Annotated in this window: 48 protein-coding genes (2 of these 48 cut by a window edge); 22 read left to right on the top strand and 26 right to left on the bottom strand. The window is 71.7% G+C overall.

The features are described 5' to 3' along the window. The 3 genes from QBL25_RS05855 to QBL25_RS05845 all read right to left on the bottom strand — a co-directional run. On the bottom strand, positions 1–1,359 hold the 5' portion of the coding sequence (locus tag QBL25_RS05855; RefSeq protein WP_409055908.1) for an N-acetylmuramoyl-L-alanine amidase. It extends 651 nt beyond the left edge of the window; only the first 1,359 of its 2,010 coding nucleotides appear in the window; the start codon lies at positions 1,357–1,359; the stop codon falls past the left edge of the window. 295 nt (positions 1,360–1,654) lie between these two features. Then, complete coding sequence (locus QBL25_RS05850) at positions 1,655–2,491, bottom strand: alpha/beta hydrolase (protein WP_409055907.1); 837 nt, start codon at positions 2,489–2,491, stop codon at positions 1,655–1,657. Positions 2,492–2,642: 151 nt separating this feature from the next. Beyond that, positions 2,643–3,836 (bottom strand): ROK family protein, encoded by a 1,194-nt coding sequence (locus QBL25_RS05845; protein WP_409055906.1) that lies wholly within the window; start codon positions 3,834–3,836, stop codon positions 2,643–2,645. A gap of 191 nt (positions 3,837–4,027) precedes the next feature. Here QBL25_RS05845 and QBL25_RS05840 point away from each other — a divergent pair, with 191 nt between their 5' ends. The 6 genes from QBL25_RS05840 to QBL25_RS05815 all read left to right on the top strand — a co-directional run bounded on the left by QBL25_RS05840 (position 4,028) and on the right by QBL25_RS05815 (position 12,943). Then, positions 4,028–5,557 carry a sugar ABC transporter ATP-binding protein gene (locus QBL25_RS05840; protein ID WP_409062562.1) on the top strand — a complete coding sequence of 510 codons (1,530 nt, stop codon included), beginning with the start codon at positions 4,028–4,030 and terminating at the stop codon, positions 5,555–5,557. Further along, positions 5,554–6,564, top strand: coding sequence for an ABC transporter permease subunit (locus tag QBL25_RS05835; protein WP_409055905.1), 1,011 nt, complete (start codon positions 5,554–5,556; stop codon positions 6,562–6,564). Before QBL25_RS05840 ends, QBL25_RS05835 begins: the two co-directional genes overlap by 4 nt. Beyond that, the gene (locus QBL25_RS05830) at positions 6,561–7,589 is read left to right on the top strand and encodes an ABC transporter permease (protein WP_409055904.1); all 1,029 of its coding nucleotides are present in this window, start codon (positions 6,561–6,563) and stop codon (positions 7,587–7,589) included. Before QBL25_RS05835 ends, QBL25_RS05830 begins: the two co-directional genes overlap by 4 nt. Further along, positions 7,589–8,845, top strand: coding sequence for an ABC transporter substrate-binding protein (locus QBL25_RS05825; protein ID WP_409055903.1), 1,257 nt, complete (start codon positions 7,589–7,591; stop codon positions 8,843–8,845). The genes QBL25_RS05830 and QBL25_RS05825 overlap by 1 nt, the downstream gene beginning before the upstream one ends. After that, positions 8,842–9,714, top strand: a complete 873-nt coding sequence (locus QBL25_RS05820; protein WP_409055902.1) for a sugar phosphate isomerase/epimerase family protein — start codon at positions 8,842–8,844, stop codon at positions 9,712–9,714. The genes QBL25_RS05825 and QBL25_RS05820 overlap by 4 nt, the downstream gene beginning before the upstream one ends. 85 nt (positions 9,715–9,799) lie before the next feature. Continuing rightward, positions 9,800–12,943 carry a ThuA domain-containing protein gene (locus QBL25_RS05815; protein ID WP_409055901.1) on the top strand — a complete coding sequence of 1,048 codons (3,144 nt, stop codon included), beginning with the start codon at positions 9,800–9,802 and terminating at the stop codon, positions 12,941–12,943. 78 nt (positions 12,944–13,021) lie between these two features. On the opposite strand, the gene QBL25_RS05810 is transcribed toward QBL25_RS05815, so the two are convergent. Then, positions 13,022–14,161, bottom strand: a complete 1,140-nt coding sequence (locus tag QBL25_RS05810; protein ID WP_409055900.1) for an aminoglycoside phosphotransferase family protein — start codon at positions 14,159–14,161, stop codon at positions 13,022–13,024. Between the two features lie 233 nt (positions 14,162–14,394). Between QBL25_RS05810 and QBL25_RS05805 the strand changes: the two genes are divergently transcribed. Beyond that, on the top strand, positions 14,395–15,894 hold the full coding sequence (locus tag QBL25_RS05805) for a hypothetical protein (RefSeq protein WP_409055899.1): 1,500 nt from the start codon (positions 14,395–14,397) through the stop codon (positions 15,892–15,894). Positions 15,895–15,972: 78 nt separating this feature from the next. Here the strand turns inward: QBL25_RS05805 and QBL25_RS05800 are convergent, their stop codons facing one another. From QBL25_RS05800 to QBL25_RS05750, 11 genes are all read right to left on the bottom strand, one after another. Further along, on the bottom strand, positions 15,973–17,397 hold the full coding sequence (locus QBL25_RS05800; protein ID WP_409055898.1) for a PP2C family protein-serine/threonine phosphatase: 1,425 nt from the start codon (positions 17,395–17,397) through the stop codon (positions 15,973–15,975). 169 nt (positions 17,398–17,566) lie between these two features. Further along, the gene (locus tag QBL25_RS05795) at positions 17,567–18,211 is read right to left on the bottom strand and encodes a response regulator (protein WP_409055897.1); all 645 of its coding nucleotides are present in this window, start codon (positions 18,209–18,211) and stop codon (positions 17,567–17,569) included. 12 nt (positions 18,212–18,223) lie between these two features. Further along, entirely contained in the window at positions 18,224–19,657 is a 1,434-nt protein-coding gene (locus QBL25_RS05790; RefSeq protein ID WP_409055896.1) for a sensor histidine kinase, read from the bottom strand. A gap of 245 nt (positions 19,658–19,902) precedes the next feature. Continuing rightward, positions 19,903–22,278, bottom strand: coding sequence for an AbfB domain-containing protein (locus QBL25_RS05785; RefSeq protein WP_409055895.1), 2,376 nt, complete (start codon positions 22,276–22,278; stop codon positions 19,903–19,905). A gap of 143 nt (positions 22,279–22,421) precedes the next feature. Beyond that, positions 22,422–23,057, bottom strand: coding sequence for a hypothetical protein (locus QBL25_RS05780; protein WP_409055894.1), 636 nt, complete (start codon positions 23,055–23,057; stop codon positions 22,422–22,424). A gap of 140 nt (positions 23,058–23,197) precedes the next feature. Next, positions 23,198–24,343, bottom strand: coding sequence for an LLM class flavin-dependent oxidoreductase (locus QBL25_RS05775; protein ID WP_409055893.1), 1,146 nt, complete (start codon positions 24,341–24,343; stop codon positions 23,198–23,200). Between the two features lie 77 nt (positions 24,344–24,420). Then, positions 24,421–25,605, bottom strand: coding sequence for an SfnB family sulfur acquisition oxidoreductase (locus QBL25_RS05770; RefSeq protein WP_409055892.1), 1,185 nt, complete (start codon positions 25,603–25,605; stop codon positions 24,421–24,423). Positions 25,606–25,610: 5 nt separating this feature from the next. After that, entirely contained in the window at positions 25,611–26,168 is a 558-nt protein-coding gene (gene ssuE, locus QBL25_RS05765; protein ID WP_409055891.1) for an NADPH-dependent FMN reductase, read from the bottom strand. A gap of 63 nt (positions 26,169–26,231) precedes the next feature. Continuing rightward, positions 26,232–27,449 (bottom strand): acyl-CoA dehydrogenase family protein, encoded by a 1,218-nt coding sequence (locus QBL25_RS05760; protein WP_409055890.1) that lies wholly within the window; start codon positions 27,447–27,449, stop codon positions 26,232–26,234. Between the two features lie 58 nt (positions 27,450–27,507). Then, the gene (gene sfnG / locus QBL25_RS05755; RefSeq protein ID WP_409055889.1) at positions 27,508–28,632 is read right to left on the bottom strand and encodes a dimethylsulfone monooxygenase SfnG; all 1,125 of its coding nucleotides are present in this window, start codon (positions 28,630–28,632) and stop codon (positions 27,508–27,510) included. 198 nt (positions 28,633–28,830) lie between these two features. After that, positions 28,831–28,908 carry a putative leader peptide gene (locus QBL25_RS05750; RefSeq protein ID WP_350786652.1) on the bottom strand — a complete coding sequence of 26 codons (78 nt, stop codon included), beginning with the start codon at positions 28,906–28,908 and terminating at the stop codon, positions 28,831–28,833. A 143-nt stretch (positions 28,909–29,051) separates the two neighbouring features. Here QBL25_RS05750 and QBL25_RS05745 point away from each other — a divergent pair, with 143 nt between their 5' ends. The 4 genes from QBL25_RS05745 to QBL25_RS05730 all read left to right on the top strand — a co-directional run bounded on the left by QBL25_RS05745 (position 29,052) and on the right by QBL25_RS05730 (position 33,030). Further along, a complete protein-coding gene (locus QBL25_RS05745) occupies positions 29,052–30,002 on the top strand; it encodes a LysR family transcriptional regulator (protein ID WP_409055888.1) in 951 nt (316 codons plus the stop codon). A gap of 113 nt (positions 30,003–30,115) precedes the next feature. Then, positions 30,116–31,057: an endo-beta-N-acetylglucosaminidase H gene (locus tag QBL25_RS05740; RefSeq protein ID WP_409055887.1), complete on the top strand. Its 942-nt coding sequence runs from the start codon at positions 30,116–30,118 to the stop codon at positions 31,055–31,057. A 589-nt stretch (positions 31,058–31,646) separates the two neighbouring features. Next, the gene (locus QBL25_RS05735; protein ID WP_409062561.1) at positions 31,647–32,213 is read left to right on the top strand and encodes a heparin lyase I family protein; all 567 of its coding nucleotides are present in this window, start codon (positions 31,647–31,649) and stop codon (positions 32,211–32,213) included. A gap of 52 nt (positions 32,214–32,265) precedes the next feature. Continuing rightward, complete coding sequence (locus tag QBL25_RS05730; protein ID WP_409055886.1) at positions 32,266–33,030, top strand: hypothetical protein; 765 nt, start codon at positions 32,266–32,268, stop codon at positions 33,028–33,030. Positions 33,031–33,084: 54 nt separating this feature from the next. On the opposite strand, the gene QBL25_RS05725 is transcribed toward QBL25_RS05730, so the two are convergent. Together QBL25_RS05725 and hemC are read right to left on the bottom strand one after the other, a co-directional pair. After that, a complete protein-coding gene (locus QBL25_RS05725) occupies positions 33,085–33,963 on the bottom strand; it encodes an endo alpha-1,4 polygalactosaminidase (RefSeq protein ID WP_409055885.1) in 879 nt (292 codons plus the stop codon). A gap of 320 nt (positions 33,964–34,283) precedes the next feature. After that, positions 34,284–35,219: a hydroxymethylbilane synthase gene (hemC, locus tag QBL25_RS05720; RefSeq protein ID WP_409055884.1), complete on the bottom strand. Its 936-nt coding sequence runs from the start codon at positions 35,217–35,219 to the stop codon at positions 34,284–34,286. 189 nt (positions 35,220–35,408) lie between these two features. Here hemC and QBL25_RS05715 point away from each other — a divergent pair, with 189 nt between their 5' ends. Further along, entirely contained in the window at positions 35,409–35,888 is a 480-nt protein-coding gene (locus tag QBL25_RS05715) for a GNAT family N-acetyltransferase (RefSeq protein ID WP_409055883.1), read from the top strand. Between the two features lie 27 nt (positions 35,889–35,915). On the opposite strand, the gene QBL25_RS05710 is transcribed toward QBL25_RS05715, so the two are convergent. From QBL25_RS05710 to QBL25_RS05700, 3 genes are all read right to left on the bottom strand, one after another. Then, positions 35,916–37,436, bottom strand: a complete 1,521-nt coding sequence (locus tag QBL25_RS05710; RefSeq protein ID WP_409055882.1) for an MFS transporter — start codon at positions 37,434–37,436, stop codon at positions 35,916–35,918. A 15-nt stretch (positions 37,437–37,451) separates the two neighbouring features. Next, the gene (locus QBL25_RS05705; RefSeq protein ID WP_409055881.1) at positions 37,452–38,978 is read right to left on the bottom strand and encodes an MFS transporter; all 1,527 of its coding nucleotides are present in this window, start codon (positions 38,976–38,978) and stop codon (positions 37,452–37,454) included. A 133-nt stretch (positions 38,979–39,111) separates the two neighbouring features. Next, entirely contained in the window at positions 39,112–39,525 is a 414-nt protein-coding gene (locus QBL25_RS05700; protein ID WP_409055880.1) for a VOC family protein, read from the bottom strand. A 279-nt stretch (positions 39,526–39,804) separates the two neighbouring features. On the opposite strand from QBL25_RS05700, the gene QBL25_RS05695 reads away from it, so the two are divergent. Genes QBL25_RS05695 through QBL25_RS05670 form a run of 6 tightly spaced genes read left to right on the top strand, consistent with a single transcriptional unit; the run spans position 39,805 to position 47,290 of the window. Beyond that, positions 39,805–41,415 carry an ABC transporter substrate-binding protein gene (locus QBL25_RS05695; protein WP_409055879.1) on the top strand — a complete coding sequence of 537 codons (1,611 nt, stop codon included), beginning with the start codon at positions 39,805–39,807 and terminating at the stop codon, positions 41,413–41,415. 56 nt (positions 41,416–41,471) lie between these two features. Further along, entirely contained in the window at positions 41,472–42,425 is a 954-nt protein-coding gene (locus tag QBL25_RS05690; protein ID WP_409062560.1) for an ABC transporter permease, read from the top strand. 29 nt (positions 42,426–42,454) lie between these two features. Then, a complete protein-coding gene (locus QBL25_RS05685) occupies positions 42,455–43,306 on the top strand; it encodes an ABC transporter permease (RefSeq protein WP_409062559.1) in 852 nt (283 codons plus the stop codon). Continuing rightward, positions 43,303–44,349, top strand: coding sequence for an ABC transporter ATP-binding protein (locus QBL25_RS05680; RefSeq protein WP_409055878.1), 1,047 nt, complete (start codon positions 43,303–43,305; stop codon positions 44,347–44,349). The genes QBL25_RS05685 and QBL25_RS05680 overlap by 4 nt, the downstream gene beginning before the upstream one ends. Next, a complete protein-coding gene (locus QBL25_RS05675; protein ID WP_409055877.1) occupies positions 44,346–45,422 on the top strand; it encodes an ABC transporter ATP-binding protein in 1,077 nt (358 codons plus the stop codon). The genes QBL25_RS05680 and QBL25_RS05675 overlap by 4 nt, the downstream gene beginning before the upstream one ends. Before the next feature lie 11 nt (positions 45,423–45,433). Continuing rightward, positions 45,434–47,290 (top strand): gamma-glutamyltransferase family protein, encoded by a 1,857-nt coding sequence (locus QBL25_RS05670; RefSeq protein WP_409055876.1) that lies wholly within the window; start codon positions 45,434–45,436, stop codon positions 47,288–47,290. Between the two features lie 167 nt (positions 47,291–47,457). On the opposite strand, the gene QBL25_RS05665 is transcribed toward QBL25_RS05670, so the two are convergent. From QBL25_RS05665 to QBL25_RS05650, 4 genes are all read right to left on the bottom strand, one after another. Next, on the bottom strand, positions 47,458–48,720 hold the full coding sequence (locus tag QBL25_RS05665; protein WP_409055875.1) for a cation:proton antiporter: 1,263 nt from the start codon (positions 48,718–48,720) through the stop codon (positions 47,458–47,460). A 4-nt stretch (positions 48,721–48,724) separates the two neighbouring features. Beyond that, positions 48,725–49,210 (bottom strand): cation:proton antiporter regulatory subunit, encoded by a 486-nt coding sequence (locus QBL25_RS05660; protein WP_409055874.1) that lies wholly within the window; start codon positions 49,208–49,210, stop codon positions 48,725–48,727. Positions 49,211–49,318: 108 nt separating this feature from the next. Beyond that, positions 49,319–50,860, bottom strand: a complete 1,542-nt coding sequence (locus QBL25_RS05655) for an ATP-dependent DNA ligase (protein ID WP_409055873.1) — start codon at positions 50,858–50,860, stop codon at positions 49,319–49,321. 339 nt (positions 50,861–51,199) lie between these two features. Beyond that, positions 51,200–52,831, bottom strand: a complete 1,632-nt coding sequence (locus tag QBL25_RS05650; RefSeq protein ID WP_409055872.1) for a sigma factor — start codon at positions 52,829–52,831, stop codon at positions 51,200–51,202. A 205-nt stretch (positions 52,832–53,036) separates the two neighbouring features. Between QBL25_RS05650 and QBL25_RS05645 the strand changes: the two genes are divergently transcribed. Beyond that, complete coding sequence (locus QBL25_RS05645; RefSeq protein WP_409055871.1) at positions 53,037–53,450, top strand: SsgA family sporulation/cell division regulator; 414 nt, start codon at positions 53,037–53,039, stop codon at positions 53,448–53,450. 108 nt (positions 53,451–53,558) lie between these two features. Continuing rightward, positions 53,559–54,293 (top strand): siderophore-interacting protein, encoded by a 735-nt coding sequence (locus tag QBL25_RS05640; protein WP_409055870.1) that lies wholly within the window; start codon positions 53,559–53,561, stop codon positions 54,291–54,293. Here QBL25_RS05640 and QBL25_RS05635 read toward each other — a convergent pair. After that, positions 54,290–55,453 (bottom strand): D-alanyl-D-alanine carboxypeptidase family protein, encoded by a 1,164-nt coding sequence (locus QBL25_RS05635; protein WP_409055869.1) that lies wholly within the window; start codon positions 55,451–55,453, stop codon positions 54,290–54,292. The genes QBL25_RS05640 and QBL25_RS05635 overlap by 4 nt on opposite strands. A gap of 152 nt (positions 55,454–55,605) precedes the next feature. Between QBL25_RS05635 and QBL25_RS05630 the strand changes: the two genes are divergently transcribed. Next, a complete protein-coding gene (locus tag QBL25_RS05630) occupies positions 55,606–56,331 on the top strand; it encodes a restriction endonuclease (RefSeq protein ID WP_409055868.1) in 726 nt (241 codons plus the stop codon). A gap of 332 nt (positions 56,332–56,663) precedes the next feature. After that, positions 56,664–57,491 carry an NAD(P)H-binding protein gene (locus QBL25_RS05625; protein WP_409055867.1) on the top strand — a complete coding sequence of 276 codons (828 nt, stop codon included), beginning with the start codon at positions 56,664–56,666 and terminating at the stop codon, positions 57,489–57,491. Between the two features lie 100 nt (positions 57,492–57,591). Here QBL25_RS05625 and QBL25_RS05620 read toward each other — a convergent pair whose 3' ends face one another. Then, a protein-coding gene (locus tag QBL25_RS05620) for an NAD(P)H-dependent oxidoreductase (RefSeq protein ID WP_409055866.1) crosses the window boundary here: on the bottom strand, positions 57,592–57,671 show its 3' end. 733 nt of this gene lie beyond the right edge of the window; the window shows 80 of its 813 coding nt (coding positions 734–813); the start codon falls outside the window, past its right edge; the stop codon is at positions 57,592–57,594.

The following is a 57,671-nucleotide window of genomic DNA, read 5'->3' as shown; positions in this document are numbered from 1 at the left end:
GGCCGTGCGCGTGAACGGCCTGCCCAGCAGCGTGAAGTAGTGCTGCCAGTCCCAGTACGGGCCGGGGTCGGTGTGCATGCCCGCGATCGTCGACGGCAGGGTGCCCGGGACGTTGTCGTGGCCGATGATGTGCTGGCGGTCCAGCGGGATGTCGTACTTCTTCGCCAGGTACTTCACCAGGCGCGCCGACGAGCGGTACATCGCCTCCGTGTACCAGGTGTCGGGCGCGGTCAGGAAGCCCTCGTGCTCCAGGCCGATCGACTTGGAGTTCACGTACCAGTTGCCCGCGTGCCAGGCGACGTCCTTGGCCTTCACGTGCTGGGCGATGTGCCCGTCGGTGGAGCGCAGGGTGTACTGCCAGGAGACGTACGTGGGGTCCTGCACCATGTTGAGGACGCCTTCCCAGCGGCCCTCGGTGTCATGGACGACGATCGTGTCGATGCTCTGGCTCCTCGGCCGGTTCCCCAGGTCGTGGTTGCCGTAGTCGTCGTTGCCGTTCGGGTCCTTGAACTCCTCGTAGGGCGCCGGGATCCACTCGCACGACACGGTCGAGGGGCACTCGGTCTCGCCCTTCGGCGCCTTGCGCAGTCCCATGCCCCGCACCTGCGCGGCATCCGGCTCGAGTCCGCCGACCGCCGCCAGGGACACGTGCTGCCCGGAGTCGGTGGTGCGCTCCTGGCCGTCGTGGATGACGGCGAAGACGTCGTTGGCGTAGGTCGCCGCGGTGGCCTGGTCGTCGGCTCCCGAGAAGCGGGCGATCGCGCCGTACCAGTCGGCGGGGTCGTCGCTCAGCGGCTTGCCGAGCTTCTTCTGCGCGGCGGCCAGCAGGGCGGCTCCGCCGCGTACGTTGGCGGCTGGGTCGGTGCGCAGCCGCTCGGCGGGCTGGCCGCTCAGGGCGGCGGCGCGGGGCAGCGTCTTGAGCCGGGCGGGCAGTTCGGCGTTCTCCGGCACCTTGGCCGTGAACTCCGCCGGCTTGAGAACACCCCGCGACTCGTCGCCGCGCGGGTCCTCCGCGCCCTCGCTGTGGTGCGGGGCGCCGGCGACGGCGGTGCGCGCGTCGGTGAGGTGCATGGGGCCGTACCCGCCGGTCACGCTCGGCGCGCCGCCGTGCGCGTCCCAGCGGGACTGGAGATAGGACACTCCGAGCAGCACGCTCTGCGGCACGCGGTATTCGGTGGCGGCGGCCGCGAAGGCCTCCTGGAGCGCGTCCGAAGGCGCCGGGGCGGAGGAGCCCGGCGACGGGGCGGACGGGGCGGCACCGAGCAGCGGAAGCAGCAGACCGGCGGAGACAAGGGCGCCCGCGGTCCTGACGGCGCGTCTGCGCGCGGCAGGGGTGCGGGCGGTGGCGGATCCTCGCAATGCAGCCTCCTGGGACGGTGAAGCGTGATGGGGCGTGCGGGGCCGGGCGTGCGTCAGTGGTACCGGCTCGCCGACGATCCGTCAATCATGCCCAGGAGACGGAATTTCCCACGTCAGCGCCGGTCCCGGCGGGTTTCGCCCCGGGAGGCCGCACGGCCTGCGGCGCGTCAGTGGATTGGACCAATGAGCAGCACGAACACCGCGCCGGACACCGGCGCGGTCCGCCGCGGCACCACAGGTCCGGTCCACCTGTTCGGGGGATGGGCGGGGCAGGGAGTGCCTGCGCGCCGCGGCCTCACACGAAGCGGCGCACGAAGGCCAGGGCCGTGTCGGCGACCTCCTGCCAGCGTCGGTCGATCGTCAGGGCGTGGTCGCGGCCGGCCATCTCCGTGATCTCGGTGACGCCGGAGTTCTCCCGCTGCTTCTTGTACGCGCCGTTGGCGAGCGCCCAGGGCACGGCGTTGTCCTTCTCGCCGGAGATGATCAGGAGGGGGCCGCGCCGGGGATTGCGGCAGTCGACCTTCAGTTCCGAGCGCGGGTTGAGGTTGGCGGTGGCCGCCTGGAACGGCGGGGCGCACGGCGCCGGGACCGCGTACGTGTCGTAGAGCTCCCTGGCCTCGCGCTCGCTGACGGCGTTGGCGTACGCGTAGCGGAACTGGGGGAAGGTCAGGGGGCGGGCGCGCTTGCGGTTGGCCGGGTTGGCGATGATCGGGCGCAGGGAGCGCAGCGTCGACAGGGGCACCGCGAGGACACCGCGGAAGGGCACCGGGTCGATCGCGACGGAGACGGCGGACAGGCCGCGTCCGGCGAGGATCTGGGTGAGCAGTCCGCCGACGGAGTGCCCGACGACGGCCGGTTTGCGCTCCAGGCGGTCGATCAGCCCGGCCAGGTGACCGGCGATCTGTCCGACGGTCTTGCCCGCGAGCGCTTCGGGGTGCTGCCTGGCCTCGGCGACCGTGTCCGCGTCGCCGGGCCAGGACAGGGCCACGGGCGCGTATCCGGCGGCCTCGAAGTGGGCCGCCCAGTGGTCCCAGCTGCCGGGCAGCATCCACAGACCGTGCACGAAGACGACCGGAACACGCTCGGGGGCGGCGTTGGCGCGGTCGATCTGCCGGGTGTCATTGAGGGACATGTCCAGAAGTTACGGGCGGAAGTGCCCCCGCGGTATGGGGGCGGTGGCGGTATGGCCGGTGTTGCACGGTGCTTGTCCGGTCCCCGTGGTCCCGGCGTGCGCGGGCCGCCCGCCCTCAGCGGGACGCCTGCTCTCAGCGGGACGCCTGCTCTCAGCGGGCCGCTCCCGCGAGGACCCGGTCCACCTGGCGGGGGGACAGTGCGTGTTCGACCGCGAGGATGCCCGCGCCGATCGCGGCCGCGTTCTCCCCGGTGCGGCTCGGCTCGATCCGCAGGACATGGGTGGCCAGCGGGTGCGAGCGGCGGTACACCGCTTCCCGTACGCCCGCGAGGAGCTGGTCGTGCACGGCGGCCAGCGCCCCGCCCACCACCACCGTGTCCGGGTTGAAGAAGTTCACCAGGCCCGCAAGGACCTCGCCCACCGCGCGGCCCGCCTCACGCACCATGCGCACGGCATCACGGTTGCCGGACTTCACCAGGCGTACGACGTCGCTGCCCGAGGTCGCCTCCAGGCCGAGCGCGGCGAGCTTGCGGGCGATCGCCGCGCCGCCCGCCACCGCCTCCAGGCAGCCGGAGTTGCCGCACCGGCAGGGATCCTCGATGTCGCCCACCCGGATGTGCCCGATGTCGCCCGCACTGCCCTGCGCGCCCCGGTGCAGGCGGCCGTCGGCGACGATGCCGCAGCCGATGCCCGTGCCCACCTTGATGTAGAGCAGATAGCGCGTGTCGGGAAAGGCGCGCCGCTGCTCGGCCAGCGCCATCACGTTCACGTCGTTGTCGACCAGCGCCCGCGGGCCGAACCGCTCGGCGAAGAACTCCGGGATGGGGTACTGGTGCCAGCCCGGCATGATCGGCGGATCCACCGGGCGGCCCGTCGAGAACTCCACCGGCCCCGGCACCCCGACCCCGATGGCCTGCAAGGACACCGGATCGCGCGCCGCCTCCTTCAGGAGGGCGTGCAGCGTCCGCTCGACGTGCCCGAGCACCTCTTGGGGGCCGTCCGCGATGGAGAGCGGGTCCTCGCGCAGGGCGAGCATCTCGCCGCCGATGTCGAGCAGGGCGACCCGGCAGTGCGAGGCGCCCAGGTCCACGCCCGCCACGGCGTGTTCGCGGGTGCGCAGCCGCAGCCGGCGCGGCGGCCGGCCGCCCGTCGACCCGCCGTCGGACTCCTCCGTGACAAATCCGTGCGCGATGAGCGCGTCCACCCGCTGCGACACCGTCGAGCGCGCGAGCCCGGTCATCCGGGCGATGTCGGCACGGGTCTGCACCGCTCCCGTGCGGAGCAGGGCGAGGACTTCGCCGGGTGAGGACGGTGCGGAAACGGGGTGATCCGGCGCTCCAGACATGGCAGCAACCTTAGGGACGAGTTTGGCTGCTCACAAGGCGGATGCTGTTCGGAAATCGACCTAAGTGACCGTCAACTTGCTTGTACGGAAAGCTGCTTGGGCTCTTGACAGGTCAAAGCCGCCTCATCACATTGCTCTGCAGACCGCTGCCGAAGGAGCCGAGGGTGCAGGCGATGAAGGCGACGCAAGAGATGTTGGCGATGCGCGGGGTGTCCAAGAGCTTTCTCGGGGTGCGCGTGCTGCACGACGTGTCCCTCGACCTCGCCGCCGGCGAGGTGCACGCCCTGGTCGGCGAGAACGGCGCCGGCAAGTCCACGTTGATGAAGGTCCTCGCGGGCGAACACGTCCCGGACGAGGGCAGCATCGTGCTCGACGGAACAGAGCATTCCTTCAGCCATCCCGCGCAGGCCCAGGCCGCCGGGATCGGCATCATCCACCAGGAGTTCGCGCTGCTCGCGCACCGGACGGTCGCCGAGAACGTCTTCCTGGGCCGCGAACCGACCCGTCGCGGCCTGGTCGACCGCCGCGCCATGGAGGCCCGCACCGCCGAACTCCTCGCCGAGGTCGGCGTGGCGGGCATCACGCCGCGCACCTACATCCGTGATCTGTCCGTGGCCCGGCAGCAGACCGTCGAGATCGTCAAAGCGCTCGCCTCCGACGTCCGCGTCCTGGTGATGGACGAGCCCACCGCGCCGCTCGCCGACCACGAGGCGGGCCTCCTGCACGGCCTCGTGCGCCGCCTCGCGGCCCGCGGCCTCGGCATCCTGTACATCTCGCACCGGCTGCGGGAGGTCTTCGACCTGTCGCAGCGGATCACGGTCCTCAAGGACGGCCGCCACGTCACGACGGTCCCCACCCGCGCCACGGACACCGACCAGGTCGTCCGCGCCATGGTGGGCCGGGAGCTGAGCGCCTACTACCCGCCGCGCGCCCATCCCGACGATCTCGGCGAGGTGCGCCTGACCGTCACCGGCGGCGGCAACGACCGGTTGCGCGGCATCGGTCTGACGCTGCGCGCGGGCGAGATCACCGGCATCGCGGGCCTGGCCGGCTCGGGGCGCACGTCCCTGGTGCGGGCCCTGTTCGGAGCGGCGCCCTTCACCGCGGGCGCCATGACCGTGGACGGCGCACCCTTGCGGCCCACCGGGCCGCGGCAGGCCATCCGCGCCGGTATCGCCCTGGTGACCGAGGACCGCAAGGCCGAAGGGCTCGCCCTGCGCCAGTCCGTGCGCGACAACGCGCTGCTCGTGACGCGTGCCGTGCCCGCCCGCGGCGAGCCGCCCACCGCCCGCGAACTCACCGCGCTCCTGGAGCGGGTCCGCCTCCACGCGCGCGGCGAGGACCAGGAGGTGCGGTACCTCTCCGGCGGCAACCAGCAGAAGGTCGTCATCGCCAAGTGGCTCGCCGCCCGCCCCCGGATCCTGCTCTTCGACGAACCCACCCGGGGCGTCGACGTGGGCGCCAAAGCCGCCATCCACACCCTCGTGCGCGAACTGGCCCGCGAGGGCATGGCCGTCCTGATCGTCTCCTCCGAACTGCCCGAACTCATCGGCATGAGCGACCGCGTCCTGGTCATGTCCGCGGGCCGCATCGCCGGTGAACTGCCGGCGGGGGCGGCCGAGGAGGACGTCATGCGGCTCGCCACCAGCGACCCGTCCGGAGACCCGAGTGCCCTCTCCGGTCACCCGAGCGCCCCGTCCGGAGAGGAGCCCGCCGCGTGAGCGGTACCACCGGCACCACCGTCGCCCCACCGCCCGCCGTGAAAACCCGTGCCCCGCGCAGAGGCCGGCTCACCGATCCCGCCGTCGGCGTCTGGCTCGCGGCCGCGGGCGTCACCGCGCTGGGCTGGATCGTCGTCGCCGCGCGCGGCGGCGACTTCCTCACGGTCCCGAACGTCGTCGGCATCCTCCAGAACTGCGTCGCCCTCGGCCTGGTCGCCGTGGGGCAGACCGCCGTGATCCTCACCGGCTCCCTCGACCTGTCCGTGGCCTACCTGATCAGCCTCGGCACGCTCGTCGCCGCCACCACCATGGAGGACGGCAGCGTCCTTACCGGGGTACTCGCCGTGCTCGCCCTGTCGGCGGCCGTCGGACTCGCCAACGGCCTGATCGTCACCGGGCTCAAGGTCAACGCGTTCATCGCGACGCTCGGCACCGCGTTCATCCTGCGCGGCTGGATCGAGGACACCTACACGGGCCCCGCGGGACAGGTCCCCGCCTCGTTCCAGCACCTGGGCTACGACCGCATGGGGCCGGTGCCCGTCTCGCTCTTCCTGCTCGCCGCCGTCGCCGCCGTGATGTGGCTGATCACCCGCCGCACCCGCTTCGGACACCACCTGTACGCCACCGGCGGCGACGAACACGCCGCCCGGCTCTCCGGTGTCCGCACCCGCCGCACGATCATCGCCGCCCACGTCCTGTGTTCGCTGTGCGTGGGCGCCGCCGCGCTCTTCCTCGCCGCACGGCTCGGCGCGGGCGCCCCCTGGGCGGGCACCGAGGCCCGCTACGACCTGGAGTCGATCGCCGCCGTCGTCCTCGGCGGCACCGTCCTCGCCGGGGGCCGCGGGGGAGTGGCGGGCACGCTCGGCGGGGTCCTCGTGCTCGCCGTGCTCGACTCCGTCTTCAACCAGCTCGGCGTCGACCCGTTCTTCAAGAACGTCGTGCGCGGCGTCGTGATCATCGCCGCCGTCGCCCTCTACGCCCGGCGCGGCAGCAGGAGGCCCGCATGAGCGGCCGGACAGCCGAACCCGAACAGACCGTGACGGCGGCCCCCTACCGGCGCATCGCCCGCACGCTCGGCACCGGGGCGCCCGTCTACGCGCTCCTCGCCGTACTGCTCGTCGCCCTCGCCGTCACCGACCCCGGCTTCTACGAACCCGACCGCTTCCTGGCCTTCGTCAAGCGCGCCGCGCCGCTGGTGATCCTCGCCGCCGGGCAGTACCTGGTCATCGTCTGCGGCGAGTTCGACCTGTCGGTCGGGGCGATCGTCACCGCCGGTGTCGTCGCGGCGGCCGAGGTCTACGGCTCCTTCCCGGGCGCGCCCTGGCCGCTCGTCACGGCGGGCCTGCTGCTCGCGGGGGCGCTCACCGGCCTGGTGAGCGGACTGGTCACCACGCAACTGAGAGTGCCCTCGTTCATCACCACGCTCGGCATGATGCTGATCCTGGAGGGCGCCGTCTTCTTCTGGACGGGCGGCTCCCCGCACGGCCAACTCCCGGAAGGTTTCCGCCAGATGGGGCGCGGCACCGCCCTGGGCTGGCTGCCCTGGGCGGTCCTCGCCTGTCTCGTCGCGGGCGCCGTGGCCGTGCTGCTGATGCGCTCCGACTTCGGCCGCACGCTGATCGCGACGGGGGACGGCGAACGCGCCGCCGCCCTGGCGGGCGTCCGGGTGCACCGCGCCCGCGTCATCGCCTTCGTGCTGTCCGGCGCGGCGGCGGCACTGGCCGCGGCCCTCGTCGGCGGATTCTCCGGGGTCTCCGCACAGGCGGGCCGCGGCTACGAGTTCGAGGCGATCACCGCCGTGGTCCTCGGCGGGGTCGTGCTCGGCGGGGGCCGGGGCAGCGTGGTCGCCGCGATGGCGGGCGCCTTCTCGCTCCAGGCCCTGTTCACGCTGCTCAACCTCCAGGGCGTATCGGGCGCCCTGGAATCGACCGTGCAGGGCGTCATCGTCATCGCCGCGGTCGGGCTCGGGGCCGCCGGCTGGTCCCGTCCGCGCCGCCGTCGTACCCACTCCTCGGGAGGCAGACCCTCGTGATGCAGACCCTCGTGACGCACGACAAGCCCCACCGCGGGCGCGCGCCCCTCCGGCGCGGCCGCCTGCTCGCGCCCGCCGCCGCGCTGTTCGCGGGCGCCCTGCTCACCTCCTGCACCAGCGACGCACCGCCCGACTCGCCCGCCGCCGCCTCGCGGTCCGCCGGCTCCGACGAGGGCGGCGACAAACCCTCCAAGTTCTTCGAACAGGCTGAATATGAGCGCCAGTTGAAGCTCGGCGAGCAGACCCCGCAGGGGCCGGACGGCAAACCCTGGGAGCAGATGCTCGAACCGGAGATGACCGACACCGCCCGGTACGAGAAGAAGGGCTCGGGCGGCACCCACCTGTGCTTCTCCAACGCCGGCGTCTTCAACCCCTGGCGCCAGGTCGGCCTGAAGAACATGAAGGCCGAGGTGAAACTCCACGAGGAGATCAGCGACTTCACCGTCCTGGACGCCCAGGGCAAGGACGACAAACAGATCTCCGACATCCAGGAGCTCGCCGGAAACAAGGACTGCGACGCGCTCATCGTCTCGCCCAACACCACCGCCACCCTCACCCCCGCGGTGAAGGAGGCCTGCGGAAAGCTCCCGGTGATCGTCTTCGACCGTGGCGTGGAGACCGACTGCGCCGTCACCTTCGTCAACCCCATCGGCGGCTACGGCTACGGCGCGGTCGCCGCCGACTTCCTCGTCGACAAGGTCAAACCCAAGGGCAAGATCCTCGCCCTGCGCATCTCACCCGGCGTGGACGTCCTGGAGACCCGCTGGTCCGCGGCGAAACTCGCCTTCGACAAGAGCGAACTGGAGGTCGTGGACGCCAAGTTCACCGACGGCGACCCCGCCAAGACCAAGTCGATCGTCGCCGACGCGATCTCCCGGCACGGCTCCGTCGACGGCGTCTGGATGGACTCCGGCGCCACCGCCGTCGCTGCCGTCGAGGCCTTCGAGGACGCGGGCGTCGATGTGCCGCCGATCACCGGCGAGGACCAGCAGGACTTCCTCCAGGCGTGGAAGGACAAGAAGCTGACGGCGATCGCCCCCACCTACCCGACCTTCCAGTGGCGCACGCCGGTCATCGCGGCCCTGCGCATCCTGGACGGCAAGGAGGTCCCCAAGGAGTGGAAGCTGCCGCAGCCCACGATCACGCGGGCCAACCTCGACGAGTACCTCCAGGAGGGCATGCCGCCGCTGCACTACGCGATGTGCGGCTGCCAGAAGATGCCGGGCTTCCCGGGCGACTGGGGAGGCAAGAAGTGACGTACGCCGGCTGGCCGCTGGGTGCCAACCCGTGGATCTGGCACTCGCCGGTCACCGGCGAGGCACTCGGCGAGACGCTGCCGCGCCTGGCGGAGTGGGGCTTCGACTGCGTGGAACTGCCCCTGGAGGGCCCCGACGACTGGGAGCCCGCCGCCGCGGCCAAGCTCCTGGACGCCACGGGCCTGACGCCCGCGGCCGTCGTCGCCGTCATGCCCGACGGCCGCGACCTCGTGCGCGCGGACCCGGGCACGCTGCGCGCCACCCAGGACTACCTGCGCCGCTGCGTCGACGCCGCCCACGCGATCGGCGCCCCCGTCGTCGCGGGCCCCGTCTACGCGGCGGTCGGCCGCACCTGGCGGATGGACCGGGCCACGCGCGCGGCGGCCTACGAGGAGTGGCGCGAGCACATCGCGCCGGTCGTCGCCCACGCGGCCCGCGCGGGCGTCCGCATCGCCGTGGAGCCCCTCAACCGCTACGAGACCAGCCTCTTCAACACCGTCGCCCAGACCCTCGACGGCCTGGCGGGCCTGCCCGAGGAGTCGATCGGCGTGGCCCTGGACACCTACCACCAGAACATCGAGGAGCACTCCCTGCCGGCGGCGGTCCGCGCGGCGGCGGGCCGCGTCGCCCACGTCCAGGTCTGCGCCAACGACCGGGGCGCGCCCGGCGCCGACCACCTCGACTGGCCCGGTTTCCTGCGCGCCCTGGACGCGTGCGGCTACCGGGGGCCGCTCTGCATCGAGTCGTTCACGGCCCACAACGACGCCATCGCCGTCGCCGCCTCCGTCTGGCGGCCCCTCGCGCCCTCCCAGGACGCCCTCGCGACCGACGGGCTCGGCTTCCTGCGCCGGGCCGTGGCCGCCCTCTGACCTCCGGCGCTCCCCACGACATCCGGCAATCCCGCACGTCCGTCCGTCCTTCCCGGCAGATGCCCCCAGCAGAGAGGACCACCTCATGGACTGTCATGTGCGTGACATCAGGCCGCGTGACGCGAGAGGCCCGCGAAGAACGCTGATCGCCTGCCTCGCCGCGCTGCTCCTCGCCATCGGATTCCTGCCCGCCACGTCGAGCGCCGCCGACAAGGCGCCCGCCTTCCGCGCCCTGCTCTTCACCAAGGCCGTCGGCTACGTCCACGGCTCCATCCCGGCCGGCGTCCAGATGGTCAAGGAGCAGGCCGCGGCGAACGGCTTCGAGGTCGTCGAGACCGCCGACGCGACGGTCTTCGACGACGCCAAGCTCAAGGACTTCGACGTCATCATCATGCTGCAGAACTCCGGCATGGTCTGGGACACCGAGGCCCAGCGCGACGCCATGAAGGCCTACGTCAAGAGCGGCAAGGGCGTCGTCGCCCTGCACAACACCCTCGACATGGGCGTCGAGGACTCCTTCCCCTGGTGGGACGACCTCATCAACGCGGGCGCCCACATGCCCGCCCACTCACCGGGCGTCCTGAAGGGCACCGCCAAGGTCGCCGACCGCGCGCACCCCTCCACCCAGGGCCTTCCCGAGCGCTGGGAGCGCCCCGAGGAGTGGTACAACTTCGACAAGAACCCCCGCGGCGACGTGCACGTCCTGGTCACCGCCGACGAGACCACGTACGACCCCGGCGGCTCCAAGATGGGCGCCGACCACCCCATCTCCTGGTGCCGCAACGCCGAGGGCGGCAAGGTCTGGGCCACCGCCATGGGCCACGACAAGGCGTCGTACTCCGAACCGGCCTTCCGCGAGCACGTGCTCGGCGGCATCCGGTGGGCCGCGGGCAACAAGCCCGGCGACTGCGGCGGCACGGTCTGGTCCGGCTACGAGAAGACCGCGCTCGACGACAACACCGCCGACCCGATGGAGCTGGACGTCGCCAAGAACGGCCAGGTCTTCTACGTCCAGCGCAGCGGCGAGGTGAAGATCTTCGACCCGAAGAGCCACTCCACCTCCACGGCCGGCAAGCTCGACGTCTACACCGGCGGCGAGGACGGCCTCGTGGGCATGGAGCTCGACCCGAAGTTCGCCACCAACCGCTGGATCTACCTCTACTACGCGCCCGCGTCCGCGAAGGAGGACGTCAACCGCCTCTCCCGCTTCACGGTCAAGAAGGACAACACCCTCGACCTCGCCAGCGAGAAGAAGCTCCTGGACGTTCCCGCCTACCGCGACCGCACCTTCCCCGAGCCCGGACACACCGGTGGCGCCGTCGAGTTCGGCCCGGGCGGCACCCTCTACCTCGGCGTCGGCGACGACGTCCCGCCCAACCTCGACCCCAACTGGCAGGGCTACGCCCCGCTCGACTGGCGCCCGGGCAAGCAGCTGCTGGACGCCGCCCGCACGGCCGGCAACACCAACGACCTGCGCGGCAAGATCCTGCGCATCAAGCCCACCGACAAGGGCGGCTACACCATCCCCAAGGGCAACCTCTTCGCCAAGGGCACCGCGAAGACCCGCCCCGAGATCTACGCCATGGGCTTCCGCAACCCCTTCCGCTTCACCGTCGACCCCAAGACCGGCTACGTCCACGCCTCCGACTACGGCCCCGACCGCGGCGCCCCCGAGACCAACCGCGGCCCCGAGGGCCTGGTCGAGTACAACGTCATCAAGAAGGCCGGCAACTTCGGCTGGCCCTTCTGCCACGGCAACAACCAGGCGTACGCCCCCTACAACCCCGACACCCAGGAAGTCGGCGCCAAGTTCGACTGCGCCAAGCCCACCAACCCCTCGCCCAACAACACCGGCCTGAAGGACCTGCCGTCCCTCCAGCAGCCGGAGATCTGGTACGGCTACGGCGAATCCAAGGAGTTCCCGGAGATGGGCGCGGGCGGCTCGGCACCGATGAGCGGTCCCGTCTACCACTACGACCCCAAGAACCCCTCCACGACCAAGTTCCCCGCCTACTTCGAAGGTGCGAGCTTCTTCTACGAGTGGGCCCGCGACTCGGTCAAGGAGATCCGCTTCGACAAGGACGGGAAGCTCCTGAAGATCAACGACTTCCTGAAGTCGGCGAAGTTCGCCAAGCCCATGGACATGACCTTCGGACCCGACGGCTCGCTGTACGTCCTGGAATGGGGCAGCGAGTTCGGCGGCGGCAACAACGACTCCGGGCTCTACCGCATCGACTACTCCCAGGGCCGGCGCACCCCGCTCGCCCGGGCCAAGGCCTCCGTCACGAACGGCCCGACCCCGCTGAAGGTCGACTTCTCCAGCGAGGGCAGCAAGGACCCGGACGGCGACCCGCTCACCTTCGCCTGGGACTTCGACGGCGACGGCACCTACGACTCCACCGAGGCCAACCCCTCCCACACCTACGACACCAAGGGCGACTTCAACGCCCAGCTGAAGGTCACCGACTCCACCGGCAAGTCCGGCTACGCCAACGTGCCCGTCACCGCGGGCAACACGGCACCCATGGTGAAGGTCGAGACGCCGGTCGACGGCAAGCTCATCGAGTTCGGCGACAAGATCCCCTACAAGGTCACGGTCACCGACCCCGAGGACGGCACGATCGACTGCTCCAAGGTCACCGTCAACCCGGCCCTCGGCCACGATGACCACGAGCACCCCACCACCGACATCCCCGGCTGCGAGGGCACCGTGGACACCGGTGACCTGGGCGGCCACCCCGAGGGCGCCGACCTCACGTACGTCCTCAACGCGAAGTACACCGACAAGGGCGGCGACGGCGTCAGCGCCCTGACCGGCTACGGGCGCTCGGTCCTGCACCCCAAGCACAAGCAGGCGGAGTACCACGACGACCAGTCGGGAACCCGCATCGTCTCCCAGGAGGGCGCCGAGAACGGCAAACGCATCGGCGACATCAGTGACGGCGACTGGATCGCCTACAGCCCCATGAGCGTCGAGGGTGTCAGCAAGGTCAGCTACAAGCTGTCCTCGCCCTACGGCGTCGGCTCGATCGAACTGCGCGCGGACGCCCCGGACGGGAAGCTGCTCGCCACGACGCCCGTCCCCGACACCGGGGGCTGGGACACCTACCAGGCCACGCCCGACGTGCCGGTCGAAGCCCTGGCCGGCACCCACAAGCTGTACCTGGTCTTCACGTCGCCGCAGGACAATTCCTTCGACGTGGACGCGGTGCAGTTCACCACGTCATAGTCACGCGGTAGTCGCCGGAGGCATACGAAGGTCCGCAGTGCGCCGCTTTCCCCGACGCACTGCGGACCTTCATCCCCCTCAGCGAGTACCGACCGCCGCGCGCACGGCCCGGCGGGCCAGCTGGCAGTCGTCGTGCAGCCGCCTCAGCAACAGCCGCTGTTCCTCGCCGGACGGTGCGGCACCGGGGTGGGCCGGACCCGGCGCCGTCGGGGTCGTGTCGTGCATCGAGCGCTGCACGGCCATCTCGTACGTACGGATCTCGCGGGTGAGCACCAGCATCAGGTTCACCAGGAAGGCGTCACGCGCCGCCGGGCCCTGCTCCTGCGCCAGCTGGCTGATCTCGCGGCGCGCCACCGGTGCGTCACCGAGCACCGACCACAGCGTCGCCAGGTCGTAGCCCGGGAGGTACCAGCCGGCGTGCTCCCAGTCCACGAAGACCGGGCCCGCGGGGGACAGCAGGATGTTCGACAGCAGGGCGTCGCCGTGGCAGAACTGCCAGGTGCCGTGCTGCCCGGCCGAGTGCGCGATGCCGTGCAGCAGCTTCTGCAGGTCGCCCATGTCCCGGTCGGTGAGCAGCCCCAGTTCATGGAAGCGGTTGATCCGCTTGCCGTAGTCCATGGGCCTGCCGAACAGTTCCTGCGGTGGACGCCACCGGTTCAGGTGGCGGATGGCGTTGAGCGCCAGGCGCACGTCCGCGCGGGGCGGCGGCTCCACGGGGTGGCGGGACAGCGCGGCGACGCGTCCCTGCATCCGCTCGATCACCAGCGTGCAGTCCTCGGGGTCCGCGGCGATGAGCCGCGGGGCCCGGACGGGAGGACGGTGCCGGACGAACGAGCGGTAGGCCGCTATCTCGTGCCGGATCCGCTCGGTCCACGCGGGGGAGTGGTCCAGTAAACATTTGGCGATCGCGGTGCTGCGTCCGGTGGTCCCCACCAGCAGCACGGTGCGTCCGCTGCGGCGGAGCACCTGGACCGGATTGAACTCCGGACAGATGCGGTGCACCGAGGCGATCGCGGTGCGCAGTTGCGCCCCTTGGGGGCCTGACAAGTCGAGTCTCCCGCTGAGCGGTTGCGTCCCGGGCCCCGGAAAGCGTCGCGTTCGGCCGGCGCCGAGCGATCCGGCCGCGGGGCGCGCGGGCTCCAGATACGGGCCGCTGCCGGGCTGTCGGCTGTGCAGTGGCCGGGGCGGGGCGGACACGGAGGACGATGCTGTGTACATGGGCGATACAGATCCCTTCGTGTGCCTGCGAGTTGCTGCGCTCCCGCCCCGGCTCCCTTGGGAGCACCCTGGGGAATGTCCCGCGGTGGGCCGGGTCGGGGTGGCGCATTCCTACCTGACACCCGGCGTCCCCTGGCACACCATGTGGCGCACCCTGGCGAACCCTGGCGAATAGTCGCCCAGCAACTGACAGAGGGTTACTGTCAACTCAGCCGAGAACCTGGGGGCTTGACGTGAACGGACAACCCAACACCCGACTGTCGGACCTATTCGGCCTGGCAGGCTGGTCAAAAGGGGAGCTCGCGAGACTGGTGAACCGGCAGGCGGCGGCCATGGGCCATCCGCAGCTGGCCACCGACACCTCGCGGGTACGGCGTTGGATCGACATGGGAGAAATCCCCCGCGATCCCGTGCCCCGGGTTTTGGCGGCTCTGTTCACCGAGCGTCTCGGCCGTGTCGTGACCATTGAGGATCTTGGTCTGGTCCGGCACGGGCGCGTGGGGAAACGGCGAGGCGACGGCGGTGTGGAGCACCCCGACGGCGTGCCGTGGGCGCCCGAACGGACAGCCGCGGTCCTCACCGAATTCACGGGAATGGACCTCATGCTCAACCGACGCGGCTTGGTGGGCGCGGGTGCCGCGCTCGCCGCCGGCTCCGCACTCAGCAGCGCCATGCACGACTGGCTGCACACCGATCCGGCCCTCGTTGCCGACGCTCCCCGAACCAACCATCCCCTGCACGCCGACCCCGCTGGGTTCGACCGCTATGAGGCCGCCCCCATCGGGTCGCAGGAGATCGAGGAACTGGAGACCTCCGTCGAGGTGTTCCGGGCCTGGGACGCGGCGCGCGGCGGCGGTCTGCAGCGCAAGGCTGTGGTGGGACAGCTCAACGAAGTGGGCGGCATGCTCGCCTACCGACACCCCGATCATCTCCAGCGCCGCCTGTGGGGCGTCGCTGCCAATCTCGCCGTCCTCGCGGGCTGGATGTCGCACGACGTCGGCCTCGAACCGACGGCACAGAAGTACTTCGTGATCGCCGCGCACGCGGCCCGCGAGGGCGGCGACCGGCCGCGCGCCGGTGAGGCCCTGTCCAGAGCCGCGCGCCAGATGGTGCACATCGGCCGCCCGGACGACGCACTGGACCTCATGAAGCTCGCCCAGTCGGGTTCGGGCGAGGAGATGCTGCCGCGCACGCAGGCCATGCTCTACACCATCGAGGCCTGGGCGCAGGCGTCGATGGGCAAGGGGCAGGCGATGCGCCGCACGCTCGGCATCGCCGAGGACCTGTTCGTCTCCGACAAGGGGGACGTGCCCCCGCCGAGCTGGATGCAGATGTTCGACGAGGCGGACATGCACGGCATGCAGGCCCTGGCCTTCCGCACCCTCGCCGATCACGACGCGTCCGCCGCCAACACCGCCCAGCGCCACGCCAGGGAGGCGATCGACCTGCGGTCCAAGGGCCGCGACCGCTCGCAGATCTTCGACTACATCTCGCTGGCCTCGGCGTGCTTCATCGCCGACGACCCTGAACAGGCCGACCGGTACGCACGGTTGGCGCTGGTGTCGATGGGGTCGAACTCCTCGCACCGCACCTGGGACCGGCTGCGCGAGATGTACCGCCTGACGGCTCAGTACTCCGGCTACCCGAAGATCGAGGACCTGCGCGAGGAGATCAAGCTGGCCCTGCCCAAGGCGGCGGCCAAGGCCGGAGGTGGCAGCCGGATCCGCGCCTGAGGCACCGGGACAGGTCCGCTGTTCGTTCTACGGCTCCTCCGGCGGGGGTTCCGGCGGCTCGGTGAGCGTCGGTGACTCTCAGGCGTTGATCCGTGCGATCAGCAGGCAGGCGTCGTCCTCCCGCGGGGCCACGCCGAACTCTTCCACGACTGTCCGTACGCACTCCTGAGCACACCGCGTGTCCGTGAAGCGCGGCGCGAGGGCGAGCAGTCGGCTCGTGGCCGCGTCCCCGGTGCGCCGGGGAACCAGTCCGTCGGTGTGCAGCAACAGCAGGTCGCCGGGCTCCAGGCGCACTTCGGCCTGCTCGTACGTGGCTCCGGAGGTCGCTCCGAGGATCACGCCGACGGGTGGCGTCAGCGCGCGCCCCGTCCCGTCACGGAACAGCAAGGGGGCGGGGTGGCCCGCCTGTGCCCAGCTGAGGGTGCGGGTGGCCGGGGCGTACTGGCAGCAGACCGCGCTGCCGAGGGCCGGTTGCGCGGTGGTGTCCAGCAACTGATTCAGCCAGCTCATCAGTTGCGCGGGGTGCGCCCCGGCGACCGCCATGCCGCGCACGGCGCCGAGCAGCATCGCCATGCCCGTCGTGACGGTGACGCCATGGCCGGTGAGGTCGCCGACGCTGAGCAGGAACCGGCCGTCGGGCAGCTCCATCGCGTCGTACCAGTCGCCGCCGATCAGTGAGCTCGTCGACGAGGGGAGGTAGTGCGCGGCGAGGTCGAGCGCCGCGGGTCCGCCGTGCGGGAACCGCAGGGAGCCGCGCCACGGCGGCAGCACGGCCTCCTGCAGTTCGACCGCGAGCCGGTGCTCTGTCTGCGCGATGTGCCGCTGGCGCTGCAGCGAGTCACGGGTCTCGCGCACCGTTCGCTGGCTGCGGCGCAGCTCGCTGACGTCGCGCAGGACCGCCCACATCGAGGCGGTGCTGCCGTCAGCGGCGAGCACGGGCTCGCCCATCATGTGCACCTGTCGGACGCCCCCGTCGGGACGCGTGATGCGGAACTCGCCGTCGATCGGTTTCCCGTCGATCAGGCAGTCCGTGACCATGGCCGTCAGCATCGGCTGGTCGTCGACGTGCACCAGGGAGGGCAGTTCGTCGAGGGAGAGCGGGGGAGCTTTCGGGTCCCGGCCGAGGATCTGGTACAGCTCGCCCGACCAGCTCGCCTCGTCGCTCAGGAGGTTCCACTCCGCGCTGCCGACCCGGCTGAGCAGCGAGCCGTGCTGCGGTTCGAGCGGCGGGGTCACGGCCGGAGCGATGGGCTCCACGGCCGGTTGCACGGGTCCGTCCCGTAACTGGGCGAGGTGTTCGTCCAGGTCGTTGAGCTGGTGGACCGCGAGGTCGCACAGGGCGCGCTGCCAGCGTCCTTGCGGGTCGCTCTGGTCGGGCCCGGCCTCACGGCGCACGGCGTCGACCTCACCGCGGAGCCGGCGCGTCTGCGTGATCAGCGCTTCGACCGAGCCGCGCTCAGGCGGCTGGGCGGAAGGGCGGTCCGCGAAGACATGGGACGGCATGAGGTGCTCCGTTGAGGGTGCGGTGCGACCAAACGGGCGGGATGGACCGCTAATGACTTTCGCACAGCGCGGGGTGGCTCGTAAGGCATTTGGCAACACACGACGCGGGGTTGCTTGTGGCATATGTCTATGTCCTTCGGAACGATGTGTTCCGATGGCTTGATCCCGATCACCCGCGCAAGTAGCGGAGAACCGCCAGAACGCGCCGGTTGTGGTCATGTGACGCGGGCAGCCCGAGTTTGTTGAAGACGGCGGCCACATGCTTCTCGACGGTGCCCGCCGAGACGACGAGACTCTGTGCGATCGCCGCGTTGGACCGCCCCTCGGCCATCAGCGAAAGGACCTCGCGCTCACGGTCGGTGAGCGGCGCGAGCTCCTCCGCCCGCCGGCCGGCCCCGGCCAGCTGGGTCACCACCTCCGGGTCCAGCGCCGTACCGCCCGCGGCCACCCGCTCCAGGGCGTCGGTGAACTCCGCGACGTTCGCCACCCGGTCCTTGAGCAGGTAGCCGACGCCCGCGGATCCCGCCGCGAGCAGTCGCGTGGCGTACTTCGTCTCCACGTACTGGGAGAAGAGCAGCACCCCCGTGCCGGGGTGGTCGCGGCGGATGTCGATGGCCGCGCGCAGTCCCTCGTCCGTGTGGGTCGGCGGCATCCGGATGTCGGTCACCGTGACGTCCGGGCGGTGCTCGGCGACCGCGGCACGCAGCGTGACCGCGTCACTCACGGACGCACAGATCTCGTGCCCGCGCTCCGCGAGCATCTGGCCCAGCAACTCCCGCAGTACCGCGGCATCCTCGGCGATCACGACGCGCATGGCGGCATGCTCTCACGCGTGCAGCGGCAGCTCGACCGTGACCGCCGTCGGCCCGCCCTCGGGGCTCCGGACCTCCATCCTCCCGTCGACCGTACGGACGCGTTGCGCCAGGCCCGTCAGACCGCTGCCCGCTCCTGCGTCCGCGCCGCCGTGCCCGTCGTCACCGACCTGGAGGTACAGCCGCCCGTCCAGCTGGGCCACCGTGATCGAGGCCCGCTGCGCCCCGCTGTGCTTGATGACGTTCGCGAGCAGTTCGGCGGCGCAGAAGTACGCGATGGTCTCGATGGCCGGGGTCGGGCGCTCCGGTATGTCCGTCACCAGGTCGACGGGGATGCTGCTGCGCGCACCGAGCGTGGCGAGCGCGTCCGGCAGGCCGTCGTCGAGGACCGGGGGATGGAGGCCGCGGGCCAGATCACGCAGTTCGGTGAGGGCCGCGGTGGCGTTGTGATGCGCGCCCTCGACGAGCTGCCGCAGACGCGCGACGTCCAGCGGCGCACTCCGGTGAGCGTGCCCGTCACCGTCACCGTCACCGGCGCCCTCGCTCTCGTCGAGGCGCTGCCTGATCATGTCGAGGGTCATCGCCACCGCGACGAGCCGGACCTGTGCTCCGTCGTGCAGATCGCGCTCGACGCGCCGCAGCAGCGCCACCGAGTCGTCCACGGCAAGCGCCCGCGTCTCCTCCAAGTCCCGCACCCGGTCCACCAGGTGCCCGGGTCCGAGCAGGGCACCGATCAGCCATTGGTCGGCCTGCGTCACCAGGCGGGTCACCCAGGGCGCGCACAGCAGCGTGATCACGCCGAGGGCGACCGCGAGGAACGTGCCGGCGAAGGTGTCCGCGTCGAGGCCGCCCACCGGGACCGGCGTGAGCACCGGCATCCCCTCCCGCGCCCCCGGCTCGGGGTGCTGCCCGAACACCGCCCACCGCAGGGGCGCGGTGAGGTCGATCAGGCCCACCAGCCACCACAGGACGGCATACGCCCCCAGACAGCTGACCGGCAGCTTCGCCAGGACGTAGGCCGCCGACCGCCAGCCCGCCCCGTCCCACAACCGGGCGTCGAGGCGGCTGACCCACCGCCCCTCCGGCCGCAGCGGCGGCGGCGCGGGCGTCCGGTCCCCCAGGAACCCTGCCGCGAGGCGGCGATGGACACCGCCCAGCGCCCGGGCCAGCAGCAGCCCCGCGACGAACAGCAGCGCCCCGAGCAGCGCGAACACCACCGAGACGGTGAACCCCGCCCCCAAGGCCAGCACCACCGCGAGCAGCACACCCCCCAAGAGCCCGAGCGGAAACCCGACCAGGCAGTAAGCGGCCTCGGCCCACGCCCGCCGGGAGAAAGGGGCGCGCCCCACGGCGCGCGCGAGGCCACGCGCCCCCCGAGTGCCGGACGGCGTCCCGGGGCGCTCCGGCGCGCTGGGGGTGGTGGAGGCGAGGGTCGCGGCCTCGATCATGACAACTCCCGCTGCGGAGTACGGATTACCGAGTACGGATAGCGAATAGCGAATAGCGGATTGCGGATGTGGTGGGGCGGACAGGTGGGCCGCCCGGCCCGGCGATACGGACCGCCGGGCCGGACAACTTCACGGTAGGCCTCCGCCGGCGTCCACCGGAACGCGGATTTCCTCCGTCTGGCCTGGGGGAAAACCCCCAGGCCAGATGGAGCCGGCCCTGCCCGGAAGCGCGGCCCTGCCCGGGATCAGGGCGCCCAGGGTGCCTCCACGACCCAGGTCGTGTCCTCGGTGAAGGAGCTCGGACTGTCCGAGGGGCGGGATCCGCCGGGGACGGCGAGGTACACCTCGGCGTTGTAGTGGCGCAGGTACTGGCCCGGGTAGTTCTGGGCCATCAGACGGACGCCGCCCTGTCCCGGCACCGCGCAGAACGTGGCGTCCGCACGGAACAGCGCCGAGCCGTCACCGGCCTCCCGGTGGACCCGGAAGTCGCGGTGGCGCAGGTACTCGCCGGGGTAGTTGCGCGACTCGAAGGAGTAGCAGGAGCTGTCGGCGAGGCCGGGCACGATGCGCCAGGTGGCGTCGTTCTTCAGCAGGTCGCTGCTGCCGCTGTTCACGACCTCCGTGTAGGCCAGCGCGTCCTTGTGCCGGAGATAGCGGTCCGTGTGCCCGGGGGTGGTGACCCGCAGCGCCTTCGGTCCGGTGGGCAGGGTCGTCGGCGCGGGCGGGCTCTTCGACGCGTTGATCAGGGCCTGGTTCGCCGCCTTGACCCGCGCCGCGTCCACCTTGACCACCTGACGGTCGTAGGTCAGCAGGCCGTTCACCTCGTTCTCGACGTCGGTGATCTCGGTGTAGACCGACGCGGAGAGACCGGCCGGCATCTGCTGGAGGCGCAGTGCGTCGATCAGGCCGATGAAGCGGTTGTTCAGATGGGCGGCGTCGGCCTGGTCCTCGTACGAGAAGCCGTTGCCCGGTGACCATTCGTGGCCCGGCACCCGCAGTCCGAGGCCGCCGTACTCGCCGAGGACGGCGGCGCGGGTCGCGGACGGTCTGGTCACCCCCGGGCCCACGTAGATGTGGTGGTCGACGACGTCGCCGTTGCCGCCGTCGACCGAGCCGCAGCAGTTGATGCCGCTCATGTTGTCGACCAGGCGCGAGGGGTCGGCCGCCTTCACCTTGTCGGCGATGCGGGCCTGGTCGTACTGGCCCCAGCCCTCGTTCTGGTTGACCCACATCACGAGCGACGGGGAGCTGCGGTGCTCGTCGATGATCTGGTCGAACTCCGCCTCCCACTGGGTGCGGGCCGCCGAGTCCGGTGTGCGGGTGTCCATCGAGGGCATGTCCTGCCACACGAGCAGGCCGAGCCGGTCGGCCCAGTAGAACCAGCGCTGCGGCTCCACCTTGATGTGCTTGCGCACCATGTTGAAGCCGAGGTCCTTGTGCTTCTGGAGGTCGTACTTGAGGGCGTCGTCGGTGGGGGCGGTGTAGATGCCGTCCGGCCAGTACCCCTGGTCGAGGGTGCCGTTGTGGAACACGAACGTGCCGTTGAGCAGCAGCCGTTGCTTGCCGTCGACCGTGCCGCGCGAGATCGACCGCATGCCCGCGTAACTGCCGACGGAGTCCGACACCGTGGAGCCGGAGAGGAGTTCTGCCTTGACGTCGTACAGGAACGGATCGTCCGGCGTCCACAGGTGCGGGTCGGTGATCCGCACCGTCAGCTGTGAGCCGACCGCGCCGGTCGCCGTGCCCACGGTCGTGCCGCCGGAGCTGACCGTGACGCGTGCGCTCCGGCCGCTGGTCCCATTGCCCCGGACGGTGACGCGCAGCGCCGATCCGCCCAGGTCCGGCACCATGTCGAGGCGGGTGATGTGGGCGGCGGAGGTGGGCTCCAGCCACACGGTCTGCCAGATGCCGGAGGCGGCGGTGTAGAAGATGCCGCCGCCGGGGTGGGGCGTCACGTCGTTGATGCGCTGCTTGCCCACGGCCTGGCCGCCGGTCTGTGTCGGGTCGAACACCGAGACCACGATGGTGTTGGTGCCGCCGTTGAGCAGGGGCGTGATGTCGTAGCCGAAGGCGTCGTAGCCGCCGTCGTGGGCGCCGCCCGCCTGCTGCCCGTTCACCCACACCGTCGTACGCCAGTCACTGGCGCCGAAGTTGAGCTGGACGCGGCGCCCGTTCCAGTTCGACGGCACGGTGAACGTGCGCTTGTACCAGAGCTTGTCGTTCTGGGTGATCTTGCGTTGGATGCCGGAGAGCGCGGACTCCGCCACGAAGGGGACCCGGATCTGGTCGGTGAAGGAGGCCGGCTGGCCGGCGTTCGCCGAGGTGACGGCGAAGTCCCAGATGCCGTTGAGGTTGCTCCAGTCGGGCCGGGTCAGCTGGGGCCGCGGATACTCCGGAAGCGGGTTGTCCCGGGAGACCTGGCCGGTCCACGGCGTCGTCATCGGCGCCGGTTTCGGTGTCCAGGGGGTGGGGGCGGCCTGGGCGGCGGGCGCCAGGGCGGTGGCGCCGCCCAGGAGCAGGGCGAGGGCGCTCAGCAGGATGCCGAGGGTGTGGCGTGGTCGTGAGCCCGCTTGCGGACGCGCGGGGCGCGTCGGTCTGAGGCGCGTGGACGGGAGGTGCATCGAAGGCTCCTCGTGTCGCGGTGCACGGCCGGCTGGCCGGGGTGCTCGCCGGCTCTTACATCGTTGTAAGGAGAGTTCTTATGCACTTGATGGGGTCACGTCAACGCTGGGAACGAGCCAATCTGCCGCGCGCGGAGTCCCCCTCAGAGGCCCGGGGCCGACTCGCGCGGGTCCCAGTCCGCCGCGGGCCAGCGGTGCTCGTCGAACGTGTCGGGCACCTGACCGCAGGGGGCGTAGACGCTGATGAACAGCGTCGTGGTCGCGTCGTTCCACTGGACGTCGACCTGGTCGCCCCTCGGATCCTCGAAGCGGAAGCCCAGCTGGAGCGAGGACGCGCCCGTGCGGCGGCCCCAGTCGTGTGTGCGCTTCCAGCCCCGCTCCACCAGCTGCCGCCGCACGCGCTCCTGAGCGTCTCGCGCGGTGGCTTCGGGGACGTGCGGCACGCTCCAGTCAAGTCCGAAACTCCGGACGTCACTACGCGCCTCGTCGACATGGGCGAAGCCCCGCAGCCCGCGGTAGGAGCAGGCGCCGGTGTCGACCCGGCCCGGGGCCGCGGCGTACGTGTCCGGCAGCCCGAAGCCGTCGTACACCTCGTCGGACCGGTCGTTGAGCCGTTGCGCGACCGCATCGGGATCGGCCGAGGGATACGGCTCTCCGTTCCACACGGAGTTCCCCGCCACCGCGGCAGCAGCGGACAGCGCCACCACCGCGGCCGCGACGACGGGCACCACCACGGACCGTCCGGCGGCAGGGGCTCTGCGGAGGGAGATCTTGCGCATGCACGTGACGGTAAGCGCCGGCATGGGGTGACACATGAGTACGCGTACCCAGGTGCGCGCACACAGCGGCTGCCACGGCCGTCACCGGGCATCAGGCCCGGGCGAGGGCCCCGGCCGGCCCTCGCCGGCCGGGTGCCGGCTCAGTTCGTGAACGGTACTTGTGCCGAGGGCGCCTCCTGAGGCCCCGACGGATGGCGCCACAGGCCGTCTGCCGCCAGGCGTGGCAGTACTCCCTCGCCGAACCAGTACGCCTCTTCCAGGTGGGGGTAGCCGGACAGGACGAACTCCTCGATCCCCAGCGCCGCGTACTCCTTGATCAGGGCGGCGACCTCCTCGTGGCTGCCGACCAGAGCGGTTCCCGCGCCGCCGCGTACCAGGCCGATGCCGGCCCAGAGGTTGGGGTGGATCTCCAGGGCGGCACGGCTTCCGCCGTCGTGCAGGGCCAGCATCCGGCGCTGGCCCTCGGACTCGCTGCGCGCGAGCCCGGCCTGCACCGCGCGCACGGTCTGCGGGTCGAAGCCCGCCAGGAGGCGGTCCGCTTCCGCCCAGGCCTGCTCGGAGGTGTCGCGTGTGATCACGTGGAGCCGGATGCCGAAGCGCGGCGTCCGCCCCTCCTTCGCCGCGAGCCCGCGCACCCAGGCGATCTTCTCCGCGACCTGCGCGGGCGGCTCGCCCCAGGTGAGGTAGACGTCGGCGTGCCGGGCGGCGACCTCACCGGCGAGGGGCGACGAGCCGCCGAAGTACACCTCCGGGACCGGGTCGGGGACGCGGGCCAGCTTCGCGTCCTCGACGTGGAGATGCTGCCCGGTCAGGTCGACGGTCTTGCCCTCCCACAGCTCCCGCACGATCTGGAGGAACTCGCCGGTCCGGCGGTAGCGGTCGTCCTTGTCGAGGAAGTCTCCGTAGGCCCGCTGCTCGTGGCTCTCGCCGCCCGTGACGACATTGAGCAGGAGCCGTCCGCCGGTCTGCCGCTGGAACGTGGAGGCCATCTGCGCGGCGAGCGTGGGGGAGACGAAGCCGGGGCGGAAGGCGACCAGGAACTTCAGGCGTTCGGTGTGCTGGCTGACCATGGCGGTGGTCAGCCACGCGTCCTCGCACCAGGCCCCCGTGGGGGTCAGCGCGCCGACGAAGCCGAGGTCCTCGGCGGCGCGGGCGATCTGGCTCAGGTAGGCGACCGTGGGCGGCCGGTCCCGGCCGGAGGCACCGGCGGGGGTGCCATGGCCTCCGCCCACGACGTGGCGGCTGTCGCCGTTGGTGGGCAGGAACCAGTGGAAGGTGAGGGACACGGGAGCTCCGATCAGGGGTGCGAGGAGGGAGGACAGGTCATCGCTGGGGCCATCAGTGGGGTCATCGGCGGGTTTCCTCAGAGCAGGCCGTGGCGGGGCGGGCGGGTGCCGGCCAGCACGTAGCGTCCGATGTGCTGGATCTTCCAGCGGGCGGGGTCGTGCAGCGTGTGGGTGCGCGCGTCGCGCCAGTGCCGGTGCAGATTGAGGGAGTCGAGCGCCGACCGGGTGCCGGCCACGTCGAAGAGCGCGCTCGCCACCTCCACCGCGGCGCTCGCCGCCTGCACCTTCGCGGCGGCCACCGCGATGGACGCCTCGGCCGCCGTGGCGTCGGTGAGGTCGCCTCGCGCCGCGTCGACGGTACGGGCGGCCTCGCGCAGCAGCGCCTCGGCTGCCCGGACGCGGAGGGCGAGTTCCCCGAACTGCTGGATCAGCAACGGGTCTTCGGCCGCCGTGTCGACGCCGCTCTCGAACCAGGGGCGGCTCTTCGTCCGGACGAACTCGGCGGCGGCCGTCAGCGCGCCTCCCGCGATCCCGGTGTCGATGGCGGCGTGCAGCAACTGCGCCACGGCGCCGTGCAGTTGCGGGCCCCGGAAGGTGAGGTGGTGGGGCAGGACCCGGTCGGCGGGCACCGGGACGTCCTCCAGGCGGACGGTTCCGCTGGCGGTCGTCCGCTGGCCCAGGCCGTCCCAGTCGTCGATCACGGTGAGACCGGGGGAGTCGCGCGGCACGTACGCGACGTGCAGGTCGTCGTCCGCGGCCCGGGCGAGCACCGGGATCCAGTGGGCGAACAGGGCGCCGGTGGAGTAGTGCTTGACGCCGCTGAGGACGTACGAGCCGTCCGGCCGCGGGTGAAGCCGGGTGCGGATGTCCTGGACGTGCTTGGTGCCGGCCTCCGACTGGGCGTTGCCGAAGCGGCGCCCGGCGAGCAGCTCGGCGAAGAAGAACTTCCGCTGCTCGGCGGTGCCCTGACGGCGGATCACGTTGACGTAGGCGAAGTGGCTCTGCGGGATCTGGGCCAGGCTGCCGTCGGCCGTGGCGAGCAGCCGGAAGACCTCGGCCAGCGTCAGTGCGCCGACGTCCGCTCCGCCGTGCTCGGCCGGAACGGTGACGGCGAGCAGCCCGCTGGCGGAGAGCCGGTCCAGCTCCGCGCGGGGGAGGCGGCGTTCCGCGTCCCGCGCGGAGGCGCCCGTACGGAACTCGTCGGCCAGGGCGGCCGCGACGGCGAGTGCCTCGGCGTCGTCGGCGATCACGTGCACGGACATGGCGTTCAGCTCGCCGTGGCCAGGACCGGCGTGGTGCGGTCGAGGGCCGCCGAGAACTGGTCGAGCACCTGGGTGAGGGCCTCACCGGCGGCCGGGGCGACGGTCAGGGAGCCGTCCTCGTGCGCGGTGAGGTCCTTGTCCAGGGTGAACCAGCCCTGTACGACGTGGGTCGCGCCCATGGAGCTGAGGACCGGGCGCAGGGCGTAGTCGATGGCCAGGACGTGGGCGATCGAGCCGCCGGTGGCGAGGGGAAGCACGGTCTTGCCGGTGAGGGCGAACTGGGGAAGCAGGTCGAGCAGGGCCTTGAGGACACCGGAGTACGAGGCCTTGTAGACGGGTGTTCCGACGACGACCCCGTCGACGCGGGCGAAGAGTTCGGTGGCCTCGACGATGGCGGGGTGGCGGAAGTCCGCGCGCAGCAGGGCCTCGGCGGGAAGGGTGCGCACGTCGAGCGGGATCACGTCATGACCCTGTTCGCGCAGCCGGTCGTCGAGGTGGCGCAGCAGGCGGTTGGTGCGGGAGGTGGCGGAAGGGCTGCCGGAGACGGACAGGACGGTGGCCATGGGGTCCTCTTTCTGGAGGCGGGGCGCCCGGCGTCGTACCGGGCGCCCCGCTGTCGGAGCGGGTCAGGAGTACCAAGTGGGTTCGGGCAGTTCACCCTCAAGGACCCAGCGGCCGACCTCGCGCCGCTTGTAGGCGACCGGGTCGTGCAGCGTGTGGGTGCGGACGTTGCGCCAGAAGCGGTCGAGGCCTTCGGCGGTGCTGGTGGCGCGGGCGCCGGTCACCTCGAAGACGCGGCTACTGATCTCCAGGGAGACCTCGGTGGCACGGGCCTTGACGGCGGCCACCCGGACCTCGAACGCGCCACGGGTCCGCGCGGTGACCGCGTCGGGGTCGTCGTGCAGCGTCTGCCCTTCGGCGGCGACGGCGTCCGCGAGTGCCTCGGCCGCCCAGAGCTTCGCGGTGAGGTCGCCGTAGATGTCGATGACGTAGGGCTCGTCGACGGCGCGCTCGTGGCCGCCGTGCAGCCACGGCCGGGACTTGGTGCGGGTGTAGGTGGCCGCCGTCTCCAGGGCGCCGGCCGCGATGCCGAGATAGAAGTTGACGAAGACCAGCTGGATGGTGGGGACGTTGAGGGTGTTGTAGGTGCGCGCCTGGAACACCTTGTCGACGTAGCCGGCGGCCGACGACCACGGGGTGCGGACCCCGTCGAGGGTCACACCGCCGCTCTCGGTGAGCCGCTGGCCGATGTTGTCCCAGTCGTCGTGGAAGACCAGGCCCGCGCTGTCGGAGGGCACGATCGCGAAGACGTGCTGGTCGGTGCCTTCCAGGACGCCTTCCAGGACGGTGACGTCGGAGACCTTGCTGCCGGTGGAGAAGGTCTTGCGGCCGGTGAAGACGAGGTCGTCGCCGTCCTCGGTGACGGTCACGTCCTTGTCGCGGGGGTTGACGGCCCCGCCGAAGAACCACCGTTCGCGGCTCGCCCGGGCCTCCACGTCCTGCCACTGCTCGCGGGTGCCGACCAGGCGGGCGGCCCAGAACCACAGGTAGTGGTAGCCGAGCAGCTGGCCGATGGAGCCGTCGGCCTTGGCGATCTCGCGGACGACGCGATAGGCGGTGGGCCAGTCCTGGCCCGCGCCGCCGTGCTCCGTGGGGCCGAGCAGGGTCACCAGGCCCGCCGCCTTCAGGAGCTGGACCTCGGCGTGGGGGGTGGCGCCGGCCCGGTCACGTTCGACGGCGTCGGCGGCGAGGACGGCCGCGACGTCGGCGGCGCGCGCGATCCAGTCCTGGGCGGTCTGCGGGGCGGGTGCGGTCTGCCAGTTCGTGGGCGTGGCGGTACTCATGGCTGCGGTCTCTTTTCGCGGTGGGGTACGGAAAGTGGGGTGCGCGGCGGCCGGGCCGTCAGGCGTGGGCGGGGGCGGTCGCGGGTTCCGCGTCTGCCTCGGGCTGCTGGGCCTCCAGCTCGCGGACCAGGGGCAGGACGCGCTTGCCGAAGTACTCGACCTCCTCCTGGTAGTGCAGGAAGCCGAGCAGGAACAGGTCCACGCCGAGGCGCTTGTAGGCCACGACGCGTTCCGCGATCTGCTCCGGGGTGCCGATCAGCCCCGTACGGAAGCCGTCGTTGTACTGGACGAGGTCCTCGAAGGTGGAGTCCTGCCACATGCCCTTGCCGTCGGCGGCCGACCGGCCGGCTTGTTTCACGGCGGCTCCGAAGCCTTCCACCGCCTCCGAGTCGGCCCGGGCGACGATCTCGCGGAGCGTGTCGCGGGCCTCGGCCTCGGTGTCGCGGGCGATGAGGAATCCGTTGAGTCCGAAGCCGGGTGCGGGGCGGCCCGCCGCCGCGGCCGACGCGCGGACGTCGCGGATCTGCTCGGTGACGCCGTCGAAGTCCTTGCCGTTGGAGAAGTACCAGTCGGACACGCGGCCCGCCATGGCGCGCGCGGCGGTGGAGTTGCCGCCCTGGAAGATCTCCGGGTGCGGTCGCTCGGGGGTGTTGAGGGGCTTGGGCTTGAGGGAGAAGTCACGGATCCGGTAGAAGTCGCCGGCCACTTCCGCGTGGTCCTCGGTCCAGACCGCGCGCAGCGCCCGGATGAACTCCTCGGAGCGGCGGTAGCGTTCGTCGTGCTCCAGCCAGGGCTCGCCCAGGGCGGTGAACTCGCCCTTGAACCAGCCGGACACGACGTTGACCGCGAAGCGGCCGTTCGACAGGTGGTCGGCGGTGGCGCCGAGCTTGGCCAGCACGCCCGGGTGCCACAGCCCCGGATGAACGGCCGCGATGACCTTCAGTCGCTGGGTGGCGAGCAGCAGGGCCAGGCTGAAGCTGGTCGACTCGTGCTGGAACTCGGCGCCGTAGGAGGCCATGTAGCGGACCTGGCTGAGGGCGTATTCGAAGCCGTTGTTCTCGGCGAGGACGGCGAGATCGCGGTTGTATTCGTAGCCCCAGTCGGTGCGCTGTTCGATCTTGCTCGTGACCAGGCCCCCACTCACGTTGGGAACCCAATAAGCGAATTTCACGGGCGCGGACATGCGGAACTCCTGTTGCGGAAAGGGGGTTTCGGGCACGCCGAATTCCGGCAGCGCGACAGATCGCGGGCGGGCATTGGAGCGCGTTTGAGAGCGCTTGGACGCACGGAATTCAGGCGGGGGGAGTGAGCCGGAATGCGCGGCACATTCCTGTCCTACGACAGGGGCGGTGCGGCGGAAAAGCGCGGCAGATGGGGAGCGTCAGGCCGCGGCGCAACAAGAGGCACTGGAGACGCGCGCGAGGTCGACGTGGCGTCGCCGCGTGAGGTCCAGTCGCATCTTCATGCCCTCGATCGTGGCAGGGCCCGGACGGTGCGGTCAAGGAAAACCCGACCGGTCTTGCATCCCGGACCATTGGATTTCACGAGGGCGTAACAGGGAAACCCTTGAACGAACCAGCGCCGTGCGAAAAGGCTGTGCTCGTGCGGACAGAACAGCTGGAGTACATCACGGCGGTGACCAGACTCGGCTCGCTGCGCCGGGCGGCAGAAGAACTGCGCCTTTCGCAGCCCGCGCTGAGCGAGACCGTCAGGAATCTGGAGCGGGAGCTCGGCGTCGATCTCTTGGAGCGCAAGCGGTCCGGGGCGACGATGAGCGCGGAGGGCAGGGAACTGCTGCCGCACATCGTCAAGGTCCTGGAGGCGGTCGACCGGCTGCGGACCGCGGCCGGCGAACAGCACCGCATCAGCCGCATGGTGCGGGTGGGCACGGTGAACGCCGCGACCGTCCCGCTGCTCGTCCCGGTGGTGCGGGACTTCCGCGCCGCGCATCCGGTCACCCAGGTCGAGGTGGTCGCCGCGCAGCAGACCGACATCAGCCGGGCGCTGGCCGAAGGCGGGTTCGATCTGGGCCTGGTCAACCATCTGGACGGCGACGACGTGCCCGCCGGTCTGGAGTCCACGCGGTTGCTGCGCGGGCGCCCGGTGGTGTGCGTGCGCCCCGGCAGTCCGCTGGCGGCCCTGCCCGCGGTGTCGGCGGACGACCTGCTCACCCAGCCGCTGATCGCCATGCGCTCCGGCTATGTGATGCACCGCTACGTCCACCGGCTCCTGGGCGGCCGAAGCCCTTCCTTCTCGTACTCCACCGACGGCGCCGAGATGGGCAAGCTGATGGTGGCCGAGGGCCTCGGGGTGACGGTCCTGCCGGACTTCAGCGTCGTCGGGGATCCGCTGGAGAGGCTCGGCACGATCACCCACCGGCCGATCGCCGGGGACACGACCCGGGTGCTCCTCATGCTTCAGCGCCGCAAGGCCGAGTCGGTGCCGCAGGCGGCGCAGGACCTGCACGAGGCGTTCGTGCACCGGGCGGCGGAGCTGGAACGCCGAACCGCCGTTCCGTTCGTGGGGGAGGGCCGGGGTGCGTGGGAGTCGTGAAGAGGTGGTGCGTGATTCTTGGGATTACGTCACGGGAGAGGAAAACTCGGAGGGCTCACTCGGCGCTTCGAACTGGTCGGGCGCCGACCCATGCGATGGGAGACCGATCAACGATGTTCACTCTGGTACGGAGCAGAGTGCGGACGGCGGCGCTGGCGCTGTCGGCCGTCGCGGCCCTCACCCTCGGCGCGACCGCGACGACCGGCGCGGCGGCGGCCCCCGCTCCCGCCCCCGCTCCTGCTCCCGTTTCCGCGAAACAGGGCCCGACCTCGGTGGCGTACGTCGAGGTGAACAACAACAGCATGCTGAACGTCGGCAAGTACACCCTCGCCAACGGCGGTGACAACGTTTTCGACGTCGCCGTCATCTTCGCGGCGAACATCAACTACGACACGTCCAAGAAGGCGGCGTACCTGCACTTCAACGAGAACGTGCAGCGCGTCCTCGACAACGCCGCCACGGAGATACGGCCGTTGCAGCAGAAGGGCATCAAGGTCGTCCTCTCGGTGCTCGGCAACCACCAGGGCGCGGGCTTCGCGAACTTCCCTTCCCAGCAGGCGGCTTCGGCGTTCGCGAAGCAGATGTCGGACACCGTGACCAAGTACGGTCTCGACGGCATCGACTTCGACGACGAGTACGCCGAGTATGGCAACAACGGCACCGGTCAGCCCAATGCCGGCTCGTTCGTGCACCTGGTGACGGCACTGCGAGCGAACATGCCCGACAAGATCATCAGCCTCTACAACATCGGCCCGGCCGCGTCGCGCCTCTCGTACGGCGGCGTCGACGTCTCGTCCAAGTTCGACTACGCCTGGAACCCCTACTACGGCACCTGGCAGGTCCCGGGCATCGCACTGCCCAAGTCGAAGCTGTCCCCGGCGGCCGTCGAGATCGGCCGGACCTCGCAGAGCACGGCCGCCGACCTCGCCCGCCGCACCGTCAGCGGGGGATACGGCGTCTATCTGACGTACAACCTCGACGGCAGCGACCGCAGTGCCGACATCTCGGCGTTCACCAGGGAGCTGTACGGCAGTGACGCCGTCCACAAGCCGTAGGGCGACGCGGCGGGTCCGCCGCGTTCCGTAGAGATCGAGACCGTGTGCGCCGCGCCTTCGACAACGATGTCGGAGGCGCGGCGTGGTCTGATCGGCCTGATCGCGCGGGAAGCCCGGGCCGGTGCGACTGGTTGGATGCGAGGGCGAGTCGTGCGGCCCCGCGGGCAGGCCCGAGGGGTGAGGGCAGGACCTGGGACAGGAGGCACCCCCATGCGCATCCCCGGACCCGAGCATCAGGCGGACGGCGGGCTGAGCGCCGTCGCGGCCGCGGGCGGGCTGCACCAGTACGTAGACGACGCCGGCCCTGCTCGCGATGCCTCGGACGCACTGGAGCTCGTCGATCGGGTCGGCGAAGTGCCGGGAGCGGCCGGTCCCGGGGTGGTACGTCCACAGGGTGGCGCCACGACCCCCGCACCGGCCGGACCGGCCGGGCCGCCCGCTTCCCGGCCGAACAGAACCGCCCCCTGGACGTCACCTACGACGACGACAACGGTCTCGTGCTCGCCGGGGTCCAGGCGGACACCGGGCCGACGACGCCTCCGAGGTCGAGGGCGGCGGCGACGGGAGCTCCCGCTCGGTCTTGCACAAGGTGACGCTGAACGACGAGGCGTACGTCTCCGACGGGGCGCCCCGCAGCGAGAGCGCCAACAACGAACTGCTGGATTCGCTCGTCCACGTCGGCGACGAGCACCGCTACGAGTTCAGCGTCCTGCTCAAGGACTGGGAGACCGGCAAGGGCGACGCCGGCGACATCATCTTCCAGGGCAAGCACGCGGGCGGGAACAAGCCCTCCTTCTATCTGATGGCCAAGCGGAACGAGATCGCCTTCCGCTCCCCGCTGCTCGATCTCCAGGCCGCGGTGGTCGGCGACGTCCGCGCGCACGTGAACAAGTGGATGCGGTTCCGCGTCGACGTGCGGTGGGCCGAGGACAGGACCGGGTACTACAAGGTGTCCGCCGAGCTGCCGGGGGAGTCGGGCTTCACGCTGAAGAAGACCTACTCGGACGTGAACACCTTTCACCCGGAGAACCCCACGACCTTCGGCTGCATCAAGTGGGGTCTGTACCGCCCCGCCTCGTCGACGGCGGCGGGAGATCCGGCGACGCGCGTGGTCCGGCACGACGACATCCGGATCACCGACCTGTCCACGTCCTGAGCCCCGGCCTCCTGACCGCCCTGATCCGCGCGTGCCGTACTGTCTGCCCGTCGTGGGCACAGCGGATCAGGGGGAGGCGGCGGCCATGTGGACGGGGAGCCGTAAGACGGTGGGAGCGGTGATGGCCGCCGGGGCGGTCGTGGCCGCAACGGGGTGCTCGGTGCTGCCGGGTCCGGGCGGGACGTCGGAGGCGACGAAGGGGGCGTCCGTGTCGGCGTCCCCCTCGTCTTCCCCGTCTGCGGCGCCCGAACAGCCCTTGTCGGCCCGGCAGTTGAAGTCCCTCCTGTTGCGGGAGGGGGATGTGCCCCAGGTCGAGAGCACCACCGAGCAAGGGCCCGTCCCGCGCTACGATCCGCGCGTTCTGGTGCCGGGGCCCGGCTGCCAGGAGGTGTTCGACGCGCTCGTCTCGCACCACGCGTCGACCTCCGTGATCCAGGACTTCTGGTGGAGGAACAAGCAGTGGGGCGGCCGGACCTGGCTGGCCGCGTATGCCGGTGACGGGGCGTCGAAGGAGTTCCGGCGGCTCGCGGAGGGGCTCAAGACGTGCAAGACGCTGGTGGGCAAGACCCCGGAAGGGAGGCTGAACTCCCGTATCGACGTGGCGAAAGCGCCTGGCCTCGGTGACGAGGCCGTGGCCTTCGACCTGAGCATGGACGGTCCCGACGGCACCGTGCTGAGCGACCACCACATCTGGGTGCGGGTGGGCACCCTCACCGTGGAGTTCAGCGACCGGGGCGCGGAACGCACCCCGGGCTTCCCCCTCGATGCGGTGGCCGCCCGGCAACTCGACCGGCTCACGCGGGACGTGCGCGACTGACGGGCCCCGGGCGCAGCGTCTTGGTGCTCGTCGCGGCCGCCCGCACGCGGGCGGTCAGCACTGTGCGAAGACGTGTCCCTTCGTCCCCTTGGGGCTGACGTCGAGGTCGCGCAGGGTGATCGAAAGGCGATCGCCCCAGGTGTCGCACGCGGTGCGGTAGTCCTTGCGCGTGTACTCCACGGCGAAGACCTTGTCGTCGTAGGCGTCGGCGAAGTCACCGCACTCCTTGTACGCCGCGCACTCCTCGACGACGGCGAAGTCGAACCCGATGCGGCCGCGCTGGGGAAGGAGGTCGGTGGTGTTCTTCTGGGCGATGGCCAGGCCCCGGCTGTGGGCGCGCTCGGCGAGCAGCTCGGCGAAGGCGGCGGCGTGGCGGGGCGTGAGGTGGTCGTCGGACCGCTCGTAGGAGTCCAGGTTGTCGGGCTCCACGGCGTCGTACCCCGACGTCGCGCAGCCGTCGATCCACGGGCCGACGACGTCCATCAGGGCGCGTCGCTTGCCGGACGTGGAGATGTCAAGGAGCGGCTCCTTCCAGTCCTCGTCGACCACGAGGGAGCCGTCGTCGTTCTTCAGGAGCAGGTCGGGGTGCTTCTTCTTCCACCAGGCGATGGCGTCGCCCGGCTGGGCCTGGAAGGCGTTGACGTAGCACACGTTGTACAGGCCTTCGGCGGGCTTGGCCGAGCGGTCGCGGGAGACCGCCCGTACGGCGCCGTCGGGCGGGTACGGGCCGCCGAGCTGGTAGTCGAAGACGGTGTCGGCCTTCGGCGTGCGCACGGCGTCCGCCCGGTCCGTGGCCGGGGCGTCCTTGCCGTCGTCGGTGGCGCAGGCGGTGGCCAGGAGGAGCGCGGCGACGCAGACGGCGAGCCGCCCCGGGCGCGAGCGGCGCGGGGACTGCGGCGATTGCGGCGGCTGTGGGCGGTACGGGTGGTGCATCGAAGACTTTCGTGTGGGGTGGTCCAAGAGCCAAGGACGGGCCCCGTGGCCCGCCCCCGTGTCGACATGTGACGCGATGTCGATCTTACGTACGCCGAGCGGGGCCGAGCCCCTGGCCGAAGCCGAGGACAACGCCGGGACCCGTACGGTCGTGGTCGCCGGCCACACCAAGATCGGCAGGGCGACGTTCCGGGATCCGTCCGACGGTCGGCGTGCACACCCCGGTGACCGACTCCGGGGCACTCGGGGACGAACTCGCCGCCATGGGGGTGCGGGTCACCGTGGTGTGAGCCGTCGGGCCGGCCCCCGTGCGGACGCCGTCAGTGCGCGATGGAGTCGATCAGCTCGCGGGCGCCCTGGCGCAGCAGCGTGACCGCCACGGACGTGCCCAGCGTCGCCGGGTCGAGCGGCCCGGCCCACTCGTGGGCGTTGAGGACCGTCTTGCCGTCCGGGGTGAACACCCGGGCGCGCAGCGACAGGTCGCCGCCGCGCTCGCAGCGCGCGTACCCGGCGATGGGGGAGTTGCAGTGCCCCTGAAGCACGTGCAGGAACATGCGCTCGGCGGTGGCCTCCCGCCAGGCCTCGGGGTCGCCGAGCCCCGACACGGCGTCGATGGTGGCCGTGTCGTCCTCGCGGCACTGGAGGGCCAGGATCCCCGCGCCGATCGGCGGGCACATCGTCTCCACCGACAGGACCTCGGTGACCACGTCCATACGGTCGATGCGTTCGAGCCCCGAGACCGCCAGGAGCAGCGCGTCCGCGTCGCCCGCGGCCAGCTTCTCCATCCGGCGCCCGGCGTTGCCACGCATCGGGACGCACTCCAACTCCGGGTGCGAGGCGGCCAGTTGGGCGATGCGGCGGACGGAGGACGTGCCGATGCGGGTGCCCGCGGGCAGCTCGTCCAGGGTGCGGCCGCCGGGGTGGATGAGCGCGTCGCGGATGTCGTCCCGCTTGAGGAACGCGGCGAAGGTGGTGCCCGCCGGGAGCGGCCGGTCCGCCGGTACGTCCTTGACGCAGTGCACCGCGAGGTCCGCCTCACCGGCGAGCAGGGCCGCGTCGACCTCCTTGGTGAAGGCGCCCTTGCCGCCGAGCACCGAAAGGTCTCCCATCCAGCGGTCCCCGGAGGTCGTGACCGGCACGACCTCGGTCCGGATGCCGGGATGGAGCACGGCGAGTTCGGCGCGTACGCGCTCCACCTGGGCCAGCGCCATGGGGGAGGAACGGGAGACGATACGGATCAGCTCAGGAGCGGACATGCGCACCACGATAGGCGCTCTCCGCGCCGCTCCGGTAAAGGACTCCTGGGCTCCGCGGGGGTGCGGTGGCACCCCCGGCGGCGGCCGGTCCTGGCTCGCGCGCCGCACCGGGCCCTCATAGCGTGAGAAGCAGCCGGTCACCGCCCCGCGCCCGCGCGGGCCGCCGGCGTCCGCCACCCGGGAGGTCCCATGTCAGCCGCCGCCGCCCACCAGCGGTCCCCGATCGCTCTCGAACGGATGGCCCCCACCCATCTGGCCGACGTCCTCGCCCTGGGGCGCGAGCTGTACGACACCTCGGTCAAGCCGTACACCTCCTGGTCCCTCTCGGCGATCGCCCGGCACCTGGACGCCGATGCCTCCTCCTGCTGGGTGGCGCTGGACGGTGCGGCCCTGGCCGGGTTCGTCCTCGGCTCGATGGGGTTCGACCAGCGCGCGGACTGGGGCAACCTGGAGTGGATCGCCAGCGCGCCCGCCTACCAGGGGCAGGGCGTGGCCAGCCACCTCGTGCAGGCCTGCTGCGCGACGCTGACCGCCGCGGGCGCGACCGCCGTGGTGACCGACGTCGAGTCGCGCAACACCGCGTCGGCCGCGCTGATGCGGCGCAACGGCTTCAAGGAGAGCGTGTCGGTCACGCTCTTCGTGCGCGATGCCCCCGCCGCCGCGGTCTGACGGCTGCCTCCGTCCGCGTCCCGCGTCCTAGCCCGCGCAGTCCTTGCCCGGTTCCAACGGCGGTGCGTTGACGCCCAGATGGGACGTGCAGCGCGGGGTGTTGCCCGCCTCCTCGTGCCAGGATTCGGGGCGCGGGCGGATGAAGACCGCCGCCGCTGTCGCCGCGAGGACGAACAGGCCCGCGCAGCCGGCGGCCGCCTTGCCGAACGCCGTGTTCAGCGCGTCCGGATCCGCGTAGGCCGTCCCCGACAGGCCCACCGCGAGCGGCAGCGCGGCGACGACGAGCATCTGGGCCACCCGCGCCGCGGTGTTGTTCACGCCGCTGGCCAGACCCGCGCGCCCCGCGTCCACCGAGGCGAGGACCGTCGCCGTCAGCGGGGCCACGAACAGGCTCATCCCCAGGCCGAGGACCACGACCGCGGGCAGGACCTCGGTGACGTACGCGGCGTCGGGGCCGATCCGCAGCATCAGGAGCGCCCCGGCGGCCGCGATCAGCGGCCCGGCGACCAGCGGCAGGGTGGGGCCCACCCGCCGGGACAGATCGCCCGCGGCGGCCGAGAGCAGCAGCATCAGGACCGTGATCGGCAGTGTCGCCGTGCCGGCCTGGAGCGCGTCGTAGCCGAGTGTCGTCTGCAACTGCACCGGCAGCATGAACAAGAGCCCGCCGATGGCCGCGTACAGGCACAGGGTCATGACGTTGGCCGCGCTGAACAGGCGGGAGCGGAAGAGGGAGAGCGGCAGCATGGGGTTGCGGCGGCGGCGCTCCACCACGACGAAGGCCACGCCCGCCGCGAGTCCGCCGAGCCCGGGCAGGAGCGCCGCCGCCTTCGAGGAGTCCCCCGCGGCGCCGATCAGCGCGAAGCTGAGGCCCGCGAGGAACAGCGCGGCCAGGCACGCCCCCGTCACGTCGAAGGGCTTGTCGGCGGCGCCTTCGGCCCGGCTCTCGGGGACATGGCGGACCGCGAAGAGCACGAGCGCCGCCAGCGGCACGTTGATCAGGAAGATCCACCGCCAGCCGGGGCCGTCGATCAGCCAGCCGCCCAGGAACGGGCCGACCGCGCCCGCGACCCCGCCGAGGCCCGACCAGGCGCCCACCGCGCGTGCCTGGTCCTGCGGCCGGAACGACGTGCGCACCAGGGCGAGCGAACCGGGCGTCAGGAGGGCGCCGCCGATGCCTTGCAGTGCCCGTGCCGCGATGAGCGTCCCCGCGTCCTGCGCGAGCCCGCACAGGGCCGAGGCGAGGGCGAACCACACGACGCCGATGACCAGGGTGCGCCGCCGTCCGATGCGGTCGCCGAGCGCCCCGCCGAGCAGCAGCAGCGAGGAGAGCGTGAGCATGTAGGCGTTGACGACCCACTGGAGGGACGCCAGGGAGGTGTCCAGGTCGCGGCCGAGCGTGGGCAGGGCGACGTTCACCACCGTGCCGTCCAGCATCGCCATGCCGGAGGCGAGGACGGCGCAGGCGAGCACCCAGCGGCCCCGTGCCGAGGCCAGTGCCACGCCCCCGTCGGCGCCGTCGGTCGCCGTGGTCTCGGATGCGGTTGCCATCACCCTCCGTCCGCCCTACATGTGCACCGCGCCGCCGCCCGCTTCCGAGTGGACCGGGGCTCCTCTGCGGTACAGCACGACCGTAACGACGAGACCGACCGCGAAGAAGACGGCCGACCACGTATATGCGGTCGAGTAGCTCTCCATCGCCGACTGGGCCTGCACGTCGGGCGTGGGCTGCTTGCCCACCAGGTAGTTGGCCGCGGCGCTCGTCGCCAGGGAGTTGAGCAGGGCCGTGCCGATCGATCCGCCCACCTGCTGGCTGGTGTTGACCATCGCCGAGGCCACGCCCGCGTCGTGCGCGGCGACACCGGCGGTGGCCATGCTCATCGCCGGGGCGAAGACCAGGCCGAGGCCGAGGCCGGCGACGAGCAGCGGCGGCAGCACGTGCGCCGCGTACCCGCTGTGCACGTCCAGGGCGGTCAGCCAGGCCATCGCGGCCGCCGCGAGGCCCATGCCGAGCGGCACGATCGGTTTCGCGCCGAACCGCGGGACGAGCGAGTTGGTCGTGACGACCGAGATCACCACCATCACGGCGACCATCGGCAGGAACGCGAGTCCGGTCTTGACCGGTGTGTAGCCGAGGATCTGCTGGAGGTAGTACGTCAGGAACAGGAAGACGCCGAACATGCCGGCGCCGGAGATGAACATGGCGAGGAACGACGCCCCGCGGTCCCGGTCGAGGACGACCCGCAGCGGGAGCAGCGGGTGCTCGGCGCGCGTCTGCCACCAGGCGAAGGCGGCCACCAGGACGGCGCCGACCACCAGGAAGCCCCAGGTCTGGACGTCGCCCCAGGCGTGCGTCTCGGCGTTCGAGAAGCCGTAGACGATGCAGAACAGGCCGGCGGATACCAGCAGGGTGCCCGGGACGTCGAGCTTCGGCCGGTCGGCGGGCCTGCCGCCGTGCAGCAGCCGGGCGCCGCCGAGCATGGCGAGCACCGCGAAGATGAGGTTCACGTACAGGCACCAGCGCCAGTCCAGGTACTCGGTCAGGACGCCGCCCAGGAGCAGTCCGACCGCGCCGCCCGCGCCCGCGATGGCGCCGTAGATGCCGAAGGCCTTGGCGCGCTCCTTGGGGTCCGTGAACGTCGTGGTGAGCAGGGAGAGCGCGGCGGGCGCCAGGAGCGCGCCGAACACGCCCTGGAGGGCGCGGGCGACCACCAGCATGGTGAAGCTGTTGGCCGCGCCGCCCAGGGCCGAGGCGAGCGCGAAGCCGCCGAGTCCGGCGAGGAAGACGAGCTTGCGGCCCACGAGGTCGGCGATGCGCCCGCCGAGGAGCAGCAGGCTGCCGAAGGCCAGGGCGTACGCGGTGACGATCCACTGGCGGTTGCCGTCGCTGAAGCCGAGGTCCTGCTGGGCCGAGGGCAGCGCGATGTTCACGATCGTGGCGTCGAGGACCACCATGAGCTGGGCGATGCCGACGATTCCGAGGATCAGCCAGCGGTGTTCGTGGCTGCCGCCGCTGGTGTGCGGGGGAGTCGAGGCGGAGGATCCCGCGGTCTGCACCGCCTCGAAGGGCTCGGGCGCGGGTGAGCGGTCCATCGGTGCCTCCAGACGTCCCCCACCACACAAGACATCCCCGTCACACCGTAGACGCGCTGCTCGGAGGCCGCGACCGGGGCGCGGTGCGGCCCGTCGGCGCCGGGCCGGCCCCGGTCGCGGAACCGTGTGCGGGTCAGCCCTGCGGCTGGCTGATGTTGACCATCCAGGGGATGCCGAAGCGGTCCGTGCACATGCCGAACACGTCGCCCCACATCTGCTTCTCCATCGGTACGGCCACCGTGCCGCCCGCGGAGAGTTTCTCCCAGTAGCCGCGCAGCTCGGTCTCGTCGTCCCCGCTGAGGCTCACCGAGAAGTTGTTGCCCGGGGTGTGGTCCATGCCCGGCGGGGTGTCGGCGCCCATCAGGGTGAAGCCGTTCGGTGCCTCCAGCATGCCGTGCATGATCTGGTCGGCGAACGGGGTGTCCTGCTGGCCCGCTTCGCCGAAGGTGTTGAGCGCCAGCTCGCCGCCGAAGACCTCCTTGTAGAACTCCAGGGCCTGGCGGGCGTCGCCGCCGAAGCTGAGATACGGGTTGAGTCGCGAGCCCATGAAAACCTCCCGGAAACGGGGTGGAACGGTCAGTTGCGCGGAGAGTAGCGCGGCGCACCGACAACGGCCCGTCGAGCGGCCGTGCGTCCGTCTTGCCCCCGGAGGACCCCGCTCAGGGCCTTGCGCGCCCTTTGTCGCGTCCGGTTATTCAATCTTCATCAAATCCGGTCCGCCATCCGGACGGGCCCCTTGTGTGCGGACTGTATGCGAAATACGTTCTGCCGTATTCCTTGATCGTCCACGATCAGCCCGGAACCACCCTGGCGGAGGTATCTACCCGTGCGCCGAAAAGCGGTTGCCCTCGCGGCAGTTGCCCTGGTGATGTCCCTGACGGCGGGCTGCGGCTCCTTGCAGTCCTCGGCCACCGAGGTCGGCGGTGAGCGCATGACCGACGACCGGCCCGTACGGGACGGCGGCACCCTCACCGTCGCCCTCAACGCCGACCCGGACAAGCTCGATCCGACCCTCGCGCAGACCCTCGTGGGCCGCACGGTCTTCGCCGGGATGTGCGAGAAGCTCTACGACATCGACGAGCGCGGGACCGTGATCCCGCAGCTCGCCACCGCCCTGCCCAAGACGTCGAAGGACGGCCGCACCGTCACCTTCGGCCTGCGCAAGGGCGTGCGCTTCAGCGACGGCACCGCGCTGGACGCGCACGCCGCCGTCACCTCGCTGCTGCGCCACCGCGACCTCGCGGGCTCCGCGCGTGCCACCGAACTCGCCCCGCTCGCCGGGGCGAAGGCGACCGGACCGTACAGCGTGAAGCTCACGCTCAAGCAGGCCTACGTCCCGCTCACCGCCGTCCTCGCGGACCGCTCCGGCATGGTGATGTCGCCGGCCGCGCTCAAGAAGTACGGCAAGAACTTCACCAACCACCCCTCCTGCGTCGGGCCGTTCAAGTACGTGGAACGCGTCGGCGGCGACCGCATCGTGCTCGCCAAGGACCCGAACTACTACGCGGCCGACCGGGTCCACCTCGATCAGGTGATCTACAAGCCGATACCCGACGGCAACGTCCGCCTGGCCAACCTGCGCTCCGGCGACATCCAGGTCGGCGACCAGATGACGCCCGTCGACGTGCGCAGCGCGCTCACCGAACCCGGCCTCCAGCTCTTCAACTCGCCCTCGCTGGGCTACCAGGGCATCGGCTTCAACGTCGGCAACGTCAAGGGCCTGGGCGAGAAGCCGGGCCGCGTCGACACCCCCCTCGCGCGGGAGCCGCGCGTCCGGGAGGCCTTCGAGCTCGCCATCGACCGCGACCTCATCAACAAGGTCGTCTTCCAGGGCATGTACGAGCCCGCCTGCGGCCCCGTCTCGCCCGAATCCGCCATCGCCCCCGGCGTCAAGGCGTCACAGTGCCCCGGGCGGGACGTGACCAAGGCCAAGAAGCTCCTGAGGGAGGCCGGGGTGAAGACCCCGGTGCACATCGAGCTCAAGGTCTCCACGACCCCCGAGTCCAGCCGCCTGGGACAGGTCGTGCAGGCCATGACCAAGGAGGCGGGGTTCGCCGTCACCCTGCGCCCCACCGAGTACGCCACGATGCTCGAAGAGACCGACTCCGGGCACTACGACGCCTTCACCAGCGGCTGGTCGGGACGGCTCGACCCGGACGGCAACATCGCCAGCTTCCTCCAGACCCGCGGCGCGATGAACGCCTACGGCCTCTCGGACCGCACCATCGACCGCCTGGTCGAGCGCGGCCGCGCCGAAGCCGACCCGGCCGAACGCACCAAGATCTACCGCGAGTTGACCCGCCGCGCCCAGGAGCGGCGCGGCCTCATCTACCTCTACCGCCAGAAGAACTACGTCGTCACCGGCAAGGACGTCGCCGGCGTCCGCGTCTACGGAGACGGCCTGGTCCGCGTCACGACTGCGGGGTACACCCGATGAGCACGAGCCTGCCGCGCCCGAAGGCCGCCCGCCCGTTCCCGGTGCGCCTGAGCCCCATGACCTCCTATCTCCTCACCCGGGTCCGGCAGTCCCTCATCACGCTCGTCCTCGTCAGCATGGTCGTCTTCGCCGGCATCCGGGCCCTGCCCGGCGACCCGGCGCTCGCGCTCGCCGGCGAGGAACGCAGCCCCGAGGCGCTGGCCGCCATCCGCGACAGCTACGGACTCGACGACAACATCGCCGTCCAGTACGGGCGCTTCATCGGGCACGCGCTCACCGGTGACCTCGGGACCTCCTCCCGCACCGGCCTCCCCGTCTCCGACGCGATCACCGCCGCCCTGCCCATCACCCTCGAACTGGCTGCCCTGTCCCTGCTCCTGGCGGTCACCGTCGGCATCGGCGCGGGCATCGTCGCCGCCGTGCGGCGCGGCAGGCCCGAGGAGTGGCTCGCCAACGCCCTCGCCCTGCTCGGGCTCTCCGTCCCCACCTTCTGGCTCGGCATGGTCCTGGTCCTCGGATTCGCCATCGCCCTGCCGGTCTTCTCCGCCTCCGGATACGTGCCCTTCGCCACCGACCCGCTCGACAACCTGCGCCGCATGGTGCTGCCCTCGATCGTCCTGGGCTCCGGGCTCGCGGCCGTCGTGATGCGCCAGACGCGGGCGGCGATGCTCGACTCGCTCTCCGCCGACTACGTCCGCACCGCGCGGGCCAAGGGCCTGTCCCGGCGCGAGGTCATCGGCGGCCACGCGCTGCGCAACTCCCTGGTCACCGTCGTGACCGTGCTCGGACTCCAGCTCGGCCACCTCATCTCGGGCGCGGTCGTCACCGAGCAGATCTTCGTCCTGCCCGGCTTCGGCAAGCTCACCATCGACGCCGTCTTCACCCGCGACTACGCGACCCTGCAAGGCGTGGTGCTGTGCACCTCCGCCGCGTACATCCTCATCAACCTGCTGGTCGACGTGGCGTATTCGGTCATCGACCCGCGCATCCGGCTCGGAGGTGCCCGGTGACCACAGCGGTCCTCACAACGCTCGGACGGATACGGTCCGCCGGTGCGGGCAGCGGCAAGCTGCGCGCCCTGCGCAAGAACCGGCTCGCCATGACCGGCGGCGTCATCGCCGCCGTGTTCGTCCTCGCGGCGCTCTTCGCGCCCCTGATCGCGCCCTATGACCCCGCGCGCCCCGACTTCGCCGACGCCCTCGCCGCGCCCGGCTGGTCGCACTGGCTGGGCACCGACGACCTCGGACGCGACCAGCTCTCCCGCGTCGTCTACGGGGCGCGGGCGTCCATGCAGGTGGGCGTGGTCGCGGTGGCGCTCGCCTTCGTCGTCGGCGTACCGCTCGGCCTGCTCGCCGGCTACTACGGCAAATTCACCGACAGCGTGGTCTCACGCCTCACCGACACCATGCTGGCCTTCCCCTTCCTGGTCCTGGCCGTCGGCCTCGCCGCGGTGCTCGGCCCCTCGCTCACCAACGCCACCATCGCGATCGGCATCTCGCAGATCCCGGCCGTCATCCGCATCACCCGCGCCGAGACCCTGCGGCTGCGCCACGTCGACTACGTGGCCGCCGCCGTCGCCAACGGAGGCGGCGACGCCACCGTCCTCTTCCGGCACATCCTGCCCAACGCCACCTCCGCCCTGACCGTCCAGGCGACCGTCGGCATCCCCGCCGCGATCATCGGCGAGGCGCTGCTCAGCTTCCTGGGCCTGGGCGTGCAGCCGCCCGAGGCGTCGCTGGGCGTGATGCTCTCCGGGGCCCAGTCCTTCCTCGCGCCCGCGCCGTGGATGGCGGTCTTCCCCGGACTCGCCGTCGTCGCGGCCACCCTGGCGTTCAATCTGCTCGGCGACGGCCTGCGGGACGTCCTCGACCCCCGAGGAGCCACCCGATGACCCGGCCGGCCCACCCGATGACCCAGCCCGTGCTCAGCGTGCGCGACCTGTCGGTCTCCTTCCGCTCGGACACCCGCACCGTCCACGCCGTCGACCACCTCTCCTACGACGTCGCCCCGGGCGAAGTGCTCGCGGTGGTCGGCGAGTCGGGGTGCGGCAAGTCCGTCACCGCGATGGCCGTGATGGGGCTCCTGCCGCCCACCGCGCACGTCGACGGGTCGATCAGACTCGGCGGGCACGAACTCGCCGGAGCGAGCGAGAAGGAGCTGGGGCGGGTCCGCGGCAAGGACATCGCGATGATCTTCCAGGAGCCGATGACCTCCCTGAACCCCGTCCTGACCATCGGCCGGCAGATAGGCGAGGTGCTCCGGCGCCACCAGGGCCTGTCGAAGAAGGAGGCACGCGCGCGTGCCGTCGACCTCCTCGACCTGGTGGGCATCCCGGCCCCCGCCCAGCGCGTCGACGAGTACCCCCACCAGCTGAGCGGCGGCATGCGCCAACGCGTCATGATCGCCGTCGCGGTCGCCTGCGACCCCTCCCTCCTCATCGCCGACGAGCCGACCACCGCCCTCGACGTCACCGTCCAGGCGGGCATCCTCGAAGTGCTCCAGTCCCTGCGCGAACGCCTCGGCACCGCGATCGTGCTCATCACCCACGACCTGGGCGTGGTGGCCGACGCCGCCGACCGCGTCCTGGTCATGTACGCGGGCCGCCCCGTCGAACAGGCCCCCGTGCACGAACTGTTCGCCGAGCCGCGCCACCCCTACACCCGCGGCCTCCTGGGCGCGGTCCTGCGCCCCGGCGGCGAAGGCAAGCGCCGGCTGCCCGAGATCCCCGGCCTGGTGCCGAGCCTGGACGCACAGCCGGACGCCTGCACCTTCGCCCCGCGCTGCGCCCACGCCGACGACCGCTGTACGACCGGCAGGCCCGGTTTCAAGGCGGTCGCCCGCGACGCCGGGGCCGACGCCGCACACCGGGCGGCCTGCTGGCACCCGCAGGACACCGCCCTGCTCACGCCCACCATCCAGGAGGCCGGACAGTGACCCCGACGCAGCCACCGCACACGCCGGACGCCTCCGCGACCGCCTCCGTGACCCCCGTACTCGAACTGCGCGATCTCCAGCGGCACTTCCCCGCACCCGGCGGCCTCGTGCGCGCCGCCGACGGCGTCACGCTCACGGTCGGCAAAGGCGAGGTCGTGGGCCTGGTGGGGGAGTCGGGGAGCGGCAAGTCGACCGTCGGACGCTGCGCCGTACGCCTCGACGACCCGACCGGCGGCACCGTCCACATCAACGGCACGGACGTGACCCGCCTCTCGCGGCGCGCGCTTCGCCCGCTGCGCAAGGACTTCCACCTCGTCTTCCAGGACCCCTCGTCCTCCCTCGACCCCCGCATGACCGTCGGACAGATCATCGCCGAACCCCTGCGCCTGCACTCCCTCGCCAAGGGGGACGCGGCCCGCGCCCGGGTCGCCGAACTCCTCGGGCAGGTCGGCCTGCGCCCCGAGCACGCCGACCGGCATCCGCACGAACTCTCCGGCGGTCAGCGCCAGCGCATCTCCATCGCCCGCGCGCTGTCCGTCGACCCGGACCTCCTGGTGGCCGACGAACCCACCTCGGCCCTGGACGTCTCCGTCCAGGCCTCGGTCCTCAACCTGCTGGCCGACCTCCAGCGCGACCGCGGCTTCGGGTGCCTGTTCATCACGCACGACCTGGCCGCCGTGGAGTTCCTCGCCGACCGGATCGCGGTCATGTATCTCGGCCAGATCGTCGAACAAGCACCCACCGTGGAACTGTTCGCCGACCCCAAGCACCCCTACACCCAGGCGCTGCTGTCCGCCGCGCCCGTGCCCGACCCCGCGCTCCAGCGCACCCGCGAGCGCATCGTCCTCAGCGGCGAACTGCCCAGCCCGCTCGCGCCGCCACCGGGATGCCGCTTCCACACCCGCTGCCCGCTGGCCGTCGACCGCTGCCGCACCGAGGTGCCCGCCCTGCGCGACCTTCCCGGAGCAGGCCGCCGCCAGGTCTCCTGCCATCTGGTCGCGGACGACGGCACGGCACCGGACGCCGCCGCACCGACCCTCCGTACGATCCCCCGTACCCGCACCGCACGCTAGGAGCAGCTCTCTTGTTCACCACTAGGCCGACTCTCCAGGGCACCTTCGGCATGGTGTCCTCCACCCACTGGCTGGCCTCGCAGTCCGCGATGGCCGTCCTGGAGGACGGCGGCAACGCCTACGACGCGGCCGTCGCCGCCGGTTTCGTCCTGCACGTCGTCGAGCCGCACCTGAACGGTCCGGCGGGCGAGGTGCCGATCATCCTGGCCCCCGCCGGCGGAGAGGTACGGGTCCTGTGCGGGCAGGGCGTCGCACCCGCCGGGGCGACGGTGGCGCACTACCGCTCGCTCGGCCTCGACCTCGTCCCGGGCACCGGCCCGCTCGCGGCGGCCGTGCCGGGCGCGTTCGACGCGTGGATGGTGCTCCTGCGCGACCACGGCACCAAGTCCCTCGCCGACGTCCTCAAGTACGCCATCGGGTACGCGGAGGACGGGCACGCGCCCGTGGAGCGCGTCGGCGAGACCGTCGAGACGGTCCGTGAACTCTTCGAGACCGAATGGCCCTCGTCGGCCGAGGTCTACCTGCCCGGCGGCCGGTCCCCGCGCCCCGGCGAACTCCTGCGCAACCCCGCGCTCGCCGCGACCTGGCGGCGCGTGATCGAGGAGGCCGGCACCGGCTCGCGTGTCGAGCAGATCGAAGCCGCGCGCACGATCTGGAGCGAGGGGTTCATCGCCGAGGCGCTGATACGCCAGGCGGGCCGGCCCACGATGGACACCAGCGGCTCCCGGCACACCGGAACGCTCACCGCCGCCGACCTCGCCGGATGGGAGGCGACCTACGAGGCCCCGGCGACCTACGACTGGAACGGCTGGACGCTGTGCAAGGCGGGCGGCTGGAGCCAGGGCCCGGCCTTCCTCCAGCAGCTGGCCGTGCTCCCCTCGGCCCTCGCGGACCTGCCCGCGTACGGCTCCGCCGACTACGTCCACCTCCTGATCGAGGGCTGCAAGCTGGCCATGGCCGACCGCGAGGCCTGGTACGGCGACGCGGAGGGCACCGGCACGGTCCCCCTCGCCGAACTGCTGTCCCCGGCCTACAACGACGAGCGCCGCACCCTCATCGGCGAGAAGGCCTCGCACGAGCTGCGCCCCGGCAGCCCCGGCGGGCGCACCGCGAAGATCTCCGCCCACGCGAGCGCCGTGGCCGCGGGCGAACCCGGCTTCGACGCGCTCGGCCTGCCCGGAGCGGGCGCCGGCGAGCCGACCGTCGCCAAGAGCGGCACCTCACCCGTGCCCGGCGAACCGGACGTCTCGGCGGACGGCGCGACCCGCGGCGACACCTGCCACCTGGACGTCGTCGACCGCTGGGGCAACATGGTCGCGGCCACCCCCAGCGGCGGCTGGTTGCAGTCCAACCCCGTCGTCCCGGAGCTGGGCTTCCCGCTCGGCACCCGCCTCCAGATGGCGTGGCTGGAGGAGGGCCTGCCCAACTCCCTCACGCCGGGCCGCCGTCCGCGCACCACCCTGACCCCGTCCCTCGCCCTCAAGGACGGCGTACCGGTGATGGCGTTCGGCACGCCCGGCGGCGACCAGCAGGACCAGTGGCAGGTGCACTTCTTCCTGTCGGTCGCTTTGCGCGGCACCGTGCGCGGCGGTCTCGACCTCCAGGGCGCCATCGACGCCCCCAACTGGCACAACGACAGCTTCCCCGGCTCCTTCTATCCGCGCGGCATGCGACCGGGCAGCGTGACGGTCGAGTCCCGCATGGACGAGGCGGTCATCGAGGAGCTGCGGCGGCGCGGGCACGACGTGACGGTCGGTGAACCCTGGTCGGAGGGCCGGCTGTGCGCGGTGGCGCGCGACCCGCGGACCGGGGTGCTCTCGGCGGCGGCCAACCCGCGGGGCATGCAGGGATATGCCGTGGGGCGGTAGAGGACCGCAAAGCGCCCCCGAAGGGGGCGCGGGGAACCGCGCGAGGACGGATCCGCGATCCGCCGCCGGCAAGGGCGCGGACCCGGCAGACGCACCTCCGAGGAAGCCCTGAGATACGGCCGGGGCACGCGGCGACGCGCACCGCGTGCCCCGGCCGGAGGCGGGCGTCAGGACCGCCCGCGGCTCTCCTGACCGTCCAGCGACTCCTCCGCCGACGGCTCCGGCTCCCGCTGCGAGGGCAGGGCCACCGCCGCGGCGGTCTCCCGGCGGCGCGTCACGGCGCCGCCCACCAGCGCGGCCACCGGCTGCGCGAAGCGCGCGGTCAGCGGTCCGACGATCACCAGGATCAGGACGTACGCCGTGGCCAGCGGGCCGAGCCGCGGCTCGATGCCCGCGGTGACGGCCAGGCCCGCGATGACGATGGAGAACTCGCCGCGCGCGACCAGCGCACCGCCCGCCCGCCACCGTCCCTTGACGGAGATCTTGGCGCGGCGTGCCGCCCAGTACCCCGTGGCGATCTTCGTGCACGCCGTCACGACGGCGAGCAGCAGCGCGGGAAGGAGCACCGGCGGGATGCTCGCCGGATCGGTGTGCAGACCGAAGAAGACGAAGAACACGGCGGCGAACAGGTCCCGCAGCGGCGCCAGCAGACTGTGCGCGCCCTCGGCGACCTCACCGGACAGCGCGATGCCGACCAGGAACGCCCCGACGGCGGCGGACACCTGGAGCTGCTGCGCGATGCCGGCGACCAGGATCGTCAGACCGAGGACGACCAGGAGCAGTTTCTCCGGGTCGTCGCTCGACACGAAGCGCGAGATGAGACGGCCGTAGCGGACGGCGAGGAACAGCACCAGGCCGGCCGCGCCGAGCGCGATGCCCAGCGTGAGGCTGCCCGCCGCCCAGCCGACCCCGGCCAACAGGGCGGTGATGATGGGCAGGTAGACCGCCATCGCCAGGTCTTCGAGGACCAGGATGCTGAGGATGACGGGTGTCTCGCGGTTGCCCAGGCGGCCCAGGTCGTTCAGGACCTTGGCGATGACTCCGGAGGACGAGATCCAGGTGACGCCCGCGAGGACGACGGCGGCGACCGGGCCCCAGCCCATCAGGAGCGCGGCGATCGCACCCGGCACGGCGTTGAGCCCCATGTCGACCAGACCGGCCGGGTACTGGGTCTTGAGATTGCTGACGAGGTCGCTCGCGGTGTACTCGAGCCCCAGCATCAGGAGCAGCAGAATGACGCCGATCTCGGCGCCGATCGCGACGAACTCCTCACTGGCGCCCAGCGGCAGCAGCCCGCCCTCGCCGAACGCGAGCCCGGCGAGCAGATAGAGGGGGATCGGGGAGAAGCGGAACCGTCCGGCGAATCTGCCGAGCAGCCCGAGCGCGAGAATGATCGCGCCGAATTCGATCAGAAAGACAGCGGAGTGCATCGAATCACTCCCGCCCGAGTATCGCCGCGGCGCTCTCCACACCCTCGCGGGTGCCGATCACGATGAGGGTGTCCCCGCCCGCGAGGCGGAAGTCCGGCGCGGGCGACGGGATGGCCTCGGCCCTGCGCAGGACGGCCACGATGGAGGCCCCGGTCTCGGTGCGCATCTGGGTCTCGCCCAGCACCCGGCCGTTCCAGTGCGAGGTGGCGGCCACCTCGATGCGCTCGGCGACGAGACCGAGGTCGGTGGTGTGCAGGAGGTTCGGGCTGTGGTGCGAGGGCATGAGCGCGTCGATCAGCGCGTCCGCCTCACCCGAACTCAGCCGCAGCGAGAGCGCGCACTCGTCGGGGTCGTCGGCACGGTACGCGCTGAGGGTGCGCGCCCCGTCCCGGTGCGCGACGACCGAGATCTGGCGGTGTTCCCGGGTGGTCAGGTCGTACCGGATGCCGATGCCTGGGAGTGGCGTCTGGCTGAGACGTGATGCGGACACAGCTCTTCCCCTAGTTGCTGATTGGCTGGTGGGCGTCAATACGGCGTTAAGGTCACCCTATCGGCCCACTCTTTGCCAGAACTTGGTGGTAGAGGTCCCGCGCCGGGTCTAAGCCTCGTGCTGGGCCAGCACCGTCTCGACGGAATCGGCTTCCGCGGGCGACTTGTCCTCTCGATAGCGGACGACCCGGGCGAAGCGGAGCGTGACCCCGGCCGGATAGCGCGTCGACTTCTGGAGCCCGTCGTAAGCGATCTCGACGACGAGTTCCGGGCGTACGGTCACGACGAAGCCGTCGTCGCCGGTCGCGAGTTCACGCAGCCGCTCGGTCTGCCAGGCCAGCATCACGTCGGTCATGCCCTTGAAGGTCTTCCCGAGCATGGCGAACGTCCCGTCCGGCCGCCGGGCGCCCAGATGGAGGTTGGAGAGCTTGCCCGTCCGCCGCCCGTGCCCCCACTCGGCGGCGAGGACCACGAGGTCCAGGGTGTGCACCGGCTTGACCTTCAGCCAGCTCGCACCGCGGCGCCCGGCGCTGTACGGGGCGTCCAGGGCCTTGAGCACGACGCCTTCATGGCCGCGGCCGAGCGTCTCGGCGAAGAATTCCTCGGCCGCGCCGATCTCCGCCTCGTCGGCGGGGTCGCTCACGACGGTGCGCCGCACGCGCATCGGCTCGGGGACGAGCCGCGCCAGATGGGTGTGCCGCTCGGCGAACGGCAGATCGAGCAGATCCTGCCCGCCCTCGTACAGGACGTCGAAGAAGACGGGGGAGACGGGGAGTCCGGCGGCGGCGGTGACGACGTCGACACGAGAGCCGACCCGCCCGGCGATCTCCTGAAAGGGGCGGGGTCTCCCGTCGTCGTCGAAGGCGATGACCTCTCCGTCGAGAATGAAGGAGTCGCCCGGCAACTCCCTGGCGACCCTGGTCAGTTCGGGAAGCCGGTCGGTGATGTCGTCCAGGGTGCGGGTGTACACGCGGACGTCGTCCCCGGCGCGGTGCACCTGGACGCGGATGCCGTCCAGCTTCTCCTCCACGGCACACGGCCCGCCCAGTTTGGCCACGCCTTCGGTGACGGAACCGGCGCCGTGCGCGAGCATCGGCAGCACGGGCCGCCCCACGCTGAGCCGGAACTCCTCCAGTGCCTCGGGCCCCCGCGCGAGGAGCGCCTCGGCCACGGGAGTCAGCGCCCCCGCCAGCATCACCGCACGGCGTACGGCGGCCGGCGGGGTCTCCGTGGCGCGGGCGAGCCCCTCCACGGCGATGGCGTCGAGCGCCCCCTGCCTGACCTCCCCGGTCAGCAGCCCGACGAGGAACCGCTGCTCTTCTCCGGTGGCCGCCCCCATCAACTCCCGCACCAGCCGCTTGCGTTCCCCCTGCGACCCCTGCCCGGTGACGGCGCCGATGGCGGTCAGGGCGTGGTCGGTGCCCTGAACGGTGAGGGTGGGCTCGACGGCGGCCGGAGGCGGCTCCTTCAGCAGACTCCACCCGATACCCAGCCTGCCCTGGGGCAGACGCCCGGCCAGATAGGGGATGACGATGGGGGCGTCGGCGGGACCGGCCGCGCGAAAGAGATCGGCGAGGAGACCGATCTTCTCCGACCGGGCGGAGGTGGCGGCCACGGCCACGGAAACGTGTGCGAGACGGGCTAGAAGCATGCGTACTCCTTTCCCCGATCCAGCCAGCCCCTTGCCGAAACAGGATTGCTTAGCCCGTCCGGGCCAGACCCGGCGGCCGGTCCGGTGTTTGGGGGCGACGTGGGCGGAGTCGGGGCCTTCAGCCGGTGTCTTCAGCCGGTCCGGCGTTTGAGGACGAGCTCTACGCGCAGCCGGCGATGGGTGGTGCAGGGGGCTTGCGGGCCAGGTCGGGGTCTTCAGCCGGTCCGGCGTTTGAGGACGAGCTCGGCGAAGCCGGCGATGACGGCGACCAAGGCTCCCGCGCCGGAGCGGGTTTTCGGGAAGGGGCGGGGTTGGGGACTAAATCGTCACGCACGACCTCTACGGGATGTGGCAGACGTAGATCGGCCCGACCCAGGGCTCACAGACCGGCTCCGGCGGAGGCGTGGGTTCGACAGGCGTGGATTCGACCGGCGTCGGCTCCACCGGAGTGGGCTCGACCGGGGTTGGCTCCACCGGAGTGGGCTCCGGAGCAGGCGTCTCCGACGCCGGGGGAGGAGTAGGCGTAGAGGTCGGCGTCGGCACCGGCACCGCAGGCTGCGTCGGCTCCACGGAAGCCACCGGCTCAGGCGGGACCGCAGCAGGCTCCTCCCCTTCAGGCTCCCCGGCCCCCACCTCGGCAACAGGCCCCCGCTCCGAAGCCGCCTCCTCCGCAGAGGGCGCGGAGGCCCCCGCCCCCGGCACTCGAGGCGTCGCATCAGCTGAAGCACCAGCCGAAGCAGAAGGAGAAGTCGACGCCGAGCCCAAAGGCGGAACCGGTGCCGAAGCGCGATCCGGAGAAGAGTCCGGAGCCGCAGTCGAGACCGGCACCCGAGGCGGGACCGGGGCCGGAGCAGGAGCCGACGGAAGAGCAGGCGCAGACTCCGGAACCCCCCGCTCAACCACAGAGGCCCGCTGTGGCGGCACCCCCTGCCCCGAGCTCCCGGCCACCAGCGCCGCCACGACGGCAGCCCCCGCCGCCACGGACACCCCCGCGACCCCCACAGCGGCAGCGGGCACCTTGCCGCCCCCGGTGAGCACGTGACGTACACCGTGAAGGAAACCCCCATGCCCACCCCCCGAGGCAGAACCAGCTCCAGCCCCAGCACTGGCCCCAGCACTCGCACCGGCCCCGGCGCCAGCCCCCGCGGCCACCGCCGCCAAGAACTTCCCCGCACCCCCGAGAACGAAGATCAGCAACGCGGGCCCCACCAGCGCCGGCAGCCGATCGTTGGCCCGGGTGAGCAGCACCAGCCTGCCCCGGCAGTCGGCGCAACCGTCCAGATGGGCGAGCAGCTGCTCGGACTGCCGGGCGGAGGCCTCACCCCGTATGTGACCCGGTATGCGGTCCCAGTGCGGCTCGCACGCGGGATCCTCGGGCGTGCCGGGATGCGCCCGCAGGAACGCCTGCCGCATCCCCTCGCGGGCCCGGTGCAGCAGTACGGCCGTCGCCCCCTGCCCGGCACCGATGCGCCGCCCGACCGTCTCCAGCGGCTGCCCCTCCGCCTCGGCCAGCCACAACGCCTTCACCCACCGCTCGGGCAACTGCCCGAGCACCCGGCGGAGCAGCTCCACCGAGGAAAGCCGGTCCACGACGTCGTGCCCGTCCCCGCTCCCGCCCCCGTCCTCGCTCACCGCGCCACCCACCACGCGGCCCGTCCCATGCGCCGGCTCCACGCCCTCGGGCGCGTGCGGGTCGCGCGGTGTCTCGCGCGCGGCCCCTCGCCCCACGGTCGTCGCCAGATGGCGCACGGTCGTCATGAGGTACGCCGGTACGTTCTCGATCTCGTGCCCCGCGGACAGCCGCCGCCAGACGCGGAAGTGCGCCTCGGCGACGAGATCGTCGGCGACCCAGGCGCTCCCGGTCAGGGAGCGCGCGTAGGCGACGAGGCGCGGTTGTTCCTCCTCGTAGATACGGGAGTAGGTGGCCGTGGCGGGTGTGGTGACGGGCCCGTCGGCGGAGACGTCGGTCATGGCGGAAACTCTCCCGGTCCACTGCGGGTGGTTCGGACTAGTTCGAAACTCTAAGCGTTAAATGTCCGACTTTTGGAGTGGGAGTGGCGCAGGTCACAAGGATTGTCCGGCGTGTCGCGTAATGAACCACCTCTTCGCGGACTCGAACAGTCACGGAAGAAAGCAGAGTGAGCAGCGGCAGCTGCGCCGGAACAGGAGCCCGATCATGGCCGTCACCCTTGAGCAGCCCACCCGTGCCCGCCTGATCGGCCCCGAAGGACGCGAGCGCGCGCTGCCCCTCACTCTGCGTTACGCGGCGGACGACCCCTTGGCCGTCCAGATCGTCTTCCCTTCGGAGGCCTCTCTCGACGGCGCGGAGGTCACCTGGATCTTCGGGCGCCAGCTCCTGGAGGAGGGGCTGCGCGCTCCCTCGGGCGGCGGCGACGTCCATATCTGGCCATGCGGCCGCGCGCGCACGGTCCTGGAGTTCCGCGCGCCGCAGGGTCTCGCCCTGGTGCAGTGCGACAGAGCGGTGCTGCGCCGGTTCCTGCTCCGTACGTACGAAGTCGTGAGGGCCGGGCGGGAGATCGCGGGGCTCGACATGGACCGCGACCTCGCCCGCCTGTTCGGCGGAGTCTGAGCTCGGTTACTCTCCGGTTGGAATTAGGTTAGGCTCCCCTAACTCGACGGCGCGTCCATGCCGTCATCGCAGTGAGCGGCCCGCGGCCGCTCGGGGGAGGGGAATGTGATGGGTCACGGCTGGGAGGGAGTGGTCCTCAAGCTGTTCCGCGGCAAGGACTTCGAGTTCACGGTCACCGGTGCGGACGACGTCACCGAGCACTACCGGCGCCTGCACCTCACCGACGGCGGCATGCTCGCGCAGACCGGAGTCCACCCCACGATGTGGGTGCGCCTGTGGTTCGACCGCGCCGACGGCAGACACCACCAGCGCGCGTACACGCTCGTGGACCCCGATCCCGACGCCGGGACGTTCAGCCTGGAGTTCGCCCTGCACGACGGCCGCGCGAGCGACTGGGCGCGCAAGGCCGGGCCGGGGGACAGGATCGAGGCCACCTTGCAGGGCACCGGTTTCGACATGCCCGATCCGCTGCCCGCCCGGCTCCTGGTGATCGGCGACACGGCAGCGGTCCCCGCCGTCACCTCACTCCTCACCGCGCTGCCCCAGGTGCCCGCCACCCTCTGGATGGAGACGCAGCACGCCTCGGACCACGACCTCGACCTGCGCCTCGACCCGGCCCTGCACGACCTGCACCGGATCGAGCGGCGCGCGGCGGGCAGCCACTTGGTCGACGAGGTCAGGGCCGCGCTGCCCGCGCTGATCGAGGACCCCGCCGACGTGTACGTGTGGATCACCTGCGACACGTCGACGACCCGGGCCCTGGCCTCATACGTCCGCAAGGAACTCGCGGTCCCGAAGCACCGCGTGCACGCGCTCGGCTACTGGCGCCCCGAGAAGGGCTAGACCCGGGACGACCGCCGCCGGATCACCACCACCGCACACGCCACCAGGGCGGCCGAACCCGCGGCGACGAGAAGGATCGCGGTCCAGTCCGAACCCTCCGCGTCGGCCGCGTGAGCGGCCAGTTCAGCGGCGTGCGCGGGACCCTGCGCCGATTTCCGCTGCTCGCTCGCGGGGATCAGCGAACCCACCGGCCGCACGTGCCCCGCCGCCTTGAACCCCCAGTCGAGGAGCGACCTGGTCTCCTCGTACACGCGGTATCCACCGCTCACCTGAGGGTTCATCACCGACACGACGAGGGTGCGGCCGTCGCGCTGCGCCGCGCTGATGAGGGTGTTGCCCGCGTGGGTGGTGTAGCCGTTCTTGATGCCGAGCAGGCCGGGATAGCGCGCCACGCCGTCGGCCCCGGTCAGGAGCCGGTTGGTGTTCTGGATGGGGTAGGACCAGTTGCCGTGCGGGAACTTGGCGATCGACGTCGAGCAGTAGCGGGCGAACTGCGGGTCGGCGAGGCCCGCGCGGCCGAAGACCGCCAGGTCGAACGCCGACGACACCTGACCTGCCGCGTCGTAGCCGTCGGGGGAGACCACATGGGTGTCGTGGGCTCCCAAGGAGCGCGCCTTGGCGCGCATCTGACGGACGGTCTGCTGCCAGCCGCCGTTGAGCTTGGCCAGCACGTGCACGGCGTCGTTGCCGGAACTGAGGAACACGCCGCGCCACAGGTCGGCGACGCTGTAGCTGCGCCCCGCCTCGACCCCCACCAGGCTGCTGCCGTCCCCCACCTCGGAGAGCTCGCTCTGGGAGACCCGGTGCCGGGCGACGGCGTCCAGATGGGGCAGGGCCGTCAGGGCGAAGAGCGACTTCAGGGTGGAGGCGGGCGGCAGTTGGCGGTGCGCGTCATGGGCGGCGAGCACTTCGCCCGAACGGGCGTCGGCCACCACCCAGGAGAGCGCGGAGACGTCGCTCGGCACGGCCGGGGCGCCGGTGTTCGGGCGGACCTGGACGCCCGGCCGGTCGAGGAGGTCCGAGGAGTACGCGGGGCCCGGCTTGGGCGGCGTGGGCTCCTCGACGGCCGCTGCGACGGGTGTGGGCAGGAGGACCAGAGCGGCCACCGCGAGGGCCGCGGTGCGGACGGATGAGGAGCGCGGGAGGTACCTGATGACCATTCAGTCACCGTACGAGCGCTGCCCGAAGACCGCAGGTCAGCTTGGTCCGGCTGGATGTATGGGGTGGCCGGCGGGCCGGTGGCGCGTGCGCCCTTCCCGAACCCGCCCGTCCTTGCCCACACTGCTGGGCAGGGACGGCGGAGGGGGCTCAGATGACCGCTCGGCGGGGACGGCGCGCGGCGGGGAAGCGGCGCGGGGCGCCCCGGAAGTGGCGCGGGAAGCCCTGGAAGCCCTGGGCGGTGTGCGGCACCGCGCTGCTCCTCGAGCTGCTGTTGATCTGGTCGCCCCTGCGGCCTTACGCGGCAGGGGTCTTGATCCTCGCCCTTCTCGGGTTCGTGCTGTGGTGGCTGTGGCGCACGGACCGCATGGCGCGCGACCGCGACCGTGCGTGGCGCGAGGAGGAGGCGGTGCGCCGGGGCCGGCGGTCGCTCGCCCGGGCGGACGTGATGACCGGCACGGAATTCGAGGAACTGGTCGCCGGGCTGTGCCGCAGGGACGGCTGCACCGACGTACGCCGGGTGGGCGGGGCCGGGGATACCGGGGTCGACGTGACCGGTCGGCTCCCGGATGGCCGGACCATGATCATTCAGTGCAAGCGGTACGCGCCGGGCCGCGCGGTCGCCGGCCGGGACCTGCGCGATCTCCTGGGCTCCCGGGTGCACTTCGGTGCCGACCTGGCGATCTGCGTGACGACCGCGCGCTTCAGCCGCCCCGCCCAGGATTTCGCCGCGGCGAACGGCATCGCCACCTTGCACCGGGACCACATGGGCCTGTGGAACAGAGGGGCGGCCCTCGGCTCGCTCCTCGGCGTAAGCGGCGGGGGCCAGGGGGACGGCCGCCACCGGGTGCGCTGGAAGAAGACGTACGGGGAGGCGTGAGCGCGATGCCGGGCGGCTTGGGGCAACCGGCTTGAGGGCTACGGACAACAGACTGCAGAGCTAGGGGACAACAGGCTGCAGGGCCCGCGGAGTTGTGAGGTCGGTCACGAATACACCCTCTCCCCAATACTTTCCTCTAGGTACCTACTATCCCCACGCCGATAGCTTCGCCCGAGTCGGTGGAGAACGAACCCAACGACTCGAACGTCTCGAAACGACTCGAACGTCATGAACGACTCGACGTCTTGAACGTCTCGAAACGACTCGAACGTCATGAACGACTCGACGTCTTGAACGTCTCGATCGAACCAAGCGGCTCAGGGGAGCGAAAGATGATCGTGGTGACCGGAGCGACGGGCAATGTCGGCAGACCTCTCGTACGGGCCCTCGCCGAGGCGGGTGAGCAGGTCACGGCGGTCTCGCGCGGGGCAGCCGCGCCCGACATCCCCGAGGGCGTGCGCCACCGGCAGGCCGACGTGGGCGACCCGACGAGCCTCAAGCCCGCGCTCGAAGGCGCTGACGCGCTGTTCCTGCTGACCTCGGCCGACCTGATGCTCGGCGGCGGCACCGTGGACGGCGCCCTCGAAGCCGCGCGGTCCTGCGGCGTCCGTCGGGTGGCCCTGCTGTCCTCGCAGGGCGTCGGGTCGTTGCGACACCCTGCGGAGTACGAGGACGCCGTCAAGGCCTCAGGTCTGGAGTGGACGGTGCTGCGGCCCGGAGGGTTCGCGTCCAACGCCCTCCAGTGGGCCGCGTCGGTCCGGGAGCGGCGGGAGGTGATCGCGCCGTTCGGGGAGGTCGCGCTGCCGGTCGTCGATCCGGCCGACATCGCGGAGGTCGCGGCCGCCGCGCTGCGCGAGAGCGGACACGGCGGTGCCACGTACGTCCTGACGGGGCCGGAGCCCGTCTCGCCGCGGCGGCAGGCTGCGGCGATCGGCGACGTCCTGGGCGAGCCGGTGCGCTTCGTCGAGCAGAGCCCTGCGGAGGCGCGGGCGCAGATGGTGCGGTTCATGCCGCCGCAGGTGGCGGACACCACCCTCGCCATCCTGGGCACGCCGTCCGCGGAGGAGCAGCGGGTCAGCCCCGACGTCGAGCGCGTCCTGGGCCGCCGACCCCGTGCGTTCGCCGAGTGGGCGGGGCGGAACGCGGCGGCTTTCACGTAGGACTGGAGGGGTTGGCCGTGGTACTTCAGTCGCGAGGTCCGTCTCGCGCTCAGCCGGGACGCCTGTCCTGTGCTCAGCCGGAGCGCGCCTGCCCCCGCGGTCAACCGCGCGGCCGCACGTGGAGATCCAGGCCCGTCGTCCCCGCTGCCTCCACGCCCGGCAGCAGCCGCATGTCGTGGT

It is taken from the genome of Streptomyces sp. SYP-A7185, from assembly GCF_046103685.1.
Classification (GTDB): domain Bacteria; phylum Actinomycetota; class Actinomycetes; order Streptomycetales; family Streptomycetaceae; genus Streptomyces.
The sequence above is the reverse complement of the archived record's forward strand: the minus strand, read 5'-3'. Positions and strand labels throughout refer to the sequence as shown.

Bases quoted from the DNA above. Each gene is read 5' to 3' on its own strand.
- QBL25_RS05840 (WP_409062562.1), top strand. From the start codon at position 4,028: ATGTTGGCGATGCGCGGGGTGTCCAAGAGCTTTCTCGGGGTGCGCGTG.
- QBL25_RS05705 (WP_409055881.1), bottom strand. From the start codon at position 38,978: ATGGACCGCTCACCCGCGCCCGAGCCCTTCGAGGCGGTGCAGACCGCG.
- QBL25_RS05690 (WP_409062560.1), top strand. From the start codon at position 41,472: ATGACCTCCTATCTCCTCACCCGGGTCCGGCAGTCCCTCATCACGCTC.
- QBL25_RS05625 (WP_409055867.1), top strand. From the start codon at position 56,664: ATGATCGTGGTGACCGGAGCGACGGGCAATGTCGGCAGACCTCTCGTA.
- hemC (WP_409055884.1), bottom strand. From the start codon at position 35,219: ATGTCCGCTCCTGAGCTGATCCGTATCGTCTCCCGTTCCTCCCCCATG.
- QBL25_RS05640 (WP_409055870.1), top strand. From the start codon at position 53,559: ATGGGTCACGGCTGGGAGGGAGTGGTCCTCAAGCTGTTCCGCGGCAAG.
- QBL25_RS05725 (WP_409055885.1), bottom strand. From the start codon at position 33,963: ATGCACCACCCGTACCGCCCACAGCCGCCGCAATCGCCGCAGTCCCCG.
- QBL25_RS05760 (WP_409055890.1), bottom strand. From the start codon at position 27,449: ATGAGTACCGCCACGCCCACGAACTGGCAGACCGCACCCGCCCCGCAG.
- QBL25_RS05680 (WP_409055878.1), top strand. From the start codon at position 43,303: ATGACCCGGCCGGCCCACCCGATGACCCAGCCCGTGCTCAGCGTGCGC.
- QBL25_RS05825 (WP_409055903.1), top strand. From the start codon at position 7,589: ATGCAGACCCTCGTGACGCACGACAAGCCCCACCGCGGGCGCGCGCCC.
- QBL25_RS05635 (WP_409055869.1), bottom strand. From the start codon at position 55,453: ATGGTCATCAGGTACCTCCCGCGCTCCTCATCCGTCCGCACCGCGGCC.
- sfnG (WP_409055889.1), bottom strand. From the start codon at position 28,632: ATGTCCGCGCCCGTGAAATTCGCTTATTGGGTTCCCAACGTGAGTGGG.
- QBL25_RS05815 (WP_409055901.1), top strand. From the start codon at position 9,800: ATGGACTGTCATGTGCGTGACATCAGGCCGCGTGACGCGAGAGGCCCG.
- QBL25_RS05655 (WP_409055873.1), bottom strand. From the start codon at position 50,860: ATGCTTCTAGCCCGTCTCGCACACGTTTCCGTGGCCGTGGCCGCCACC.
- ssuE (WP_409055891.1), bottom strand. From the start codon at position 26,168: ATGGCCACCGTCCTGTCCGTCTCCGGCAGCCCTTCCGCCACCTCCCGC.
- QBL25_RS05770 (WP_409055892.1), bottom strand. From the start codon at position 25,605: ATGTCCGTGCACGTGATCGCCGACGACGCCGAGGCACTCGCCGTCGCG.
- QBL25_RS05700 (WP_409055880.1), bottom strand. From the start codon at position 39,525: ATGGGCTCGCGACTCAACCCGTATCTCAGCTTCGGCGGCGACGCCCGC.
- QBL25_RS05790 (WP_409055896.1), bottom strand. From the start codon at position 19,657: ATGATCGAGGCCGCGACCCTCGCCTCCACCACCCCCAGCGCGCCGGAG.
- QBL25_RS05845 (WP_409055906.1), bottom strand. From the start codon at position 3,836: ATGTCTGGAGCGCCGGATCACCCCGTTTCCGCACCGTCCTCACCCGGC.
- QBL25_RS05810 (WP_409055900.1), bottom strand. From the start codon at position 14,161: ATGTACACAGCATCGTCCTCCGTGTCCGCCCCGCCCCGGCCACTGCAC.
- QBL25_RS05645 (WP_409055871.1), top strand. From the start codon at position 53,037: ATGGCCGTCACCCTTGAGCAGCCCACCCGTGCCCGCCTGATCGGCCCC.
- QBL25_RS05800 (WP_409055898.1), bottom strand. From the start codon at position 17,397: ATGCCGTCCCATGTCTTCGCGGACCGCCCTTCCGCCCAGCCGCCTGAG.
- QBL25_RS05740 (WP_409055887.1), top strand. From the start codon at position 30,116: ATGTTCACTCTGGTACGGAGCAGAGTGCGGACGGCGGCGCTGGCGCTG.
- QBL25_RS05830 (WP_409055904.1), top strand. From the start codon at position 6,561: ATGAGCGGCCGGACAGCCGAACCCGAACAGACCGTGACGGCGGCCCCC.
- QBL25_RS05780 (WP_409055894.1), bottom strand. From the start codon at position 23,057: ATGCGCAAGATCTCCCTCCGCAGAGCCCCTGCCGCCGGACGGTCCGTG.
- QBL25_RS05650 (WP_409055872.1), bottom strand. From the start codon at position 52,831: ATGACCGACGTCTCCGCCGACGGGCCCGTCACCACACCCGCCACGGCC.
- QBL25_RS05785 (WP_409055895.1), bottom strand. From the start codon at position 22,278: ATGCACCTCCCGTCCACGCGCCTCAGACCGACGCGCCCCGCGCGTCCG.
- QBL25_RS05850 (WP_409055907.1), bottom strand. From the start codon at position 2,491: ATGTCCCTCAATGACACCCGGCAGATCGACCGCGCCAACGCCGCCCCC.
- QBL25_RS05795 (WP_409055897.1), bottom strand. From the start codon at position 18,211: ATGCGCGTCGTGATCGCCGAGGATGCCGCGGTACTGCGGGAGTTGCTG.
- QBL25_RS05710 (WP_409055882.1), bottom strand. From the start codon at position 37,436: ATGGCAACCGCATCCGAGACCACGGCGACCGACGGCGCCGACGGGGGC.
- QBL25_RS05665 (WP_409055875.1), bottom strand. From the start codon at position 48,720: ATGCACTCCGCTGTCTTTCTGATCGAATTCGGCGCGATCATTCTCGCG.
- QBL25_RS05750 (WP_350786652.1), bottom strand. From the start codon at position 28,908: ATGCGACTGGACCTCACGCGGCGACGCCACGTCGACCTCGCGCGCGTC.
- QBL25_RS05630 (WP_409055868.1), top strand. From the start codon at position 55,606: ATGACCGCTCGGCGGGGACGGCGCGCGGCGGGGAAGCGGCGCGGGGCG.
- QBL25_RS05715 (WP_409055883.1), top strand. From the start codon at position 35,409: ATGTCAGCCGCCGCCGCCCACCAGCGGTCCCCGATCGCTCTCGAACGG.